This window comes from Methanosarcina sp. KYL-1, from assembly GCF_024372725.1.
GTDB lineage: Archaea > Halobacteriota > Methanosarcinia > Methanosarcinales > Methanosarcinaceae > Methanosarcina.
Map to the genome: position 1 here is coordinate 230,687 of NZ_VOUA01000002.1, position 57,671 is coordinate 288,357.

Below are 57,671 nucleotides of genomic sequence, written 5' to 3' on the forward strand. Positions count from 1 at the left end.
ATCTCAAAATATCTATCGGGATAAAATTTCCATCTAATTTTTGTTGTTTCTGTAGTTGGACCTTCCGCTGATCGGGGGAACATTCTCTGATGATGAGGTCCATTAAATCGGGTTTTATGATCCCAAGGGATGTTTTATCCTCTTTCCAACTAGCTCTTAACTCATCAAGAGTGGAAACATTGTTTTTGCATATTTCCCTGATAGTTTCATCATCCACCATTTCTTCTTTTTCAAGGGTTTCAGGTCTGATTTTAAAGCTTTCTTTTCTGTGATCGCCTTTTTCTTTTATTTCGTAACTGATCCACTGTTTTTTATGAAACCCAAAATTTACAAATTTCTCGAAAGGAACCGGATAAATCCGGCGAAGTTCTCCCTCTTCAGTAATACCTGCCATACAGACAGAGGCCTTGTATCTTTTACTTATCTCAGGGTATGCCATGCATAAAAGAAGGAGTTTCTCCCTCCCCGCCAAAAAAAACCACCCCGCATTTCTTTATAATCGCCCTATAATTTACATCAAAAGCTTTCATAAGTGAATCAGCTCTTTAAACTCTCCTGTTTCTTTTAACCTAGTTGCTAGAATACTCCGATGACAGTATATTTTCTGATCCCTCTTGGGAGTGGCATGTTTTTCATAACACATAAGAGCAGTTCTTCCCGATTCCTTGATTTCATCAACAATTTTTGAGAAATCAAGCTCTTTTAAGAGGTGCCACCGATAATACTTGTCAAAGCACTCAAAGGGGATGGCTCCATCCTTATACGGATTCTGCCACTCATAAGGGACACCAAGTTCCCTCTTGTGAACATAATGAATTTTTGCTCTCTCAAGTTCTCGGGAAAGAATTGGTTTGCTGAAGTCAGGTTTAAATTGGCTTTCTGTAGAAAAACGAACGTCAAAAAGATATTCAATACCATTGTTCTTTAGGACTTCAATGAAGGTTTTAAGTTCAGTACCTTCGTACCCAATAGTATAGATGGTATTATTAAGATAGCGTTTTTTGGCCTTACGGACTTCAGCCTCGTTGCGCTCAATTTTATTTTGTATAATATACTTTAAAAATCCCGCCTGATACTGGATATCAAGAGAAGCGATTATTTCTGCAACTCGCATAATGATTATGTCATCTTCAAGAGCTTTTGCAACTTCATCATGTAAATCGAGTGCAATTTTAATTCTTCTCCTTACCCACTCATCTCTTTTTCCAATTTTTCTTGCTAACTCTGGTCCACTTATTCCAAATTCCTGGGTGATCCGATGCAGAACCTTTCCCTGCTCCCTTTCGGACATGTCTTGCCTGATTATGTTTGTTTTCAAGGCAAGAAATAGAGCTTCTATATCATCTACGTCTTTGACAGTTGCTTCAATTTCTGTCCAACCAAGTTCTTTTGAAGCTTGAACTCTGCGGTGTCCTGAAATTAATTCATATCCATCGCCTTTCGGTCTGACTATGATTGGATCCCATTGCCCATCTACTTCCAAGCTTTTTTTTAATTCATCAAATTGTTCTGGCTCTAGTTTTTCACGTATCGTATACGCAGAATCATCAATATTACTGATACGTATTTTCATTCATTGTACACCTTCTTGGCTCCATTTTTTGACAAAACAACTATTGATGCGGAATAACTTGCATATTCTAGAATATGAGAAACTCTGCCTTGAGAATCAAGAACGTTTTCTTATGCATCCACTCATTCCCCTTCAGAAACATGGCGTTCCCCAAGGTTCAATCATTTGGCTCGTCTTGCGTGCCTCATATACCCTTGTTTTTTTCCTAAAGTTCAAAGGTCCATAAACTATATATTTTTTAAGATTTTTACCAAGTTATTATATAATAGAAATAAATATTAAAGATAGTATTATAATATGGACATGTAAGTGGTGCGCATGCTGGACTTGTTGGCACTGTTATTCAGAATGATGGTGATAATGAATGCTAAGGCAGACATATAAATCGATAATTGGCAAAACTAAGGCCTGTTACCCAGATGCCTTCTTTGTAGATGTTACAAGATCCAGAAAATCAATATTAAGTCCTTCTTGGAATCTGCTGAATGATTACAAAAACGGCTTAGTAGACTGGACCGGATACACAGAAAGATTTAAGGAGGAAATGGAAAAACCAAAAGCAGTAAGAGAAATGCTTGGAATAGCTAAGAAAGCTCAGAAAAAAGATGTTTTTCTCGTATGCTTCGAAGGTCCTCTAGCAGGAGATAAATGCCACCGTTTTATACTGTTGGATCTAATATCAAAAATAGCCATAGAACATGGAATCGAAGTTGTCGTTAGTAAAGAATATGCCTGCTTAGAAGACCAAAAGAAAAACAAGCAATCTAAACAAATGATACTTAGTTGTTTTTAATATGAGGATAGCTACTTTAGACATATAAGATTCAGTAACCTTTCCCAAAGACATCTTCTTTGCAATTCTGTGGCAGATTCCCTTCAACTTTATTAAACAAGCTCTTCTCGACAACTTCTGTTACATACCCATGTTTACTCCATTTATTGATTTAAGATCATCTTCAGTTTTTAATCCGAAATTTCCTACAAGGCAACCATGATTATGCGCGTCGTGCCAGTGCCTAAAACTAGGCCTCCTTCATCCACATATCAACGTTATCACATTGTCTACATACTCGACATCCAATCCCCGTTTTTGACCATCACGATCTTCAGAATATGTTATGGATCACTTCCGTTTGATGCCCTGACGTAAAGTACAGATTGCGGCAACTCAGATAAAAGCCATTTTAGAACAAAACTTCCCCTCCACACTTGGACCTGCCTACTAGCCCGGGACCTGTAAAGCAGTTTGATTGATAATGGAAATTAGAAAAGAAAAAAATAAATAGTAATCCAATAGAATTGAATAGCAATAGCAAATAAAAGGGAAATAGGCTTTCAACAATAAGGTCTGTGGGTTCACCAGCAAGAAATCACGCCTCGTTGGCTCAGCCCGGTAGAGCGAGTGACTTGTAATCACTAGGTCGCGTGGCCGCTAGGCCAAAGCAACGCCAGTTGCGCCTAGAATCACGCACGGGGCTTTTTCCTATTTTCTGTTCAAAGCCTTTTGGCTTCTTTAATTTTTTCTGTTTTTGGATTTAAACCCTTTTTAAATCATTTTTAAGTCCTGATTTTCTGCACCTTTATTTCCAGGAAGTTTTTCGCCCGGGCTTGATCTCCCCATCAATCAGGTCATACAGCTCCACCAGAGCCCTCCGAAGCCTCCGGGTTTCGGTTTCCCAGACCTTCTTTTCAACGTGCCGGCTGCCTCCGGCCTTCACAGCAGCCATCCAGGCATATTTACCGGCCACCCTTTTGTTGCCCCAGGGATGCCCAAATGCTTTACCGGCTTTCTGGGTACTGTATTTTTCATTGATAAGGAACTCGTAGATTTCAAGCACACGCATAAGCATGTCTTCTTCGCTGTCCTGCTCCGAAGAGCCAAAAACGACAAGGTTCCAGATACGGAACTGGACCTCCCGGCGCTTGAGGTCCAGGATTTCCGAGTTTGCGGCATCCAGCACCGTCCTGAACTCAAAGAAGATATCCGTTTCCCCGAAACCTGCAGGCAGGATTTTCCCGAGAGCTATCATGACGTGGATGCATTCATGAAAAAGGATTCTGGCAATCAGGAACTCAAGCCGTTCCTGCAGGTTCCAGAACTTGTTGACCAGTTCATCTTCCCAGAGCTCGTAAGGGTTCACCAGGATAAAGGACTTGTAGACGATCCTTTTTCGGTCTTCGGAAACCGAGCGGCTCGGATAAAGGGTCACGCCCTGCATTTTCCCGAAAAACTGGACCTTAACCGCAAGGTCCCAGCAGCATTCCAACTCCCCGGAACGCACGCATTTGACCCGGTAATAATTCCCGTCAAAATGCACCGTTGAGAGCAGACTGTACATGTCCTTACTGTGTTTCCTTATCAGAGCCTTTACCTCAGTCTCCCGGTAGATGCTCAAATCAAGGTAAGGAACGTTCGGGACGACTGAAGAAGATAAATCGAGCATAAAAGAGTCCTGGGACTGAACCCGGTTCCCGGAATTCTTCTCTTGCAAACCACCTTTTTGCCCGACTTCCCGGACACCCTTCCCCATACGAAAACTCCCCTCCGAATTTTCCTATTTTATAATTCCCTTATATCATCCATTATTCCTAACTTCCCTATTTCCCCATACCAGATTATTAACTGAAGATATATAAAAATTGATTAAAAAAAAGGAATAAAAATAGATAAAGAAGAAAAAATGATAAAAAAGAAAAGAATCCTGAAAATTGCGGAGTCCTGAAACCTGGAGGAACCTATCATTATTGCAAACCCACGTCTCCAGATTCGCCTTTTAGCCCTCCGCAGACCGGACAATTATTTAGTTTTGCAAGAGTAATTTCACTGAAAGAACCGGAAAGCCCGTTCCAGAATAAAAGCCTGCTTTCCAGAAGTTTCCCCTGCCCGGTCAGGAATTTGATTGCTTCATTTGCCTGAATCGCACCGATAACTCCCGGAGTTGCCCCCAGGACCGGGAAAATTTCTTTTCTGGAAATGCGAGGGAAAATGCAGTAAAAGCATGGGGTCTTTCCCGGGATTATCGTTGTTACCTGGCCGTCATACCCCGTAACTGCCCCGTGGATCAAGGGGATCTTTCTTTTTACGGCAAGCCTGTTGAGGATATGCCTTGTCTCGAGGTTATCCAGAGCGTCCACGATAAGATCACACTCCGGGACCAGAGACCCGGCATTCGATTCGGTGAGCATCTCCTTGATTACTTCAACATCAATTCCCGGGTTCATGGACAGGAGCTTTTCTTTTGCGGATTCGACCTTGCTTCTTCCTACATCCTTTTCATGGTGAAGGAACTGCCTGTTCAGGTTGCTGAGGTCTACGGAATCGAAATCCGCAAGAATTATTTTACCTATTCCTGCAATTGCAAGATATGTGGAAACCGGAGACCCCAGCCCTCCCGCCCCTGCAACGAATACCCTTGCATTTTTTAACTTTTCCTGCCCTTCTTCCCCGAAAAGAAGGATTTGACGGCTGTATTTTTCACGTTCCAGATCATCCATGTAAGGCCTTCCATAAAAATGATTTCTGCTTACCTTATCTTCGGGACCAATGTTCCCGGAGCCCAAGCCTTTTAGCTCAGACAATCATTTTCCTATTCAGGTATTGTCCTATTCAGGTATTGTCCTATTCAGGCATTGTCCTATTCAGGCATTATCCTATTCAGGTATTGTCCTATTTATGGATAGCTTCTTTGGCTGTTATTAGAAAGGCCCCCACGCCTTCTCCGAAAAACAGGGTTTCATTCAAGCAGCATGTGCCGGTCAAGTTCATTATACAGTTCCGTTAAGGTTTCCCGGAGTTTGAGGAGCTCCCTGTTCCGGGCTTTTGTGTCGGGAATGGGACAGGGACCTACTTTAAGGGAAGCCATATGAGAGTAGTCCCTTGCGATTTTGGCGTTGCTCCAGGGAAGGCCGAACCCAAGGTCGGTTTTTTCGATGCAGTATTTTTCATGGATGAGGAATTCATAGAGCTCAACTGCAGCCTTGAGCTTCGATCCCGGGCTTGCCGCAGGGGATGCAAACCCTGCAAGCCTGTAGAGGCAGGCAAGGACTACCTGGCGCCGGGAAGCCAGGACTTCCGAGTTTGCAAGCTGCAGGACCTCCCTGAACTCAAGGAAGATATCAGTATTTCCCAGGCCCTGAGGGAAGGTTTTTCCAAGGTGGACCAGGACGTGGATGCACTCGTGAAAGAGGATCTGGGCAATCAGGAATTCAAGCCGTTCCTGCAGGTTTGCAAACCTGCATACGAGTTCCTCGTTCCAGAGCTCGTAAGGGTTTACAAGTACCAGGGACCTGTACACGATCCTTTTTTTGATCCCGGAAACAAAATGCTTCGGCTCCACGGCCAGGCCCTGTACGGCCCCGAAAAACTGGAACCGGACCGCAAGGTCCCAGCAGTATTCCCAGCCGCCCAGATGGACACACTTTACCCTGTAGTAGTTTCCGTCAAGGTTTACATCTTCGATCAGCCTGTACACAGCTTCACTGCCCTGCCTGATAAGGGCCTTTATGTGCTGCTCCCTACAAAAACTCAGTCCAGGATTGGGAACACAGACCGAAAATGGAGCCGATACAAAAGGATAGGCATCAGAAACAACACCTGAAGCATCCTGACTGGCGTTTTTTCCAATGGAAATGTTTTTGGGCTTCACTTCCCTGGTTTTTTTCAAAAATACTCGCCTCTTGTTTCCGTTTTTCAGCAAATTCCGGAGAGACTGGAATAAACAACTTTCCGGACAGAAGTACACACAATTATACTATATCCTATACCGTATCCTGCCAAATTTGGAAGTATAAACCATTTTAAAGAATTTCCCGGGGAAAGAGAATCCGCAACGGCAGGTTTTCAAGCGATCTGACGAAGTTTGTTTATAGAAGAGATGAATATATTTAAGAAATATATAAAAATATTGCAGATAAAAGTGAGAAAATAAGAAATGTGAAAAATTCTGGCCCGGACATTACAAGTTATGAAAAATCCAGATATTTTTTTGGAAAAATTAATTAAGGTCAGGCTCATAAAAAAAGTAGACTCAGCCCTCAATATCGGTTTTAACCGATTTTCCTGAACCTGCCAGTGCCCGGAGGTTTTGCACGGTTTCAACCCTTTTCCTGCACTCAAAAATTAGAATTAAAAATAAAGATTATGAAGGTTTTCAATTTGAAAAACACCATCCTTGACATCAAAGAGGAATTTTCTACCTATTTCAAGGAACGAGATGCCGAAATAAACGGTTCACTCCTGGCCCTCCTTTCGGGAGAGCACGTCCTTTTACTGGGGCCCCCGGGCACCGCAAAGACCCTGCTTGCAAATAAAATCTGCGAGACCATCGAAGGGGGAAACTTTTTTCACTACCTGCTGACCCGTTTTTCCACACCGGAAGAGGTTTTTGGCCCTCTTTCCTTAAAGGCCCTCGAAAGGGACGAGTTCAGCCGGAGGATCGAAGGCTACCTGCCCACAGCCCACATCGCCCTTCTGGATGAGATCTTCAAGGCAAACAGTTCCATTTTAAACAGCCTCCTGACCATCCTGAACGAAAGAAAGTACCACAACGGCAAGGAAGTCATGGACGTACCCCTCTTTTCCGTCTTTGGGGCATCCAACGAGCTGCCCGAAGAAGACGAAAGCCTGGAAGCCCTTTACGACCGCTTTCTCTTCAGGTACAGTGTGGACTATATCCAGCATGAAGAAAACCTTGATGATCTGATTTTCGAAAACGTGGAAGATTTCACCCCCTCGACAAAACTGGGGGTAGGGAACATCAGGGAGATCAGGAAAAAAGCAAGGCAGCTCCCCGTAGACCCGGAAGTCCGGACAATCATAAAGGGGCTTAGAAGGGAACTGAAAAGCTCCAACATCTTCATCTCGGACAGGCGCTGGAAGAAAATAGTAAACGTGCTCAGGGTTGCCTCAGCCGTAAACGGGCACAGGAGCGTGAACAGGATGACAGTGGTCCTGCTCCAGCACATGCTCTGGGACCTGCCCGAACAGAAAGAAACTATCAGGAAGTTTATCCTGGACCGGGTGGTTTCGGGAGGCACGGACACCGGAAAACTGAAACAGGACGTAATCGACCTGAAGAACTCCATATACACCTGCCTGAGAATGGAACTTCCGGACACTGTAGCCTGCAACAAGTGTTACGAGGAGGACAAAAAGGCAAGCAACCCTAGAAACTCCCGTTTCTCCGGGATGAAAACCCAGAAGAACCTCACGTTTTCCAACACCCTGGACTTCCTTAAGCACCACCTGGAGTTCCCGGGGCACACCTACAGTGTGGGACTTGATTACAGCAACCTCAACAGTTCCCTGAACTTCGAGTCCGTGGCAGAATATTTCCACCGGAAATATGCTTTTGAATTCAAGCTCAGCCTGGACTACGGGGATAAGAGGCTGTACGAAAAAGAGTACGAAAACCTTGAGGAGAGGCGGAACTATTTCAGGAAACAGGTGCAGGAAGAAGAACGAGCCCTTGAAGATACCCTGCGGGAAAACATCTGGGTCTCAGGGCAGGACAGCAAGGAAATTATGATGAAATACCGCTCCAAGAACACGGACATCTACGAAATCGCAAGCCACCTTTCCGAAATCCGGGCTTTGCTCGAAAAACCGAAGGTCTTTGACATTGACCTGGAGAGGGTAGAAGAAGCGGCATGAACCCGGGATTAATCAAAAATACCCTGAATAAACCGGAAAAACCAGAGAACTGGCCGGAGAAATCAAGAGAAAAATCAAGAGAAAATCCGGAAAAAAATCCGGAAAAAATTCTGGCCGAAATTCCATAAAAAGTGAAGAACATGCAGGAACAAAGAAACCGGAAAGGAAGCTTCGCAAAACTGAACGGGCCGCTTTCTCCCCCCTCATCCACCTCATCCACCTCATCCACCTCATCCACCTCATCCACCTCATCTCTCCCATCTCTCTCATCCACCTCATCCACCTCATCTCTCTCATCCCCCTTATTTGACCGGGCCTTCAACCCTTCCGCCGTCCTGAATACCGAACTGCGAGACTTCCTGGCAGTCCCGAGGAGAATCCCGCGCCCGTTAAGAGAAGAGATTGCCGGGGTGCTCCTTTACGACATTTTCTCCGGGAAAGAATACGAAATAAAGGACGAAAAGCGCTTCATTGAAAAGTTCGGGGTATTTTATCCTATCTTCCTGAGTATGAGGAACACCGGGGTATGGGAAGACATAAAAGCCCTTGCAGGCACAAACCGGATGGCAGGGCTCCTTGTCCTGAAAACCCTGCTGGAGGAAGTTTTCACCCTTATAGGCGATTATGAGAAGATCGAGCAAGGGATTGAAAAAAAGCTTCAAAAAAGCCTTGAAAAAGCCCTGAAAAACCTGAAGGAACTGATAGAAGAAACCCTTGCCTCCTGGGACAGCAGGAGCCGGGAAAGGCACAAAAGCCCTGAAAACCGGGAAAGCCCGGAATCATCAGGAGAACTAAAAACTCCCGGGGCTGGCCAGGAGCAGGATAAAAACTTCTCTCAATACTTCCCTCCGAACTCCCCTGATACCCCACCCCTGAACTCCGGAAAAATGGCTTCAATGACCCGGAAGTTCATGGCTGATGAAAAAGCCGGGCAGGCCCTGGACTCAGTAATAGATGAAATGATTGCTGAAAAGCTTGAGGAGTTCATCTCTGCACTGGAAAGCCACCTCGATGCGCTTGAAATCCTTTCCATGCTCTTTCCGGGAAAGATGTGGGACTATTCTTTAGAGGCCCTGCACCGGGAATATTTCGGGAACATGGAAAAGTATGCAGGGCTCCTGAGAAAAAGCTCCTATCTCAGGGAAATCCTGGAGCAGGTGGGAAGGATAGAGCTCGAATACGGCTCAAAAAAACTGTCCCTCTCCCCCCACAGCAAAAGTGAGGTGCATGAGGTGACCTTATCAGGAGAAATCCAGAACATGCTCCCCATAGAAGCCGTGAAACTCAAAAACCCGATTATGAAGCGCAAGTTCTATGCGGACATGCTGGAAGGAAAACTCCTCACCTACCAGCTCAGGGGAAAGAACTGGAACTCCGACCTGGCCGGGAAAAAGAGAAGAGGACCTGTCGTTGCCCTTGTGGATACCTCTGCATCCATGCGGGGAAGCCCGGAAATCCTTGCCAAAGCCGTGATGCTCGCGGTAGCCAGGAGGATGCTCAAAGAAGGCAGGGACGTGAAAGTAATCCTCTTTTCCTCGAAATGGCAGACCCTTGAGATCGAGCTGACAGACAAAAAGCGAATGGGAAAGGAATTCCTGGACTTTCTCATGCACACCTTCGGGGGCGGAACGGACTTTAACACCGCGCTCCGGGCAGGGTTAAAAGCCATGAAAGAGGAAAAAGCCTTCCAGGGTGCAGACCTCCTCTTTCTCACCGACGGCATCTCCGAGCTTTCGGAAAGACCCCTTATCCGGGAATGGAATGAAATAAAAGCCGAACGAAAGGCCCGCATCTTTTCCCTGATCATCGGAAACCACGATGCAGGAGGGCTCGAACAGGTCTCGGACCATACGTACCTGATCCGACATGCTGAGAACTGGGGAATTGAAGAGAGCCCTGCAGGGTTTATAAAAGCTATTGGAAGGTCCGTATACAGATGAGGGCTGAAAGGGTTGGATACTGATAGAAGGGAAGGGCTTTACTTTCCGCGCCGTAATAAACTGCTGATCCCTCTTATCAGGTCCCTGACCTCTTCCTTGCTCAGGAGAGAATTACCCAGGTATCCTAGCAGGATTTTAAAAGCGGGGTTTTTACCCAGCACCGGCTTTCGGAGTATTACGATCTGCAGCAGGACCATAAGCATAAGCTTCCGTTCTTCCGGACTTGAAGACCTCAGCCTGCAGTAAATCTTTCCGGAAACCTGCTTTACCGACTCTTTATTTTCACTTACCACCCTGGAAGCTTTTGATGAGGCGTTTCTTGAAACCTTTTTTATCCGGACAGCTTCCCTGGAAGCGGCCCTGGAAAAACTTTCAAAAGCACTTCTCGAGAATTCCTTGACCTTTTCTTTTTTGCTGCCGCGTGTCTCCCCATATGCCTGCTTCAGATCCTCATTACCGGCATCATCCCCCTCAATTATGCGAAGTATTTCGTCGAATATTTCATTTAGTTCTTCTGCCGAGCATGCCTTCAGGTACTCACGCAAACCTTCCATCGATTTGAGGTAGTCTTTTCCAGCCCTTCCGGGACCTTCCTCTTCAAAATCACCGTCCACTTCAACAAAATCGGCATCAATAAAGGGACCTTTCCCGACAAGAGAGTCACGGAGTGAAGCCTTTCCGGATTCCGTTTTTTTTCGGGTCCTGTATCCGGCACGTGAAAGCCTCCCAAATACATCTTTTTTGTTTTTGAGCACGAAAACCACACTCATCCCTATTTTTACGCAAACCCTGCCAGCTTCGGAGGAATCGGTCGGAACCGGGAGTTATTTCGGAACTATACTTATGATTACAACTCGAAATATGAAATCTCTTTCTGTTTCTTCTCCATTTGAATTCAGGTATTTGCGGATGGAAAAAAAACAACAATAAGGAGTTAAAATCAACTAAAGAAATTAAAATTAATTTTTTTGGCAAAATAATTCACCATAAATCCTTAATATGGTAAATAAGCTTTTTTAACCCCTATTTTTAAAAAAATAACTGCAGATTGATTCGTAGTTTAAGCAATTATTTTATAAGTCTCATTCCTTAGTGAGTATCAAGCAAAGGTGAAAAGATATGAAAACACTGAACACAAAGACGTTGCGAAACATCGTATGCGGGATACTTGCCCTATCCCTGCTGTCGCTTGCCTGCACCGGAGCTATGGCAGGGAATGAGGCGGGGAGTGAAGAAGTAAATGAAGCCGTGCCCGTGAGAGCAGGAGCAGTACAATCTAAGACTGTGACCAGTATAGCTCCAATGCCTGAACTGTATGCCGGAGATTATTTCCCCGAATTTGAAAAACTCAGGATCGACCCTCCATACCAGTACCTTGAAATGGAACCGGGAAGTGAAGAAAGCTTTACCGTAACTGTCGAAAACAAAGACAATAAAACAATTACGCTGACCCCTGAACCCTTAATCGTCCCCTACACCGAGAACTTCATCGACAAAAACTGGATCAGCATCAGCCCCGCCGAAAAAGTCCTGGAGCCGGGACAGGAAGCGGAGTTTGAAGTGAAGGTAGAAGTGCCCGAAGATGCGGACCTCGGAAACTATGCCGTGCTTCTTGCCTTTACCGGCAGTGTACCGGAAGGAGACGTTGCAGGCTATTACCCGAACTACCCGGGCACAATGCAACTGAACCTCCAGGTCTGGGTCCCGCCGAAAGTCCAGGTCCTGACCCCCTGGATCAGCGACCTTGTGGAAGCCGAAGAGGCCTATGAATATGAAGTCCTGCTCAGGAATACGGGCAGCGAAGACATTTCAATCAAGCCGGAACTGGGTGAGGGAGGCGACATCATATACTACAAGGTCATGCCACCCTACGGAGGGCCCGAACAGGCCTTCGGAAACGATGCAATCAGCATTAATGCCCCTGAAAAGATAAAAGCCGGGCAAACGGCAACCGTAAAGCTGCTGCTTAAGGTGCCTGCAGGGGCAAAGGGCAGCTACAGCGGGACCCTCGATCTCAATATCGACGACCCCGGGATAAGGGAATACGAAGGAAGGGTCTCCCTGAACTTCCGTATCCTCCCCACCCCGGAAAAGCCCTACGAGACTTCCTTTGAAGCCAGGACCGACGGCCCGATCACCATAGAGCTTAGCACCTACCAGTACGGATACGGCCTGTATGCCGGCGGGAAAAGCCGGGACCTCACTCCCACTTTCGAAGTGAGCCTGAAAGACCCCTCCGGAAATGCGGTGGTCCCTGTCCTTGAAAGCACGAAATACACCGGCTCGGTAAGTGTGATGGATGAAACATATCCGCAACCATATCCGCTCCCGTACATGTCGTCAATGAGAATCGCAGACGGAATGGAAAATGCCGGCCAGGGAAGCTACCAGGGAGGGAACACAGGCATTGTTGAGACCTATACACTCCCCGGAGCCGCAGGAAAGTGGACCCTTTCAATCCTCCCGAAAAACACGGAAAACTTTGATTACTCAATTACCATCGGGCCCGTTGAAGAATAAAAAGGCTCAATACACTTCTTCTTCCTGCCCCTTCAAGGATTTCGGGATAAAAATTACCCGAAATCTGTTATTTATTCCCGAAAATAGAAGGTTTTCGGGTCTTTTTTGATGCATCTTTTGAAGCCTTTTTGATACTGCAGGAAGCGTCTCAATTCTTCGGCTCCGTAAGGAAAGAGTCCCTGCAAGAAGTCGTCCAGGGTGATACGCCGGCACGCGCCCCCCGTGATTCGAAACGGCTACGATGTCAGCCCACACTTCGACTGCAGAAAGGGCGTCTTCTGCACATGATCCCTTTTACGGTAAAGGGACTTTCGTAGCATGTTTAAGTGCCTTCAAAGAGTGGTACTGAAAAGTAGTACTGAAAAGTAGTACTGAAGAGATGCCTGCACTTCAGCCCTTGATATCAAAAAACCAATAGTTATTATATGCGCAGATATATAATTATTACATTATCATTACCGGGGGTTTTATGAGTGGAGGAAGCGAAGAAAGGACTTGAAAACATAATAGCCCTTGAGACCAGTATAAGTTCCATAGATGGGGTAAAGGGAGTTTTGAAGTACAGGGGAATCCTTGTCAACGATTTGCTTGACATGCCCTATGATGCCGTATCTTACCTGCTTATCCGGGGAAAACTGCCAGACAAAAATGAACTTGCTGCTTATTCCGCCCTGCTGAAAGAAAGAAGACCTGCAGGAGAAAATGTCCTGAACGTTCTCAGGACCTGCAACTTCAACATCGAAGCCATGGACGCGCTCAGAACAGCGATTTCCTATATGTCCCACTGCGACCCGGACCTTAGCGATAATTCCGAGGAGGCAAACCTGCGAAAAGCTGCAAACCTTGTGGCAAAGTTTCCCACAATCATTGCGGCCTTCAGCAGAATAGCAATAGGGAAGGAACCTGTTCCTCCTAACCCTGCCCTTTCCCATGGGGCCAATTTCCTCTACATGCTCAGAGGAAGCAAACCCACGGAACTTGAAGCCGAAATCATGGAAAAGGACTTCATCCTTAGCGCCGAACACGAACTCAACGCATCCAGTTTCGCATCGAGAATTACGGCTTCCACCCTTTCGGACCTTTATTCCGCCATCATCACCGGAATCTGTACCCTCAAGGGCCCCCTTCACGGTGGAGCCCGGATGGCCGTAATGGATATGATCGACGAGATTGCCGTACCAGAAGATAGCGAAGCTTATGTGCTGGAGAAGATGGCAAATAATGAAAAAATCATGGGCTTCGGGCACAGGGTGTACCTGACTCAGGACCCCCGGACAGGAATATTCAAAAAACTCGCAAAGGAGCTTGCGGAATCCAGAGGAAACATGAAGTGGTATGAGACAGGAGAAAACATAGAGAATGCGATATTCAAGGTTTTTACGGAAAAAACGCACAAACCTATCTACCCGAATGTAGACTTTTATTCGGGGATCGTGTACAAATACCTGGACATACCCCCGAGGCTTGCAACCGCCGTCTTTGCCATCGGCAGGATCTCGGGATGGATTGCCCACTGCATGGAACAGTACTCCGACAACCGCGTGATCCGTCCGCGGGCGAAGTATGTGAAAGCTGGACAGCCCCCGGAAAACGAGCCCTTATTATCCCCAAAGAAAAAAATAGTAGTATGAGATAAGGGAATTCATGCGTGAGACCAGAGATTTCATACGTGATGTGAGAGATTCATACGTAAGATTCCATACATGATGTGAGAATTCATACGTAAGATTCCATACGTGATGTGAGAATTCATACGTGAGATTCCATACGTGATGTGAGAGAATTCATGCATGAGATAAGAGATTTCATATTTTTACATTCATACTTACTGGAGGAAATACATGAGAGTAGGTCCTGACCCATTTGGAGTAAGAGACAGCATCGAAACAACTGCCGGAGAAGTAACGGTTTACCGATTGAAAAAACTTGAAGAACAGGGTTTTGAGGGAATTTCTTTGCTCCCCTATTCCATCAGGATCCTGTTGGAGTCCCTGCTCCGACATGCGGATACTGACAGGCACGTCATAACTGAGGAGGACGTGGAAGCCCTGGCCCGCTGGAGCCCTGAAAACATAAGTGAAAGAGACATACCGTTCATCCCGTCCAGGGTTATCCTGCAGGACTTTACAGGTGTCCCTGCGGTAGTGGACATTGCGGCTCTCCGCTCGGCCATGAAGCGCCTGGGGGGCGACCCCGGAAAAATCAATCCTGTAATCCCTGCCGACCTGGTCATTGACCATTCGGTCCAGGTAGACTATTACGGGACAGCTTACTCGTTGAAGGAAAACGAAAAAAAGGAGTTCGAACGCAACACTGAAAGGTATTCCGTCCTCCGATGGGCCCAGGAAGCCTTTGACAACTTCAGGGTCGTGCCCCCGGGAAGAGGCATCATCCACCAGGTGAACCTGGAATACCTGACCCCCCTCGTGCACCTGAAGGAAAAGGAAGGAGAACTGGTTGCGTTTCCGGACACCCTTGTAGGGACCGATTCCCATACAACCATGATCAACGGGATAGGAGTTCTCGGCTGGGGAGTAGGAGGAATCGAAGCCGAAGCCGTGATGCTCGGGCAGCCCTATTACATGCCTGTTCCGGAAGTAGTGGGCTTCAAGCTCTACGGGAAACTGGAGCCGGGAGTTACAGCCACTGACCTTGTCCTCACAATTACCCAGATGTTAAGGAAACACGGGGTCGTGGGCAAATTTGTGGAATATTACGGCCCGGGCCTGAGCAGCCTTAGCCTTCCGGACAGGGCAACAATCTCCAACATGGCCCCCGAATACGGGGCAACCCTCGGGATTTTCCCGCCTGATGCCGAAACCCTGGACTACCTGCGGAGAACCGGCAGGAGCGAGGAACAGGTCGCCCTTGTGAAAAAGTACCTGGAAGCCCAGGGCCTCCTCTACTCGATCCACGAACCTGAACCCATTTTCAGCAGCACCCTGGAACTTGATATGGGCACGGTAAAGCCCTGCCTTGCAGGCCCGAAACGCCCCCAGGACCGGATTCCCATAGGCGAGATGCCTGAAAGTTTCCACGAAACCATGCGGCAGACTTTTGCCCGGAAAAAAGAAACCGGAGTTGACCTCAACCGGGACCCTGCCTACCAGCGCTGGACAGGAGAAGGCGGAGGCCAGCTGGAAACCGGGAAGCCTTATGTCAGGCAGGTACAGGGATATGCAAAGTACACGGAAACCCTGGAAAAGGCATTCAAAATCACCCATGGTTCCGTCGTGATCGCATCCATCACTTCCTGTACCAACACCTCGAACCCCTCGGTCCTCATAGGCGCAGGGCTGCTCGCAAAAAAAGCCGTGGAAATGGGCCTGAGGGTGAAACCTTACGTGAAAACAAGCCTGTCTCCGGGTTCAAGGGTAGCTACGGAGTACCTCAAAGCTTCAGGCCTTCTGCCCTATCTGGAAGCCCTGGGTTTCCACCAGGTGGGCTATGGCTGCACTACCTGCATAGGAAACAGCGGGCCTCTGCCCGAATACATAGCAAAGGAAGTTGAAGAAAAAGACCTGACCGTCGCAGCCGTGCTCAGCGGGAACCGGAACTTCGAAGGCAGGATCAATCCCCTTGTCCGGGCCAACTACCTGGCCTCCCCTCCCCTGGTAGTCGCCTATTCGATTTCCGGGACAGTGGACATCAACATGGAAACCGAGCCCCTGGCGTATGACCCTAACGGGAACCCTGTCTATCTGAAAGACATCTGGCCGGCAGAAGAGGAGATAAAAGAAGTCATTAAAAGCGCAGTCAAACCGTCCATGTTCGAAAAAGAGTATTCGGGTGTCCTGGAAGGCACGGAACTCTGGAAAGAACTGGATGTCCCGACAGGTACCCTCTACGAGTGGAACCCGAAATCCACCTATATCCAGGAACCACCATATTTCGTGGACTTCCCGCTTACGGTCCCGGAACCGGGAGATGTCAGAAACGCCAGGGTACTGGCCCTCTTCGGGGACAGCATAACCACGGACCACATCTCCCCGGCAGGAGATATTGCTGAAGAAGGGGCTGCAGGCAAGTACCTGATTTCCTGGGGCGTGGACCCCGAAGACTTCAATTCCTTTGGCTCCCGCAGAGGCAACCACGAGGTAATGATGCGGGGGACTTTCGGGAACATCCGGCTCAGGAACAGGCTTGTCCCCAGGGAAGGCAGCTGGACCGTCTACCATCTCCATGAAGGGAGCATGCAGCCCGGACTGCCCGAAGAGATGACAATCTACGACGCTGCAATGCTGTATGCCGACAACAACGTCCCCCTGATCGTAATCGCAGGCAAGGAATACGGGACCGGCAGCTCAAGGGACTGGGCCGCCAAGGGCACCTTCCTCCTTGGGGTAAAAGCAGTGATCGCCGAGTCCTTCGAACGCATCCACAGGAGCAACCTGGTGGGCATGGGAGTCCTTCCCCTGCAGTTCAAAGAGTGGGAGAATTCAGAGACTCTTGGCCTCACAGGAAAGGAAACCTACGACATCCTGGGCATCGAAAGCATGGAACCGGGAGGAGAACTTACCGTGAGGGCGCGGGACGAAAAGGGAGGAGAAATCGATTTCAAGGTAACTTTGAGGCTGGATTCGGCTGTGGAAATCGAATACTACAAGAACGGCGGGATTCTGCACAGGTTCCTGCGGGATAAGTTAAAAGAAAAGTAAGGTCCCTGCAGAGGATGTAAGGAAGAGTGAACTACCACTCCCTGTCTCCTTCGGAGTCAAGGATGGGGGTTTCCAGCCTGCGGAGACAAAAAAGGAGATTTTGAGAGAAAAATCAATCATTGGTGCCCCTGAATTCCGGAATACGGATTTTTCAGGGGCCTTTAAATATTCAGAGAAGATTTTTTCTTTTTTATTCCCCTGTTATTTTACGGTCCATTATAGCCTTTTAATCCCCGCCCGAACCGGATGAGGAACTTTTCACATCATTTGGGAGTTTTGGAATGTTATGTGCAAGGAACTCATACAGTTAGCACGGAATATGGTTTTTCGGCTTAACTCCACGGCTTCCCGAAAATAAAAAAAATATAATAGAAAAGAAGTGAATTTACAATTTCAACAAATTTAATATACTTATTCGACGATAATAGAAGTGCATTATTGCCCTAATTTTCGGGCCCAAAAGAAGAGGCTGTTTAGCCTCGATTAAGGTCCCTTTTTATATAACTGTTTCACTTGTAATCAGAGGATTCCCCAAGTTTCAAAATTTTTTGAGATCCTCTAGGCAAACTGTGAGGTATAAAATGAGTAAAAATATATGTTTCATAGACGGGTTGGAGGGTATCCTGAAATACAGGGAAATCGACGTCAACGAATTAGTTGACCTTCCCTATGACGCAATTTCCTATTTGCTTATCCAGGGAGAACTCCCGGGGGAGCAGGAGCTTGCCGAGTATTCAGCCCGCCTGCGTGGGGAGAGAAAAATAGATGGGAGGGTAGTGGACGTTATACGCATGTGCAATTTCGATATTGATGCCATGGAAGCGCTGCGTACAATAGTATCGTTCATGTCACAATTCGACCCGGACCTGAACGACAACTCCCCTGAAGGGAACATGCGAAAAGCCGTACGGTTAATTGCCAGGATCCCTACCATCGTTGCGACATACTACAGGATGGCAAACGGAAAGGAACCGATTACTCCTGACCCTGCCCTTTCCCATGGGGCCAATTTCCTCTACATGATAAGGGGAAGCAAGCCGGATGCACTGGAAGCAGAAATTCTTGAAAAGGACTTCATTCTCAGTGCCGAGCATGAACTGAACGCTTCTACGTTTTCGTCAAGAATTACGGCATCGACCCTTTCCGACCTTTATTCGGCCATTGTTTCCGGGCTCTGTACCCTCAAAGGCCCGCTCCACGGAGGAGCCAGGACAGAGGTTATGACCATGCTTGAGGAAGTCGCCTGCCCTGAAAATGCCGAGGAGTTCGTCCTCGGGAAGATCGAAAGGAGAGAAAAAATTATGGGCTTCGGGCACAGGGTTTACAAGACCTACGACCCGAGAGGCAAGATCTTCAAACAGCTTGCAAAAGAACTTGCGGAAACAAAGGGAGACATGCACTGGTACGAGACAGCCGAAGCAATCGAAAATGTTGCTATCCGCGAACTTGTGGAAAAGAAGGGAAAACCGATCTACCCGAACGTTGACTTTTACTCGGGAGTCATTTACAAGTACATGGAAATCCCTCCCCAGCTTGCAACCTCGATCTTTGCCATAGGCAGGGTCTCAGGCTGGATCGCTCACTGCTTCGACCAGTACGAGAGGAAAAAGATCATCAGGCCGAGGGCTTTTATGCTTGACGAATGTTAAAATTTCGCCAGGAAATCCCTACCCTGAAAAAGAAGAGTAACATAAAACCAGGTAAAATAAAACCAGGTAAAATAAAAACTGAAAACCAGAACAGGGCAACCGAAAAACCATAACGGAATTTCGGGCAGGAAATCCCTGTTCCCATGTTTTTATCTCTCATAATTTTGAATTTTTTGAAAATATGATCCTGAACCCCATAGAAAAGGAGAACATCAGGACATTATTATCCCACAACCGGATAAATTTAGATCTCAAATCAGATAACCTTTTTATCATCTGACAGCTTTTTGGAATCCAGATACCCATGAGTTTTAGAAATTTCATCCGCCAGTTGAAAGAAAGCGGAAAACTGGTAGAAATTCAACACCCCGTTTCCCCCAGATTCGAAGCTTCGAGAATCGCAAAACAAACGAAAGCCCCTGTCCTTTTCCATGACGTTTCCGGCTCAAAGGTCATCATGAACCTGCTTGGGTCGAGGGATGAACTGGCTTCCATGCTTGGAGTCCCAAAAGAAGAAATTATCCGGAAGCTATCGGAAGTTTCCCCCGAAGGCGAAGTCAGACTCGTATCCGGGTCTCCTACCCTTGAGGTTGTGGAAGAGGAAGTGGACCTCACGAAACTTCCCATTCTCACCCATTTTGAAAAAGACGGCGCCCCCTACATCACGGCAGGCATTGTTGTGTCCGAATACGGGGGCACGATGAATGCCTCCATCCACCGCCTCATGCTTGTGGGAAAAGACAGGCTCGCAGCCCGCCTGGTCCCCCCGCGGCACACCTACATCCTGCACAAAAAAGCTGTGGAAAAGGGCGAGCCCCTGCCTGTTGCGATCGTGCTGGGCTGTGACCCGACCATCATCTACGCAACGTCTACTCGGGTTCCGGTCGGAAAAGAGTTTGAGTATGCAGCAGCCCTCCGGGGAGCCACTGTGGAACTTTTCGAATGCGAAAACGGGGTAAAGGTTCCCCATTCCGAGATCGTGCTCGAAGGCTACATCGATCCCGTAGAAAGGGTCAACGAAGGGCCCTTCGTGGACATCACCGGGACCTATGACCTGGTCAGGAAAGAGCCCGTGATCAGGATCACCCGCATAATCCACAGAAAAGACCCTGTCTACCACGGGATCCTGCCCGCAGGTCCCGAACACCTCCTGATGATGGGCGTGCCTTACGAGCCGAGGATCTTAAGGGCTGTCGGGGAAGTCACCACTGTCAAAAACGTGGTGCTGACCGAAGGAGGATGCTGCTACCTCCACGCAGTGGTCCAGATAGAAAAACAGACGGAGGGGGATGGGAAAAATGCCATCATGGCAGCCTTTGCCGCCCATACGAGCCTGAAACATGTGGTAGTGGTGGACGAGGACATCAACATCTTTGACCCAAATGACGTCGAGTTTGCGGTAGCCACACGGGTCAAAGGGGACATGGACATCCTTATCATCCCCAACGTCCGGGGCAGTTCCCTTGACCCCCGGGGAGCCCCTGACGGGACGACAACTAAAGTGGGGATTGACGCCACAAAGGTCCTTGTCGAAAAAGAGAACTTCGAAAGGGCAGGAATCCCGGAAGAATGAGCTTTTTGAAAAATGAACTCTTGAAAAATGAGCCTCTTGATGAATGAGCTTCTTGATGAATGAGCTTCTTGATGAATGAGCCTCTTGATAACAGAGTGAGTTTCCATGTACCTTACTAAAGAAGAAGAGCAGACCTTAAACGGGGAAGCCGGCGAGACCCTCAGGCAGGCTATTGAGATCCTGGTGGCTCTCGGGGATATCTACGGGGCGGACCGGCTGATCCCGATCAAAAGCGCCCAGATTGCAGGCGTCTCCTACAAGACCATAGGGGATGCCGGCCTGGAATGGATTTCGGACCTGGAGGGCAGGGTAAAGGTCCCGGCAATCCTGAACCCTGCAGGGATGGACCTGGAAGATTGGAAAAGGCTCAGGATTTCCCCTGAATTTGCAGAAAAACAAAAAGCAATTGTCAGGGCTTACGAAAAGCTCGGGATCCGCTGCGAATGCACCTGCACTCCCTATACCCTTGAAGGCTTTTCCGTGGGCTACGGCGACCACCTTGCCTGGAGCGAGTCCTCGGCTGTCTCGTATGCAAACTCCGTGATAGGAGCCCGGACAAACCGGGAGGGAGGGCCGTCAGCCCTTTCGGCAGCCCTCCTGGGAAAGACTGCAAACTACGGCTTTCACCTGGACGAAAACAGGGTTCCTGCAGTCTCAATAAAAGTGGAGTGCCCGCTTGAGGGGTCTGATTACGGAGCTCTCGGGTATGCGGCAGGCAAGGTCGTGGGGAGCAGAGTGCCTCTCTTCTACCTCCGGGACACGCCGGGAAAAGACGAGTTAAAAGCCCTCGGAGCGGCAATGGCCGCATCCGGAGCCGTTGCCCTCTACCATGTTGACGGAGTTACCCCCGAGGCAAAAAAAGTTACCTTTGAAGTCCCTGAAGAAACAATCGTAATTGAAAGAAGCCAGATAGACGAGGTTTATGAAAGCAGGGGAGGGGCAGGAAAAGAGCCCGAACTTATTACTATCGGCTGCCCCCACTGTTCCGCAGCCGAACTCAGGCGAGTGGCCGAACTCCTGGAGGGGAAAGCCGTTTCAAAGGAAACCTGGATTTTTACCTCACGGGAAATTGCAAAACGCTATCCCGAATATGTTGGGACCATTGAAAAAAGCGGAGCAAAGGTTGTCTGTGACACCTGTATGGTGGTCTCGCCCGCTACCAACAGCTACTCCTGCGTTATGGTAAACTCTGGGAAGGCCTTTGCCTACGTCCCCGGGATGTGCGGCGCAGAAGCCGTGTACGGAAGCATGGAGACCTGTATAGAAGAAGCAACCTGCACGGAAAAGGCAGCTGGAAAGAAGGAAAAAAAGGCAGGTGGTTCCCATTAAGCTGAAAGGCAGGACGATTGCCCGGGGCTGTGCCGAAGGAGAGGTGCTGCTCTCAAAAGACCCGATCTCTTTCCTGGGAAGTGTGGACCCGAAAACCGGAATCGTGGTCGAAGAAAAACACGCCCTGGCAGGAAAATCTATCAGGGGAAAGGTCCTCGTCTTCCCTCACGGGAAAGGTTCCACAGTGGGTTCCTATGTAATGTACCAGCTGAAGAAAAACGGGGCGGCTCCTGCTGCGATCATCAATCTGGAAACCGAGCCAATAGTGGCTGTCGGAGCCATAATCTCGGAAATCCCGCTTGTGGATATGCTGGAAAAGAGCCCTTACGAAGTGTTAAAGGACGGGGACCTTGTCCGGGTGGACGGAAGCGGGGGATATGTAGAAGTCCTTGGCAGGAGTGCAGGTAATACGGAAAACTGACCATGCTTTAACCCTGACCTTTTCGACTTCATATACAAAAAACATTTAAGAAGAAGAAGACGAAGAAGAAGAAAAGAAAAAGAAGAAGAAAAGAAAAAGAAGAAGTCGGCTCAAAACCCTAAAAATCTGGACCCGGACCCGAAATAAATAAGTCCCGGAAAAGAGTTGAGAACAAGCAATAGGAAAAGAGCTGAAAACGACCAACTAAAAATAAAAACCTCAAACTCAGAGATATGAACCCTGAAATTAACCAGGAAACAGAAGACCGGACGAAGAACCCTGAAAAGTTCAATGCGCAAGAAACGGTTTCCCTTGCCTATCCTTTTATTAGAATGGTCTTTGACGTATACGAGATCCAGAACTCGGGAAAAGCCCTCTATTTCTACGGGACACCGAAAGCCGATGCTGAACGGGTCATGGGGGAGCTCTGGACGCCCTTCCAGAAGCTGGGGCTTGAGTTTACCCTGAAATACGAGCTTGGGGAACATGTCCTGATGGTGGCCCCTGCAAAAGAAGTGCGGGAGAAAATATGGGTTAACCTTGCCCTTCTCGTGGCAACCATCTTTACAACCATGATTTCCGGAGCCGTGATGTTCGGAGTTGACCTGGTAAACGAGCCCATGCAGTTCTTCCGGGGCTTTCCCTTCACCCTTGCGATCATGGCCGTGCTCGGGTCCCACGAAATGGCCCACTATGCAGCTGCAAGGTACCATGGGATGAGGACCTCCTTTCCCTATTTCATCCCCTTTCCCACATTCATCGGGACCATGGGAGCGGTAATCAAGTACAGAGGACCGATTCCCAGCCGGAAAGCCCTCTTTGACGTGGGGATTGCAGGGCCCCTGGTGGGGCTGGTTGTCTCAGTCGCAGTCACCGTAATAGGGCTCACTCTGGAGGCACCACAGATCACCCCGCTGCCTAACGTCCTGATGCTTGACCTCGGCCTTCCTCCCCTTTTCATGATCATCCAGAAGCTTGTCGGGGCCACTGGGGAGAGCCTGCACCCGGTAGCTTTTGCAGGCTGGGTCGGAATGTTTGTGACCCTTCTTAACCTGCTCCCTGCAGGCCAGCTTGACGGGGGGCATGTGCTAAGGGCAATGCTCGGGAAAAAGGCAGCCACGATATCTTCCCTGATGCCGCGGGTCCTGCTCGTGCTGGGAATTTACGTAAGCTACGGGATGAAGGAGGACGGAGCTATCTGGATTTTCTGGGCACTCTTCCTCTGGGTTTTTGCGGCAGCCGGGCACCCATCTCCCCTCCAGGACAAAATAGAACTGGACAGGAAACGCGTCCTGGTCGGGGTCATTACCTTTGTACTCGGGCTGCTCTGCTTTACCCTGGTCCCGTTCAAAGCCATTGGCTGAAGTTCTCTACGCATGGAGCGAAAAAGCCAGAGAACAAAGAAAGTATATGGTTACAAAAACACATTGCTTCACAGCATATATTAAGAAATATGCAAAGTATCACAGGTTTGTTCAGGATATAAACTCTCAACCGATTTGCTTGACAGCTTCGAATTTACTTGTTATTCTAAAACCTCCTATGATGCCCACCCTTTCCTTTGAACGCCCTGTAAAAAAGGTGAAAAAAATGGACGTGAATTTCCGCTACAGCAAAAAGAACTCATACAGCTTTGCGGTTCTCTCACCCCTGCTCCCGGAAGCCGGGTTTACTGACAGCCCCAGGAACGGGGTAATGATCTACAGCTTTACCACGCTGCAGGCGGCAAAAGTATTCAGAGAAGTGGAAAATGCCGGCACGGATTCCGTCTTCATTGCAGGGGGCCCTCACCCTTCGGGGGTTCCCGAGGAGACTCTTGAGTATTTTGATTATGTTGTGCTTGGAGAAGGCGAAGAAACCCTGCCGGAACTCGTAAGGGTGCTCCTGCAGGGCGGAGACCCCGGGAACGTGAAGGGAATCGCATACAAAAAGCCCGGAGGCGAGGTTGTCAGGACCCCTGAAAGACCCCATGTGAACCTTGACGCCTATCCCTGTTTTGACCCGCAAAAGCTCCGCGCCCCTATTGAAATCAGCCGGGGATGCCCGTGGGGGTGCAGGTACTGCCAGACCCCGCGGCTTTTCGGGCGGGAAGTCCGGCACCGGAGTGTCGATTCCATCCTGAGAAATGCGCAGCACTACAATGACCTCCGCTTCATCGCTTCCAATGCCTTTGCCTACGGAAGCGACGGCATCAGGCCCAGGTTTGACAAAGTGGAAAAACTGCTTTCGGCCCTGCATACCCTGCCCGATAAAAAGATCTTTTTCGGGACCTTCCCTTCCGAGGTCCGCCCCGAATTCGTGACCGATGAGTCGGCGGAACTTGTGAGGAAATACTGCACAAACAACAGCCTGAGCCTCGGAGCCCAGTCCGGAAGCGAACGCATCCTCAAAGAAATCCGGAGAGGACATACTGTGGAAGATAGCATCGCAGCTGTTGAGTGCTGTCTTGAGCATGAGCTTGTGCCTGCAGTGGACTTTATCTTCGGGTTTCCCACAGAAACCGAAGAAGACCAGGAAAAAAGCCTTGACCTGGTCCGCTGGATCTCCAAAAAAGGAGGCACAGTCAGGGCCCACTACCTGACCCCTCTTCCCGGAACCCCTTATGAATCCGCCGTTCCCACGGATGTCAGCGACAAAGTAAGGAGGGAACTTGGAAAACTGGCCCTTGAGGGTAAGCTTACAGGCTACTGGGAAAACACAGGAAATCGAAAACGTAGAAAGTCTGGCTGAAAAATAGAAGTATGCATGAAAAAGAGAAAAACTGGCAAGAAATAGAAAGAAGATTGTACCTTTCAGAAAAAGAAATCTTTGGCAAAAGGTAGGCGGCAAAGAAAATCTCTGAAGAAGTAAACCTTCGGCAAAGGAAAATCTGGAGGAAATTAAATGAAAGGATTAGAATTAGTGCCGGCAATTGCAGGTCTGTGGAAGGAATGCCAGCATTCCTGATTCCAATCCCTTTCCGTTTTTGACTTAACACCCATTTTTGATCTGGGAGGCATTATTCAGGTCTCTTTCGTTCCAGGCTTATTTTAGACCTGTTCATCATTTTTACCCTTAGTCATTTATTTAGCCGGATTCCTGCTGATTTCGGTTTTTGATCCCGTTTTTACGAGTTATGTTCATTGATCCTGTATTCTGTTGTTACGAAGTCTGTTCATTGACCGTGTATTGTCTGTTTATTGATCTTGTATTGCAGGAGTTGATCCTGTATTCTGTTTTTACAAAGTATGTTCATTGATCTTGTATTGTTGGGTCTGCTCTTTTGAGCATGTACATTTTGAGCTTTCTGCTGCTTGTTTAGTTTAGGAGGCGCTCATAATGGCATACTGATTTGCATGATATGTTTTGCGTTTCAGTCCCCAATAGTAATAAAGTGTCCAAAGTATTTATAATTTGTTGTTATTTATTTTAAATTATTACATACAGAACAATACAAAATGTATGAATACTTGCAGACAACTCCCTTCAAGTTCAAATGATAAAACCTAAAATGGAAGACCGGAAAACTACAGGTAGCAGCAAAAAAAGGAAAAGAAAAGGTGAATCCGGTCTGGGAGCAACAGAGCTAATACGAAAGATAAAAAATATTCCAGATAAAAAATCAATTAATTTGAAAAACTATTTAAGATTTTGAGCTTAATTTCAGAACATGTCAAAAATGAAATTTGATCCAAGAATCATACTGGGAGCCTTAATGATCCTGACAATGGGGCTCTGGTTTGCAGGAATCACTCTAGAAAAATATTTCTGGATTTCTGCGGGGTTGTTTCTACTGTATAACATATATTCATTGGCCAAAAAATTGAAACCTTTATACTCAAAAAAATAAAGAAGAAAAGCCTTCTAAGCTTCAGGTCTTTTGAGTAAACTCTTCCTTCAGCCGAGGCTTCACGTGAACTAACCCCCCTGCCAGTCTTCGGCTGTCGGTGACGGGGACTTCTTGCCTGCGAAGTTAAAGGAGTATCAGGCCTCTTCGGCCCGGAGGACCATTTCAAGCCCCCGGTTCATGAGTTCTTCTGCCCTTTCCTGGGTTTTTGCTTCTGCGAAGATACGGAAAATAGGCTCCGTGCCCGAAGGGCGGATCAGGACCCAGCCTCCTTCATACCAGAGTTTTACCCCGTCGATGGTGTCCATTTTCAACCCCAGGCCTGCGGCCTCGGTTTTGACCATTTCCATAGTGACCGCCGGTTCCTTTGAAGGGGTTTTTGTCTTTGCATTGAAGTATTCGGGCACACTTTTTGCCAGCTCGGAAAGCTTTTTTCCTCCGGCAAGGATCTCCAGGATTTTGGCGCAGGCCATGGCCCCGTCCCGGCAGTACTGGTGCTCGGGGAAGATAAGGCCACCGTTGCCCTCTCCCCCGAAAACTGCATCGATTTCCATCATTTTGCGGGCGACGTTAATGGAGCCTACAGCGGTCCAGTGCAACTGTACCCCTGCTTCCTCTGCAACATCAGCCATGCGCTGGGAAGAGCTTACAGGGGTGACGATCGGGCCTTTTTTCTTTTCGAGTACGTACTTTGCCATCATGGCAAGCAGGACTTCTTCGTTTATGAACTCCCCGTTCTCATCCATGAAGACTATGCGGTCTGCGTCCCCGTCGTGCGCTGCCCCCAGGTCTGCCCCGGTCATTTTCACAAGTTCGGAAAGCTCGGGGAGGGATTCCGGGGTGGGCTCGGGGTTCCTCCAGGGGAAGGTCCCGTCGGGCTGGGCACCCAGGGTCAGCACCTCGCAGCCCAGGGCTTTGAGCAGGAAGGGAAGAGTAAGAGAGCCTGCTCCGCAGCCAGTGTCAGCCACGACCCTGAACCTCCGGCTGCGGATAGTTTCGGCATCCACGGAGCAAATGATGTTCCGGAGATAGTAATCATTGACCCCGGAATCGGTTTTGAAGTCCCCGGTCCTTTCCCAGGAGACAGTGGCATACTCTCCTGAAAAGTAAATTTTCTCGATTTCCCTTTCCCCGTCCCGGGGAAACTCCGAGCCGTCCCCTGCAATCAGTTTAATCCCGTTGTATTCCCGGGGGTTGTGGGACGCCGTAATAACGATCCCCGCATCGGCATAGTCCCGCACATAGTACTGGACAGAAGGAGTGGGAGCCTCTCCCACATCAATCACGCTCAAGCCTGTAGAAAGAGCTCCTGCAATTGCGGCAGACTTCAGCATCTGGCCCGAAATCCGGGTATCACAGCCAATGGCAACCGTGCCTTTCGAGCCCATATAGGTCCCAAGGCTCCTTGCCACATTGACTGCCATTTCAGGGGTGATGTATTCGTTGGCGATACCGCGTACACCGTTTGTTCCGAATAATGCCATGTAAGGTCTCCGTCTCCAATGATCTGCCTGTAAATTTAGCTCCATTTCAGGCAAATTACGTTATCGATAAATTCCAGATAGAAAAATTCCATATCTGTAAAATTGCATTAAGGTAGAAATCCACTAGAAGTAATTATGGAAACATTTCCGGGGCACTTTTATTTAAAGAGTCCGGTCAAACCTGAAAGGGAACCATTATCTAACCCCTCATGATTCCCTCCCCAAGTTTAGCTAATTCTGATTACTGTCAGGTATCTGATAATACGGCTGGCAAATACATATATCTTATTAGTTAAAATCCGTTATTAATGGACATTGAGAAGATCAGGAAGATAAAAGAGGCAATTAAAGCTAAAGAAAGTGCAATTATTGCTTTTTCAGGGGGAGTGGACAGCACAACTCTTGCAAGCCTGGCCCTTGAAGTGCTGGGGGACAGAGCCCTTGCCATAACCATTGACTCCCCGCTTTTTCCCGGGCGCCAGCTTGAAACCGCTGCCCAGACAGCCTGTGAAATCGGGATTCAGCACAAAGTCATACCTTTCTCCCAGTTGAGCGTCCCTTACTTCTCCGCAAATACGATTAATAGGTGCTATTTCTGCAAAAAAGCCCTGCTGGAGACCCTGATAGAATTTGCAGAAAAAACAGGGTATAAGGTCGTGATGGAAGGCACGAACGCCTCGGAAATAAAAGGAGAAAACCGTCCGGGCTACCGGGCCGTGCTTGAAGCCGGTGAGAAAGTCTCTTCTCCCTTTGTGGAATTCGATGTCACAAAAGAAGAAATCCGGGAAATTGCTTCATCTCTCTCCCTTTCGGCTGCTCGAAGGCCTTCCGCAGCCTGCCTTGCCACGCGCTTCCCCTACGGGCATCCAATCACGACTGAAGAGCTCCAGAAAGTGGAAAAAGCCGAAGAATATCTCTTTTCCCTGGGTTTTACCCAGTTCAGGGTCCGGGTGCATGCAAAACTGGCCCGGATAGAGGTTATTCCCGAAGAATTCGAGGAAGCCCTGCACAGGAGAGAAAAGATTTCCAAACACCTGAAAGCCCTCGGCTTTGACTACATAACCCTGGACCTTGAAGGCTTCAGGAGCGGGAGCATGGACGAACCCTATCTAAAAAGGGTGACCGGAAAAGAAGAAAAAGAAAAAGAAGAAAAAGAAGAAAAGCCTGAGAGGAGAAATTGAAAGGACAAGAGCCTGAGAGGAGAAATTGAAAGGACAAGAGCCGGGGGAAAAACCTGAAGATCTTGATAAACCTGAAGAACCAGAATCGAAAACGGGATTATTTAATGGACATGACAGAAACTCTCATAAGAAAAGCTGAAAAAAAAGATTTACTGACCATCCAGAAGCTCCTTTCCACCTATTTTCTGGATATGGAAGAGCTTGAAGCAGAAGACTTCATCCTGGCGGAAAAAGACGGGAAAGTTATCGGGTGTGCCGCCCTGATAAAGAGGAGAGGAAATGAGACGGATTTTCAGGAGATCCATTCCATTGCGGTCCATCCAAACTTCCGGGGAAAAGGGATAGGAAGAGAGCTTGTAGAACACCTTATTAAAAATGACCCCGAACCTGCCCTTGAATTATATGTCAGGACGACTGCTCCTGGCTTCTTTGAAAAACTCGGTTTTGAAAAACTGCCTGACCCTGAAAAGCTGCGGCTCTGGGAAGACTGCAAAAAATGTGAGCATTTTGGAAAATGTGCCCAGCAAGCGCTGAAATTTTCCTGCAGGTGTAAAGGAGAGGTAAAACAACCATAAAACAGACAAACATAAAACAGGCCGGCGCAGGTTAACGAAACATTATTTTACAAAAAAGCCCAATGAAGCCCCTTATGCTCACCCTGGGAATCGTAAACACTTATGATAAGATCAAAATTCTCGACGCTCACTACCGTGCAATCGCAAGAGCTGCACCCATCTGCCATGCCTTTGGCTTCCACCTGGCCCTCTATGACTTTCCTTTCAAGATGACTGCAGAAGAACTGGTGACCTTTGTGATGGATAAGACCACAATAGGAGAGTCGGGAAGCTATCTCAAAACCCTTTTTGAAACCAACCGCCTCTCAGTATCCGACCTCCCAAAGAAAGGTTTTCCGTCCCAGTTCGGAGAAATCGTAATCACCACCTCAAAGCCCGACCCTAAGAGACAGGTCACGCCCGTAAAAATTGCTGAAGAAGCTCTCAGAAACCGTTCTTTTCTCTTCCTGGTAGGGCTCGGGCGAAAAGGGCTTCCGAAAGAGTTGTTTGAAAGAGGAAAATACCACCTGGACATTACCAGCAAGGGGCTCTCCCTTGAGACCTGCACGGCAATCGGAGCGATTCCGGCTCATCTTTCAGGGCTAATGGCTAACCTGGAAGCAAAAAAGTAAGTTAGAGAGGAAAAAAGAAAGTAAGGCAGGAAAAAAGAAAGTTAGAGAAGAAAACCTGAAAACGCCCTGAAGTCATTCATTAGAAAATTTTCCGGAATAATTATATATTACAATTACCAATTAATATTGTACTGTGGGAAAGACCGACGTTTGTTGTGTTCTTGCGGGGTTTTTTGCTTCCTTAGAACTGGAATTGTAACCCTGCGGGCCAGACGTACTCTTTGAAGAGACAGGATGAACTTTGTGAGTGAATTGAAATGAGTGAGTTAAATATAGAATACAGAAAACGGAACGAGTGTGGAAACAAGGGTCGTGCAAGCGGCTACCATACCGTTGTAAAGGGCTGTACTGACAGCCTGGACACAGATGAATTAGACCTTTACCGCTTTATGATAGGCGGGATGCAGGGAAAATAAAATAACCTGCACAACCTTTTTTTATTTCTCATGCTTAGAAAAAAGCATGTATGACGTATATGCGGTCCGTGAAGATTTTCCGGTTTTAAAAGAAGTCGTGTACCTTGACAGCACCGCGACAACCCAGACCCCGGTGCCGGCTGTCGAAGCCATGGTAGAATATTTTTATAAGTACGCTGGCAATCACGGGAGAGGAGCTCACCGCCTTGCCCGGGAGACTACAAACCGCTACGAAGACGCCAGGGAAACTGTTGCCCGTTTTCTCAATTCCGAACCTTCAAAGACCATTTTTACGAAAAATACCACAGAAGGGATCAACCTCATTGCAAACAGCTACCCCTGGGAAGCAGGAGATCACATAGTAACAACCCAGATAGAACACCATTCAAACCTCCTTCCCTGGCTGCGCCTGCAAAAGGTAGGGGTAAACGTAACCATAGTGGGCCCGGACAGCAAAGGCAGAATCGACCCTTCAGTGATAGAAAGTGCGATCACAGACAGGACGAAGCTTGTTGCCGTAACCCATGTCTCGAATGCCCTGGGCTCCGTCCAGGACGTGGACAGGATTATAAAACTTGCCCACAGGAACGGGGCACAAATCCTTATTGACGGCGCGCAGTCCGCAGGCCATATGCCTGTTGACCTGAAATCTCCTGGCTGTGACTTTTTTGCTACGGCAGGGCATAAAGGGCTCCTCGGCCCCCAGGGCACGGGCGTCCTCTATGTAAAAGAACCGGAAATGCTCGAAAGCGCCTCAGTAGGAGGCGGTACGGTCTCGGATGTCCGTGGACTTTCCTATCTACTTGAGCCGTCCCCTGCCTGCTTCGAAGCCGGGACCCCTAACATCCCTGGTATTATAGGGCTTGGAAGGGCAGTAGAATATGTGGAAAAGATCGGGGTAGAAGCCATCGAAAAACATGAGAAGAAACTTGCACAGGATACTGCAAAAAGGCTTTCAGAACTTGAGCATGTGGAAGTCTACGGGCCGAAAGACCGGGCAGGAGTGGTGCCCTTCAACGTCCGGGGGCTGCATTCCCATGACGTTGCCCTGATCCTTGACCAGAGCCGGAAAATCTGCGTCCGGAGCGGGCACCACTGTGCAATCCCGAGCATCCGCTTCCTGGGAGTGGACAGCACGGTCAGGGCTTCCTTTGCCCTCTACAACACGGAAGAAGAAGTGGATATCCTGGTGCGTGCAGTAGACGAGCTCAGGGCTCTTGTAAGCTGAATAGGCTTTTTCCAGGCTACTTTTAGGAGCGTGGAAATCCCTCAAAAGGGGTTGCAATCCGTGCCATATCCGGGCGTATAATCTCTTAATCTCTTTTTTTTAAAGGATTCCAGGGACATTTTCAGGGAAGCCTGTACTATACATTCACAGATTATATTTAATATGAGAATTTTATATAGAATTCCATACACATCAAAATTTATTGAATTTCTCCTTTAAAACTTTCCTTGAAAAATAAAATCACCGGAGCATTACAATGGAGCGAATAACCAGCGGAATAGAGGAACTTGACCCCCTCCTCGAAGGCGGCTATCCGAAAGGAAAAGGAATCCTGATCACAGGATCTACAGGTTCGGGAAAAACGATAATGGGAATCCATTTCCTGTACAGCAACTGTTCCTCAGGAAAGAAGGGGCTTCTGGTTCTCACACGAGAACTTCTGGAGGACGTGCTCCTTCAGGCAAAGACCCTGGGGATGGATCTCGAGCCTTTTATTGATTCCGGGATGCTTGTGGTGGAGAATATTTTTCAGAGCAGGATTCAGGAAGCTATGCTTTCATCCCGCCTGGGAAAGGGGCTCGAACTTGCAGAAAAAGACAGGGTGGGCCGAATTAAAATCCTTTCCGAGAATGCCGATGCCGTGGTTCTGGACAGCCTTGCTGCCCTTTCCAGTCTGCAAAAATGCCCGGGAAACGAACCCCTTAGCAAATTCGGCCTTATTTACAGCGTTCTGGCAGAACATAAATGCACATCCCTTTTCCTCATGGATGAAAGCATGCACAACAGGGTCCACGGTTTTGCAGACAACCTTGTTTTTGGAAAAATCGAGCTTAAACTTAAGGAAGACAGCGCAAGCGGAAAACTCTCACGCTCTCTTTCAGTCACAAAGATGCGCGCAACAAAATCACCTCCGGGAAACGTCCTTTTTGAACTAACATCTTCCGGAATCAGAATAAAATGAAGCAAGAAGAGTCCCTGAATATTGAAGATTTTTAAATAATTTAGCTTTTCACACCTCAAAAAGAGATAGTTTAAATACGAATACAGAGATAAAAATTTTAATATAATACTGTAGAATTGAAAATAGAACTTTAATCTGAAATAAGGCTCAAAAACGGGGACAAAAGAGAATCATCGATAGAAATTGAAGGATAAAGACGCGCAGGGTTATAAAGAAATTTAATTGGATAAGCGGGCAGATCGAAAGATTTTATAAGATGTTCTTCTCTATATAACTGATGGAGACATCCGGAGGTAGAGAGTATGGATGATGGGAGTATAGTTGGGAGTATAGATGAAAGAATAGAGAAAAGTAAAGATGGAATAATATACGGGAGTATAGTTGAGGGTATAGACGAAAACACAGACGGGAGTATAGTTGAGGGTATAGACGAAAACACAGACGGGAGTATAGGTGGGAGTGTAGACGAAAGCATAGGCGGGAGTATAGTCAAGAGTGCAGGCGACATTAAAGAAACACCTCAGAAGAACAGCTTTTTTTCGGGTTTATTTGGGAAATCAGGCAACATTAACTCGATATCAGAATTATTTGAAAAGGTTAAGAGCCATTTTGAAAAACCCCTGAACACTCTTCCGGAATACGACCCTGAAAAGGATGGCCCACTTACGGTTTTTGAAGTGCCTGAAGGCATGAAGGAAATAGAGAGGTACTGGCTCCATGAACCATATGCCTTTGTTTCGGTTCTCGAAGACCAGAGAACAAAATATTACAGGCTAATAGAACCTGCCCTGACAAAGTTTGAAAAAGAACTGCTTGACCGGATCTATGAGGACTTCCAGGACATCATGATCCTGAACCCTACTACTTCCAGGTTCGAAAAAGAAGCACTTCTGATTGATAAAGCTCTCTACCTTCTCGAACGCTATAAGGCTGAGCTTTCGGTATCAGCCATTCACAGGATCATATATTACCTGCGAAGGAACCTGCTCGGCTATGAAAAAATCAACCCTCTTCTCTATGACCCTTATATTGAAGACATTTCATGCGACGGGGTGCAAATCCCTATTTACCTTTACCATACAAGATATTTCAACATTGAAAGCAACATTGCTTTTGAAGAAGAAGAACTCGATTCCCTTGTCATCAAGATGTGCCAGCTGAACAACAAGCACATCTCCGTAAGCCAGCCCATCGTGGATGCGACAATCCAGGACGGGTCAAGGCTCCAGGCAGTCCTCGGAAGGGAGATTACACCCCGGGGCAGCACGTTTACGATCCGTAAGTTCAGGAAAGACCCGATAACTCCTATCGACCTTCTGAATTTCAAGACCTGCGACCTTGAGATGCTTGTTTATTTCTGGCTTGTCATCGAAAACGGGTATAACCTTCTTTTTGCAGGGGGAACGGCGTCCGGAAAAACTTCAATGCTCAACGCAACATCCCTTTTCATGCCTTCTACGGCCAAGATCGTTTCCATTGAAGACACCAGGGAACTTTTGCTCTATCACGACAACTGGGTTTCCGGGATCGCAAGAGAGAGTTTTACTGCTGATGCTGCAGGAGAAGTCTCCATGTACGACCTCCTGAGGGCTGCCCTCAGGCAGCGCCCGGATTATATTATTGTGGGTGAAGTAAGGGGCAGCGAAGCCCTTACCTTATTCCAGGCAATGTCTACAGGGCACGCAACAAGTTCAACCATGCACGCAGGAGATGTCCAGACCGTTATAAACAGGCTTACCCACGAGCCAATCAACGTGCCCCACCTGATGCTACAGTCCCTGGACGTGCTCAGCATTCAGGAACAGGTGTATATCGATGAAAAAAGGGTGAGGAGAAGCCGGAGCCTTGTGGAAGTCCTTAACGTCGACCCCGAAACCGGAGACCTGAGCATAAACGAACTATTCAACTGGGAACCTTCGGGAGACTGTTTTATCAAAGTAGGGGACTCTTACCTCCTGCAGGACATCATGCATGTTCGGGGCTGGGACACCGGGAAGCTGCGGAAGGAAATAGAGAACAGGATGAAAATCCTGACCTACCTGTACGAGAAGAACATCAGGAATTACATACAGGTTTCACTTGTGGTCCAGGCATATCAGAGTTATCCGAAAATGGTTATGGAATCGATTGAAAATGATACTCTGCAGGGTATGATCGAAAGTATGATGAAGTGAGGGGGGGGGTGAAATATGCCGTTTACTGCTGTGGATGATCTGGCGTACCGGGCTTTCGGGGATTTTTTTTATAAAAATAAGAAGAGCTTTGAAGATCTCAAAGTGAAGATACGCCACTCACACATTCCCATGACCGTGGACCAGTACCTGGCTTCTATCGTAATGTATTCCATATTTGCAGGCCTTATTGGAGGAATTTTTGGAGCATGGTTTGGCCTGAAAATCTTTGAAGAGCCGGGTTCCCGCCTCAGCCTCTTCGTGGACTCCCTGAGTGCAGGTTTCACAGCTGAACACCTGTATTTCCTTGGGTTTTTAAGTGCAATTCTGTTCTTTTTTTTGGGCTTCCTGCTGCTCTTCGGCCTGGCTTATATCTACCCGTATTTGCAGGCAGATATTCGAAATGCCTGCATCGAAAAATCAATGCTTTCGTCAGTAACTTACATGTACGCCCTTACCAAGGGAGGTATGTCTCTCTTTGACGTATTCAGGTCCCTGAGCGCGTACACTCATATTTTCGGGGCAAGTGCCGAGGAAGTTTCCTACATTGTGAGGGATATGGACTGCCTGGGTAAAGACTTTATAAGTGCTCTTAAAGCTGCCAAGGAACGGACTCCCTCCGACCTCTTCAAGGATTTTATCGATGGCTTGATCCTTGTTTCGAGCAGTGGAAACGTGATGGAATACATCAAAAACAAGTCAGAACAGTACCAGGACATGGCCGAGATGGCAAACAAAAACCTGTTGAAGAGGCTTGATGTCCTGGCCGAAGTTTACGTGACAGTACTTGTGGCAGGCCCCCTTTTCATAATGACAACCCTTGTCGTGCTCCAATTCTTCCGGCCTGCTTCAGCCCAGATCCTCTATATGCTCATTTACGTGATCATACCTCTTGCAAGCCTGCTATTCATGGTGTTCCTCGACACCATAGGAGAAATTGCCCTGAACCCGAAAAAGGTCAAACTCCCCAGATACTCTATGAACCTTTCCGATATTTCGGAGATTCCTTCAGGGCTCAGTGCAGAAGAAGAAGAAGAAAGGAAGAAAAAATTCCGTTTGTACGGACAGCTTCACAATATAAGGAACTACGTGTTCAACCCTTACAAGACTATAAGGGACGAACCCAGATACACTTTCTTCTTCGGGGTACCCCTGGGGTTATATTACCTGACCCAGGTCCCAAAGACCCTCCAGAATAACCTGAGCTTTGCCTTCAAGCTGAACCCCAACTTTTCCCACATCAGCAGCAACAGCGTTGAACTGATCAGCGGGCTTGATGATTATCTCGTCATATTTACTGCCGTCGCCCTGATTCCCTTCATTATTTTCTACGAAATAAGGGCCTGGAGGATGAGGAAAATTGACGAGAGGATGCCCGAATTGTTGAGGAACCTTTCCAGCATGAATGACTCGGGAATACTGCTTTCCAACTCACTAAAAATAATGGCAGACTCTAAAATGGGTATCCTGAGCAAAGAACTCAAAAAGCTAAAAGAAGACCTTGCGTGGGGGACTTCGGCCACAAGAGCCCTCCAGAAGCTTGAAGACAATATAAGGACCGCTACGTCGAGCAGGATTCTCCATACCCTTATAAAGGCAAACGAGTCCACAAGCGACCTGAAAAACGTGTTATATATCACTTCGGAACAGGTCAAGAACGATGAAAGGCTGAAAAAAGAACGTTCTTCTGAGATGGTGGTCTACATTGTCACCATTTATGTGGCTTTCTTCGTCTTCCTTTTCATTGTTTATATCCTGAGCGTATACTTCTTCCCGGAAAGTGCCGCATTTAAAACTTCTTCTGAGGGGATCGGATACGGAGGGATAGGAAACGGGCTCTTCAATATAGAAGAGTATACCATGCTCATGTTCCATTCAGCCCTTGTCCAGGGTTTCACTTCCGGGCTGATTGCCGGGAAGATGGGACAGGGATCTGTATACATGGGCCTGAAATACAGTGTCAGCATGATGCTAATTACATACCTGGTATTCACGTTCCTGGTTTGATCCCCGGATAAAAAAGAGGTGGCAGGGTGCCAAAAATGAAAAACGTCATTGTGAAAAACGAGGCTGTATCGGAAACATTGGGAGTGGTGCTCCTTATAGGTATTGCGGTCATCTTAATCAGCGCAGAGGGGGCATTCATATTTGCCAGGGAAGGACCCGATGACCTTCCCCATACCAGCCTCCGGGAGTGGATGGACACCTCGGAAGACGTTATTTACCTCAAGCACTGCGGGGGGGAAGCTATCAAAACCGACGAGCTTGAGATAATTGCGAATATCAACGGGGAAAAGTACGTCTACACCTCCCCCGAAATTCACGAAGAGCTTGGGAACAAAAGCTTTTGGGACCTGGGGGAAGTGCTGGCAATTGATGCAAGAAGTGAGTGGGGGCTCGATCTCAAGGACTACCATAATATCAACCTTTATCTCATCGATACCCCCACAGAGGAGCTGGTCCAGAAAGTTACCCTTACAACAGACTTCCGGAAAGCGCCGTATCTAACAAGGTGGATTACCCCTAAAGGGGAAGTAGTCGACACCTCAGGAGGAGAAGCGGAACTCTCCCATGTCCAGGTTGAGGACTGGAAAAGGTTAGAAGAGTTGAACATAAAAGATGAGGACGGCGCTTATACAGTATACCATCCACCTAAGAAAATCGGGACCGAAACCGACCCGACCATATACCAGGAATTTGATTTCGGGATCAACCCCTGCCTTTATGGCTTCAGGCCTGGAGACAGCCTCACAAATGCGACTCTGAAAATAGTCTACAGGACAAATGACAACTCCCTCCTGAAAATAGAATTGAGGTTCTATGACACAGACAGCCCCCTGGGGTGGACTGCCAGAGAGATAATGCTTCCTGAGAAAAATGCCTTCAATGTCACATATATACCCCTTATAAACTTCATCAATACTACGGAAGACCTGGCTGAGTTTACGGTAAGGCTTGAAGCCGTAACGAATGCAGACTCCGAAAAAGAAGTGAATATCGATTATCTGGCATTATGGATAGAATGATTTGACCCTATTTTTGAAAAAAGTTGATAGGTAAATATAAAGGAAGAGCTTTGAAGAAAAAACGTTGAAAAGAGGAATCGGTTTGCCGGACTCAAAAAAATTCACAAAAAACAGCGGAGCTATTTCGGATGTCCTGGGAGAAGTCCTCCTGACTACAATAGCAGTTATTCTTGTCAGTTCAATTGCTGTGTTTATTGTCTCTTATGACGGAGCTGCTGACGTACCCCGTACCCAGGTGAAAGAATGGATGGATTTGCAGGCTGATACGCTCTATCTGAAACATAGCGGAGGAGAGTTTATTGATACCGAAACTCTTGAAGTTGCGGTAAATATCAACGGGGACAAGCATGTGTATCCTCAAGCTGCCATTTATGCAAATCTCGGGAACGTGAGCACATGGAAACTGGGGGATACTATTGAGATTGACACGAGAGACGAATGGGGAATCGATATCACGGATGAAGATGAAATAAACGTGTACCTGATAGATACCCCCTCAAAAGAAATAATCCAGAGGTTCAAATTTTCCTCTGAAGAGGTCACAAATTCAGGATGGATCACCCCCCAGGGTTCGGCTGTGGACACTTCGGGAGGGGATGCAACGCTCCTCGATGTCCAGAAAGCCGGAGATGGGCTTTACACCAGCTACTATCCTCCCACGAGTCCCGACCCCAGCATATACGAAGAGTTTAATTTCGGGATTAACCCCGCTCTCTGGGGGTTCTGGCCGGGGGACAATATTACGAGCGTGATTCTTAAGATCGTCTATCAGGTAAATGACAACTCCTGCGAACAGGTAAAGCTGAAGGTCCAGGAAGAAGATACCTCCAAAACCCTGTATGAAGAGAACCTCCCGGAGTATAATTCATTTACCGTTTACACTGTGGACCTATCCCCCTACATAAACAAAACGAACCTGGCAAATTTCAAGGTTAGGCTGGCAGCCACGGGAAATGCGAACGCAAGTGCTGAAAAAAGGCTGAACATAGACTACATAGCGGTACATGCCACTTAAAAAGTAAAACGAAGCCGAAAGGTGAAAAACATGAAAAACAAGGGCTTTGAAGCAATATCTGACTTTTGCAGATCCGAGACAGGGGTGTCCGCAGCCGTTGCAGCTACCCTGCTCTTAGGTATCCTGGTTATTTTTATGACGACCGTCCAGGTCAATTACGTACCTGTCTGGAAAGAAGACGCGGAATACGCCCACATGTCCGATGTCTGGCAGGACATGTCCAGGCTCAAGTCAAACATCGACATCCTGTCCGCAGGGCTAGAAATAAACCCGAATGCAAGGATAGTAATGAACAGCCCTATCCAGGTAGGAGGAGCCGAAGTCCCCTTCATAGGAGGAATGACGACCGGAGGCACCCTTTCCGTCAACAACGATATCTCAGGCCTTTCGATAATCGTGAGGACAGATAACCTGACCACAGAATACAACAGCGGAACAGCCCTTTTTTACACAGGAACTGTATCGTACCGCCCGAACAACATCCACTACGTGGACGAGACCTACTGTTACGAAAACGGAGCCCTGATTGTCGCCCGGGACGGAAGGTCCCTGATGAAACTCACTCCCGAGATCGTGCTCGGAAAAGACACGGAGTCCGTAAACCTCTCCGTGAGGGCAGTGACCCTGGACGGAAACCGCGGAGTAATGGCCAGCAACACCGTAGAAGACATCAGGCTGACCTCCGAGTCTTTCACCCCTCTATTCGACCTCACCGGACTTGAAGAATACTTCAACGTCACCTCGGTAGACCTTACAGTCTATACGGAAAACACGGAAGCCTGGGAAGAGTATTTCGAAGACTCAGCCGAAGACCTCAACCTCCAAGAGGGCACGGACTATAACCTCAGCACCGGCACCTACACAGTCACCTTTTCCCTTTCCCCGGAAGATGAAGACCTCTATGTAGACGTCTACGAAGCCGTGATAAAAATCGAAACCGGGATTCAATAAGAGGGGGGAATATTAGCAAAAATATTTAAGTGTTGATATGAAATTATTCATACAAAAATCTATTTTTTGCCTGTTTTTCCTTCGAGTAGAGTAATAGAAATTTCAATAGATAGCCGACAATATTTTTAGTTCAGGAAATATAAGAGTAAAAAAATAGTTTTGACATTTACTTTTCAATAATTTTAATGCAAGAAATGATTTAATTGAAACTATAATTCATGATTCAGAAAGTATTCAGGACAAAAAAAACTAAAGATCATCAAATAATACAAATCAACAGGAAACAGAAATGAATAAAAAAGAAAGTCAAAGCACCTAAAAAAGGTGCCTCGTACTGTGTTTAGAACCTTACATCCTTGTCGCAGATAAGCTGCTTTGTCTGGACATCAATGATCTTGATGTTGACGGTGTCACCGGAAGAAAGATCGTCAAATGGATAATCCGAAGTAGTATTAGTATACTTCCTCATGTCGATTGTAAGCATATCGCCAACATCCAAAGTTCCGAGGCCGGTGACGTCAAGTTCCTCAGAAGTGCCGCCAAGAGCAGCCATAACCTTTGTTGTAGAGTTAGATTCAAAATAAATTGGGTCTCCACCAAGGTGTTCGAATTTGATGTATCCTTTTCCTATGTCATCGTCTGCATTGGCACTAACGTTGACAGCGGTAATATCGAGGTTCGCCTGCGGTGCTGATCTTGCAGGGCCCTGTCCGAAGACGGATGATCCGATTGCTGCGGCGAGGATGACGGTGATTGCGACCATCAAAACCACACCTATAACCGGGGACACTGCGCTATTGTTCTTGAAAATGTTCTTGAGATCCATACTTTTATCCCTCCTGCATAGAGGACTTCAGGCCATAGCCTGACGTACTATAACTGTCTTAAATATATTTACGTACAATCCTTAAATTTTATAACTGCAGTTAAAGGTTATTCGTCGTTCGTATATATACTTTGCTAAAGACACAAAAAATATATTAATAAATATATGAGGAGATACATTTAAAAGAGAGGATTTATATTTTTATTGGATCTCTGAATAATATCCCACAGTCAAGTTAATATTAGAGAAATAACAATACACGAAGTGGAAGAACAATTTTCTGGAAGGTGAATATACGTGGAGGGGAACAAAAAAAAGCGTGCACTTAGCCGTGACTGTCTGGCCGTGTCGGAAGTGATAGGGCAGGTACTCATGGTTGCAATAGTGGTACTTGCCTTCTCTTCAATCTCGCTTGCCGTATTTTCGGATGGTGGGGCTATGAATCCGCCTCATACGCCGCATACGGATCTGCAGGAGAAAATAGATACTAAGGAAAATACCGTGCAGATATTCCACAGCGGAGGAGAGGCTATTGACCTTGAGTACGTAAAGATTATACTCAATGTCGACGGGCAGCAGGCAGAATTCAATATGTCTGAACCTGCTGTCGAAGTCTTTGATCCTAAAGGCAACCAGCTTTCCTCTGACGACGTCTTTATGCTCGGAGATTACATCGTAATCAACGCCAGCAGTAAAATTAATATTACAGGTGGAAACGCCACTGATCTCTACTTCGTGCACACGGAGTCTCGCCAGGTGATTAAGAAGGCAATGCTCTGAAGAAAATCGGGATATAATTTTGCAGAGGGTGTGTTCAGTGGAGGGAAACAAAAAGCACAAGAAACTTACCCGGGACTGTCTGGCGGTTTCAGAGATAATAGGGCTGGTTCTCATGATAGCGATAGTGGTACTTGCCTTTTCTGCTGTATCGCTTGCCGTATTCTCAGACGGGGGAACAATGAACCCCCCGCATACGCCGCATATCAACCTGCAGGAAAACATCAACACGTCAGATGACACCGTGCAGGTCTTCCATAGAGGGGGAGAGACTATCGACCTTGAAGACATCACGATAATACTCAACGTTGGGGAGGAGCAGGCAGAATTCGATATGTCTGAATTCCAGGTCCTTGACCCCGAAGGCAACCGGTCCGATGACAGCGTCTTTACGCTCGGGGATTGCATCGTCATCAACCCCGTCAACAGTAGTGTGGATATCACAGATGGAGACGCTATTAATATCTACGTCGTGCACACAGAGTCCAGCCAGGTGATTCAGAAGACAGTACTCTGGATAGATTCCGGGGATTTGCCTGAATGGATAACGCCTTATCCTTATGGAAGTGTATATGATAGTCTCGGAGGGTGGCAGGATGAAGAATTAGTCGATAAAATCGGTGACGGGCTGTTAACAGAGAATGAATTTCCACAAGATGAATATGTATACGAAAACTTTACCTTTGGCACAGGTGCAGAGGAGCTAGACATTCCAGAAGGCACATCGTTTATCGAAGTTCGCCTGAAAGTCGTTTATATAAAACACGACAACAGTCCGGAGATTATGTCACTGAAAATCTATAATGGATCCCAATGTATCACAATAATGGAAGAGCTCCCCACAAATCTGAATACTGTAGAAATGCCCATTACTGAACACGTAAAAACCACTGCAGAACTTGAAAATCTCTTAGTCCAGATATCAACTATAGGGAATGCGGCAGATTCAGCTGATAAAGTGGGCTGGATTGATTTTGTAGGCATCCACCTGGAGTATTGAAACATGAAGAAGGGAATCCGAATCCGGAGGTTTGAAGACATATGAAAGAAAAGAATCCGAAAAGTTCACAGGTAAACAAGCCCCTTTTTCTCCGTTCGGAATCTGCATCGTCAACCGTTGTGGGGGCAGTTTTGCTACTGGCGATCATTGTTATGGTATTATCGGTAATCAGACTTAGCTATATCCCGGAATGGAAAAACGATGCGGAATATTCCCACATGAATGATGTGTGGGGGGACATGGCAGACCTCAAATCAAAAATCGACTTAATGACCATAATCCTGGCATCAGACCCAGCTACCTCGAATACTGAAATTACAATGAGTATACCTTTTCACATGGGAGGAGGGGATGTTCCGCTTATAGGACCAATAAAGTCCAGCGGGACTCTTTCGGTAAACAAGGACAACTGCAATATGACCGTGATCCCTAACGAGGGGAACAAAACGAAAATCCGTTGCGGCACTATAAGCTACAGCTCACAAAACAGGTATTACGTGGACCAGAACTTTGTATATGAGGGAGGAGCTCTGATCCTTTCCCAGGGAGAACAGTCTTCCATGATGCTTTACCCTTCGATTCGCTTCTCCAGAGTATCAGCAAAGAAATACAATGTTTCGATACATGCCGTGGAGATCTATAAACAAGGATATATCCCCTCGGACATCGTTTCATCGAATACCGGATGTTCTCTCCGCCTTACTGGCAGGGAGTTTAAACCCCTCTATGACAGTATGGAAAGCTCCAACGACACAGACTCCTTCACTTTAACGATTAATACTAACTATCCCGATGCTTGGGACCTGTACCTCAAAGAAACAATGGCAGATGCAAGGGTAACAGATTATGATATTGATAAAAGAGGAAACAGCGTGAGTTTAACTTTCCCCTCTGGATCAAGTGGAGAGAGCCTGGAAAGGCTCCAGGTGAGTAAGACAGTGATCAAGGCAGAACCGGGAATAGGGATCTAAGCTGAAATTCCTGAGATGTCCGTTTATCCGTAAGGTCCGTTATCCGTAAGTGAAAATATAAGAAATCAAAGAGCAAACCGGAGAGAGTCCTGACTCGGACAATTATGTAGCAGGATCTAAACATGCTCACTTGCATCATTATGAACCAGGAAACAAAAAGAAAAGAAATGGCTCGGAAAAGCCTTTTAAAATCAGAATCTGCCGCCGCAGTTGTAGTTGCAGCTGTGCTGCTTTTGGGGCTTGCATTTACTTTAATCTCCGTGGTCAAACTAAACTATGTCCCGGAATGGAAAATTGATGCGGAAAAAGACTATAGTTATGATGCATGGAGCAATATGGAGGACGTGAAAACCAGAGCCGATCTATTCACCCGGTTCATGGATTCGGATAGCAATTATCCATATGGGCTTTCAGCAACTGTTCCTTTCAGCATGGGAGGGGGAGAAATCCCGGTATTCGATCCCTCTAAATCTAACGGTAAGCTTGCAGTAAACACCCAAGGGTGTACAATGAGTATAACTCTTGCCAATCATTCAAATGATCCTCGCCCAGTTGACTGCGGAGGCATCACCTATTATTCAGAAAACAGGCAATACCCCGACCAGGTTTTCAGGTACGAGAACGGAGCCCTTATCCTTGCTCAGGGAAACAATTCTCAGATGAAGCGCGACCCCTTATTTAATATAAGTAAATATATGGGTAATTATACAGTTACCATTAATGCCATCAACCTTACTGGAGAAACTGCATCCATATCCTCTAGCACCTTCACCGCCCTGCGTCTTACCGGAGAGTCAATAAAACCTGTTTTCAACAGTAATGACTATGGCTACCTGAACGAAAGCATAAACTCTTTTAACCTGACCATTTCCACCCACTATACGGATGCCTGGAGTACTTACCTTAACAATACGGCAAAAGAAGCAAAACTTGAATATGGCATTGATTACAAGATCACCTACCCGGATTCCGACTACGTGTGCCTCTCTTTCCTCCCCACAGACAATAATACTTACAACATCTACATCAATCAAACCGTAATCTGTACGGAACTTGGAGGAGGATTCCTGACGGGAGATACCGTTATGAAGCTGGGTAAGTGGTATAACTTCAACACAGTATCCGATAATGGAGCTGATAGTGGAGTGGATTTATTATCCTTTAAGGATTATGGCACCGTAGTCAGCTTTCCAGCAAATGATCCTTATGATGGCGTTCTGAACCCCTACTCCAAAGATAATAATGTATTTTATTATGATGATAAGAACACACTGGAACTAACATTTGGTTTTAACGGTTACACGAAACTCGAATCCAAACCCACATCAGCAACGATTCGAATGATTTATCACTATACATTTACTAATACTGACCCTGGAAGCGTGCAGGTGGCTGGAGAAAACCTTAGCCCACTGACAGGACCGAATAATGAGTGGTGTTTATACAACAAAACGACTCCAATAGACATAACCGACCCTTCAGATCTTACACTCGATCTTCAACTCAATTATCAAAACCCAAAATACATAGAAATCGATTACCTTGCAGTTCGCTTAGACTGACGGAAGAGAAAAAGGCATATGGACACCTATCTTCGGTAACGAAAAGGCGGAAATAGATCCACATGCCTGAGCGATACACCACTCCTTACCCTGCAAAAAGAATTCATTCAGACGGCAGCCCTGAAAATACGGGGTTTTATCGGATTTCCGGCAAAGAAATGCCCTATAAAATATTTTTGAAGCAGAAAAATTTACTCTTTTTAAGTCTTCAGAATTAGTTTAAAAAATGAAGGTTGTAAAAGCTTTGTCCCCCAATATCCCCTTTTTTAATATTACTGCGCACAATAACTGGAAGTGAGCAGAATTACAGAATAAAAAAGTTAACAATTCGACGAATGAACTAATATATAACTTTATTAAATAAAACTCCTTGAATTTTGAGTGGAGTTTTAGGCGGCACTGGTATGAATAAAAACGGTAACTTACAGTATTTTTCCCGGGATTCGAGAGCCGTTTCCGAAGTGATGGGAGAAATTCTTCTTGTGGCAATTGTGGTGATACTCCTTTCATCAGTTGCTGCTGTCGTGTATGGCGAGCTGGGAGTGACAGACGTCCCGCATGTGGAAATTCACGAAAGAGTGAATACCACATATAACAGGATAAAGATCGAACATGCCGGAGGAGAGCCCCTGAAGCTTGACTCCATAAAAATAACCCTGTACCGCAACGGGGAAAAGTATGATTTTCTGCCCTCTGACCCGGATGTAACATGCAGTTCCGATAACGGGGCCTGGAAATTCGGAGACACCATTGTCATCGATACGGACCAGGTACGGAGCATAAAGATGGAAGAAAACGATACTGTAGACCTTTTTTTTATCCATACCCCTTCCAGGCAGGTGCTCCACAAAGTAAGGCTTTCTGATGCCTGGAAAAGGTGAGCAGGCATAAAAAAGAATAAAAATTTTAAAAAGACCTTCAGATTCCGGAAAAACGGAAACAGGACCGGATAAAAGCAGAAGCAGTTGAACAGAAAAACGGGATAACTGCGCTGCAGCCATTCTTGATAAGACTGAAAAACGGAAGCAGGAAAACAGCCATTGAAAAATAAAATTTGGATTTATCGGTTCCAAAAAAAGGCAGGAAAAACTATGAAGGCCAGGGCTTCAATCAGGAGGATCGGAGAGTTGGGATCCTCTTTTAAAAAGTCAGAAAATGCCGCTGCAATTGCACTTGCAGGCATCATATTGTTTGCAATTGCATTTACAGTTTACACCGCAGTTCAGGTACAATACGTGCCTGAATGGAAAACCGACGCTGAGTACGCTCATATGAACGAGGTGTGGGGAGACATGGGGATGGTAAAATCAAGCGTTGACACCCTGGCCGTGCTTATGGACTCGGACAGCTCCGCGGCTGAGGCAGGGACCTCGATAAGTATCCCTATCAGCATGGGAGGCGGGGCCCTCCCGGTTGTCGGAACCCTTAAATCAGGGGGAACGCTCGCGGTAAATGAAGACCATTGTTCCGTTGAAATCGATTTTTTTGATGAAAACATACAGGATGAAGAGTGCGACTGCGGAACTGTCGCTTTCCTTTCGGACAACCATTACTATATTGACCAGGCTTTCTGCTACGAAAACGGAGCCCTGATCTTTGAGCAGGACGGCCTATGCTCCATGAAACTCACACCTTCATTCATCAATTTCCAGATAAAAAATAATGAATCGGAGATTTACCTTAACCCGGTCGAAATACGCGGGGATGCAAACTCCCTGTCAGGAAACACCAGGGGAGGAATCAAACTCTCCACGAAAAGCTTTACTAAAACCCAGAGCACCACCTCAGAAGGGTTCAGGCTCACAATCACGACTGAATATCCCACCGCCTGGGAAAACTACCTGGACAGCACAGCCAGGGGAGCCGGCCTCACTTACGGGGACGAGTACGAAATAAGCCGGACAAGCAACTCCGTGATCTTCGCTTACCTGAACCTTGATAATTCGAACGTAACAGTCCACTGCCGCAACGCCGTAGTTGAGGCTGAAGTCGTAGTAGGCGACGAAGGGAACTCAGCCTGGGAATACGATGAAGAAGACCTGATACTCCCGATTGCCGACTTTACGGCCAACCGGACATCCGGGACCTCTCCCCTCACAGTCAGGTTTACGGACCAGTCCGAAAATACAGCCTCCCGGGACTGGGACTTCGGAGACGGCAACACGTCCTTCAGCAGGAACCCGGTCCACACCTTTACGAGCCCTGGTGATTACACCGTCGAGCTGACAGCCCGCAACGAAAACGGCACGGACACCAAATCCTTGAGAATCGAAGTTTCGGGTATCCCAAAAATTTACCCTGTAGCCAACTTTACCGCCAAACCCACTAACGGCCCGATACCACTTATAGTGCAGTTCAACGACACTTCCACAGGAAACCCGACCTCCTGGCTCTGGGAATTCGGAGACGGCAGCACGTCCAACACCAAGAACCCCATGCACGCCTATTCCGTTGGAAATTTCCCAGTAAGGTTGACAGTAACCAATGCTAATGGAACTGATACGGAAATCAAGGAGAATTATATTAATGCGGGTATTCTGCTGACCGAAAAATGGTACACCTACAACAACGTTTCCATAAGTGGAGACTCGACGATTGATGTGGAAGCTCTTAAGGACTACAATTCAAGCATTGAAAGTTACTTTGTGCCCGGAGGAGCAGAAATAAATGAACTTATAGAAGGGTATGTGCCTGTAAACAACACTAATTCTGCTTACATAGATAAAGAGGGAGATCTTGAATTGAACTTTGATTTCGTAAACTTCTACGAAACGGGTTCAAACATCTCAAGTGCAACGATTGTGATAGTTTATGCATACGATAGAGCAGATGACACGGGCAAAAACAATCCGATGCCAGAAATTGTAATAAAACTTCAGAATGAAGTGCTGACTACAATAAGACAGAATACATTAGTAGACAGCAAGTGGTATGTATTTAGAGATACGCTTTCTTTTGATACTCCACCTACCGCTTCAGAAATAACATCCCAACTGAAAATCGACATAAATGGAGAAGCTAAAGAAGGGGTATTCCTAATTGATTACATAGGAGTGTATCTGAGCTGAGAGGGAGGAAATATGCCTGAAAAATACACCACCCTATACCCTGCAAAAAGAATCCATTCCGACGGCAGGACCGAAGCCACGGAGGTATTGCTTGCAAAGGAATACCCCGTTAAACTTTTTCTGGACGGGAAAGTATATACCACTCTTTTTGTCTCACCCATGGAGCTGAAAGAACTTGCTGTGGGGCACCTTATCACGGAGGGGGTTATCAGCTATGGAGAGATTGCAGGAATTGAAGTGCAGGGCAATGAAGTTCATGTCCTGACCCGGAAAGATGCAAAAACTCCCCATTCCCGGACAACAAAGACCGAGACAGAGATTTTCATAAACTCAGATGCTGTTTTTGATGCCAAGGCCATCTTTGCAGGCATCGAACACCTTGAATCCGATGCCTACAAGCTCACCAGAGGGACCCACCTTGCAGCCCTTGTGGATGGGCAAGGAAAACTCGTAATCCAGATAGTCGATGTCGGAAGACACAACGCCGTGGACAAGGTTGTGGGTGCTGCATTTCTCAGAGGGCTTGACCTCTCAAAGCTTTACCTGCTCTCAACCGGCAGGCAGCCCGCGTACATGGTCACAAAAGCTGCAAGAGCCGGAATCCCACTTGTCGCCACAAAAGCCGTGCCCTTTGATTCGGGAGTTGAAGCCGCAAAAAAAGCAAACATGGGCCTTGTGGGCCAGCTAAGGAAAGAGTCAATGCTGGTATTTGCCAGCGAGTGGCGGGTAAGGGTTCACAAAAATTGAAGAAAAAATGATCAGTCCTCTTGAGGGAGCGAAGCGACCGAAAAGGACCCCGTGCTGTTGCACTTGCAGTGCAACTCCCAGTAAATCTTCGATTTACTGTGCTGCCGAAGCGGAATTCGGCTGCTTCAACTCTGCGTTTAGAGCACGCCCTTTGTGCTCTTCACTTCTTTTCCTTCGATCTTCACTGCCCTTTTGAGAGCATAGGCAAAGGCTTTGAAGAGAGCTTCGATCTTATGGTGATCGTTTTCCCCGTAGACATTTGCATGCATGGTGATTTTTGCGTTTGAAGCAAGGGTCTCGAAGAAATGCCGCACAAGCTGGGTGCCGAACTGCCCCACCTGCGGAGACGTAAACTCGGCTTTGAGGACAAGGTAGCTCCGCCCTCCAACATCCAGGGCAACCTCTGCCAGGGCTTCGTCCATGGGGATCCTGGCTTCCCCGAAACGGGCAATCCCGGCCATGTCCCCGAGAGCATCGAAAAGAGCCGTACCAAGAACGATCCCCGTATCTTCCACAAGGTGGTGCTCGTCAACGTGGAGGTCACCTTCGGCATGCACTTTAAGGTCAATGTCTGCATGCCTTGCAAAGGAAGTCAGCATATGGTCGAAAAACCCGATACCTGTGCTGATCTCCGCAGTGCCTGTCCCATCGAGGTTAAGCTCAAGCTGGATGTCGGTTTCCTTTGTTTTGCGGGAGATTCTGGCTGTTCTCATAAGTATCCCATTCTTTTTAAATTTATTAAATACTTTGTCCCGTATACCTTGTCCCGTATACTTTATCCAGTTTACTCCACCCCGGACTTCAACGAGTGGTTCTGACGGCTTCAATAGCCCCTTCAAGGGTAAACCTGCCCGTATAAAGAGCGCTTCCCACTACAACCCCTGCAGCCCCGGTCTGTTTCAGGACATGAAGGTCATCTAAGGAACTTACCCCACCTGAAGCAATGACAGGGATGCTGACCGACTCTACAAGTTCTTTAGTGGGGAGGGGGTTTACGCCCTGCATCAGGCCTTCGGTATCGATGTTCGTGAAAAGCAGGCTGCCTGCACCCAGGGCCTCAAACTTTTGGCCCATCTCCACGGGAGTATGGGCACACTCCTCGGTCCAGCCCTTGATCGAGATTTTCCCGTTCTTTGCGTCCAGGGCCACGGTTACACATTCATTCCCGAAAGAGTCGGCAAGCTGCTTTACAAGCCCGGGGTCCTGGAGGGCAGCAGTCCCGAGGATTACCCTGGAAACCCCGAGTTCAAGGAGGGAGGCTGCATCTTCAAAGCTCCGGATGCCGCCCCCTACCTGGATGCTCACCCCTATTTTGCTGCATGCCTCTACAATTTTTTCTATAATGGGGGCGTTTTTGCGCTCCCCTTCGATTGCCCCATCCAGGTCTACAAGGTGCAGGGTTTTTGCTCCCTGCCCGACCCACTCGAGAGCGACCGCGAGAGGGTCGTCAAGGGACACGATTTCACTTCCCGGAACGCCCTGCACGAGCTGGACGCATTTGCCTCCCCTCATGTCCACCGCAGGAATTACTTCAAATGCCACAGCATACCACTTCTCCGGGATAATGTGCAGTACAGCACTTACACGAAAAACTCATCCTTAAAGCACATCCTTAAAGCACAACCTTAAAGCACAGCCTGCTCAAGGCATGATCCTTTCAATGGGCACTACAAGGATATCCCTTGCCCCAACCTTTTTTAATTTGTTCACGATGGTAAAGATCAGGTCTGCGTCTACAACTGCATGCACCGCAAGAATCGAGTCTTCGGAGGATTTGCTGGACTCAACCTTCATGACTGTGGGCCCTGACATTCCCGGAAGCACTTCTTTTACTGCCTGGAGGGAAGATTCGGGGACGTTCATCATGAGATAGCGGCGTCTTTTTGCATTGAGCACACTTTCGAGCGCTGTCTTGATGTCCAGGATCTTTTCCTTTGTTTTCAAACTTTCCTTGTTGGCGATCAGGTAAACAGTGGAAGAAAAAGCCCTGTCAATGGCCTTCAGGCGGTTGATCATGAGGGTGGTCCCGGAACTGGAGATGTCCACTATGGCATCGGCAATCCCCACATGGGGAGTCATCTCACAGGCGCCGGTGACTTTTATGACCTCAACGTTAACTCCCAGCTTTTCGAAATACTGGCCTGTGATCACGGGAAACTCGGTGGCAACCTTCTTGCCTTCCAGGTCTTGAGGCCCCTGGAACTCCGAATCCTCGGGGACGGCCAGGACAAGGTTTGCTTTCCCGAACCCGAGGTCCAGAAGCGTCTCGACGTCTGCCCCTCGTTCGGTAATAAGGTCAAGGCCGGTGACGCCGACATCTGCAGCCCCGTCCTGTACGTACTCGGGGATGTCGGCAGCCCTGGCAAAGAGAATGCTGATTTCGGGATCTGTTGTTTTTGCAAAGAGTTTTCGGCTCTCGGCCCCACCGCTGATGTGAAGCCCTGCATCGTTGAAAATAGAGATGGTGGGTTCGTGAAGGCGCCCTTTGTTGGGTATTGCAATGCGAATCATCTGCTCTGTCCTCTGAAAAGTACTCTGCTGGAAATCTTCGCCCAGCTTATGCTCATCCATATAAAACGTATATCCAGAATAATCTTGTATAATATAGAGTTCACGGTAAAAGGTTTCCTGTTGTATTGGTGTTAACTTGCTTTTGTTGCATTTTATCTGCTTTTTGCTGCCCCTTACACATCCGGGAACAGGGGATGCATTTTACAGGAGGGAAAGGGATGCCGGAAAACCTGCAAGCAAAATTTGCCGATAGTGGTTATTACCTGCAGTAATTATGGGATGGGAACAATTATATAGCGGGAGTAATTTAATAGAAAAAGAAGTCCGAGTCATAAGCACAATAATATTAAAGTGATAGAATAATATTTGAAATTTATCCCGGATCTGAACCAACAGACTGATAATATCAAGAAACGGATAATACCGACAATTAATCCCGACAATTAAGCAATAACATTGACAAAACCCTATAACTGATAGATATCATCAATTGTTTTGAAAAAAGAGGATTCAAATGGCCCGAAATATCAAAGTGGAAGAGCTTCTGCAAACCCCGATTGAAAAGCAGCGGATAGAGCTTGTAGAGCGTAAAGGGATAGGGCACCCAGACAGCATATCTGACGGGCTGGCAGAAGCCGTAAGCCGCGCTTTATGCAGGGAATACATCAACAAGTGCGGGGCCGTGCTCCATCACAACACCGACGAAACCCAGATCGTAGCCGGAAGGTCCAGCCCAAAATTCGGAGGCGGGGAAGTCCTGCAACCGATTTACATACTCCTTGTAGGCAGAGCCACAAAAGAGTTCGAAGGAATTGAACTTGCCACTGAGTCCGTAGCCCTCCAGGCTGCCCGGAAATACCTGAAGAACACACTTGTGAACATCGACCTTGAAAGGGATGTGATCATGGACTGCAAACTCGGGACCGGGTCTTCGGATCTCAGGGATGTCTTCAAGCGGGACAGGGTTCCGGTTGCGAATGACACATCCTTCGGGGTGGGGCATGCTCCGTTTTCCGAACTTGAAAATCTTGTCTACCACACTGAAAGGCAGCTTCTTACAGACCTGAAATCACGCCTCCCGGCAATCGGGGAAGACACCAAGGTCATGGGGTTCAGGGACGGAGACGATATTACCCTTACCATCTGCAGCGGCATGATCGGGAGGTACATCGACGACCTGAACAGTTATGTAAACATGACTGAAGAGATGAAGGTCTACGTTGAAGAACTTGCAACCCGCTACACCGAAAGGAACGTAAACGTTTGCATCAACACCGCCGACGACCTGAAAACTGGCAGTGTCTTCCTCACCGTCACCGGGACCTCAGCTGAAATGGGAGACGACGGGTCCGTAGGGCGTGGAAACCGCTGCAACGGGCTGATCACCCCGAACAGGCCCATGAGCATGGAAGCTACCAGCGGAAAGAACCCGATTAACCATATCGGAAAGATCTACAACCTCCTCTCCACCCAGATGGCCAGAGACATCGTGCAGGCTGTCCCCGAGGTGCAGGACATTCACATCAGGTTGCTCTCCCAGATAGGAAAACCAATTGACCAGCCGCTTGTGGCAAGTGCCCAGATCATACCCCATGAAGGCAACTCCTTTGAGAAGGTCAAAGCCGAGGCTGAAACTGTAATAGATGACTGGCTTTCCAACGTGACTAAGATCACTGAAATGGTGATAAAAGGAGAGCTGGACACTTTCTAAAGGGAATAAAGAAATAAAAAAACGAAAAGAAGAAAAACTCTGAGTTTTTCTCTTTTTCCAACCTTTTTTTGCCGGATCTGCCCACCTTGCCGGACCTGCCACTCTAAACCCGACTGATGCCGTCAAACAATTTCAGGCCACGTCCAAATTTACAAATATCATTGTAATTGTCGGGCGTTTTTAGCGGGCGTTTTAAGATTTTTAATTTGTTTATATTCAAGCCCGATATTTTCAAGCCACTTATTTCACTTCAGATCTATTTAAGCCTTCAAAAACAGAATATGGAATGTCAAGAGAGTTTCAGGCTTTGGCAGAATATTCATACTGCTTTCAGACGACTTTAACCGTCAGCTTGAACTTTTCTTCTCCTCCGAAACGGTAAATGGTATATTTGCCTTCAATTTCCCAGGTACCGGGCTTTATTGCTTCATACTCCCATTCATGGACACCGGGCACGGTTGTCGTATCCGGAATGTCGGGAATGAAGCGTTCCTTGAGCAGTTTGAGGCCCCCACCTGCCTTCATTTCCCAGACAGTTTTCGCAGAGTGCTCCTTTTCCTTACTGTATATATGCTCTGCCGGCTCATCCCTGAGTTTGACAAGAAAAGTTTCTCCCTGTTCGACAGTGACCGTATCAAAGTTATTGGCGTTTGTAAAGATTTGAGCCACCATGATTTCCTATCCCCTGAGATATGTGCATTATGCACAGTTTCTTACTTCAATAATGTATTATGTTCCCGTAATATAGAAAAGTATTTTCGAGAAATATTGAAAATGTTATAAATGTGACCTCCATTATACCCCGATCTAGCGAAAACAATAAATACCATCACCATATATGGAGATGGTGCATTAAAGCAGTGCAGCACCATGCAGCACTTGACACGCATACATCGTCCCGCCTTAACTCAGTGGTAGAGTGCGCGGCTGTAGTTCGGCTCGTGCGGGAAACATCCCGTACATCTCTGCGCAGGCACCGCGATGCCCCCGGTTCGAGTCTGGGAGGCGGGACCTAAAACATCCACTAAAAAAGAGAAGCGTCAACGGGAATCTTTATATACCCGAAAGGCGTTTAAGGATTGCTCACAACGCGAGCAAGAAAAACAGCTAAAGAGACCGAAGTGTCCGGATAGTGTAGAGGCCTATCATGGAGCCCTGTCGAGGCTCCGACTCGGGTTCGAATCCCGGTCCGGGCGCTTCCTTTTTTTTCAATCGTTTAACTTTGGAGATTTTGCACAACTGTTCCTCAAGGACTGTTTGCATCCAACTGTTTCTACCCAACTATTCATATGATTTACGATTTTATCCGAAGGATATCTGTTTCTTTTTTATGATTTGGGTATAATGATCTTTTTATTACAACCAGGTTAAACCTTTAGACCACTTACAAGCCCCGTACGCGATTTAAGGCCCTGATTATATAAGTCAGACAAAGCTTACGATCTGATCCTATACGATTCCCTATTAGGGCCCCTTTGATGCCAGCAATTTTTAATTTACCCAGAAACTTCCGGAGTCATCTCGTTTTTCACTCAAAAGAAACTCTATGTAACTTGAAAAAACATATACGAAGTATACAAATAATGATGGGAAAAGACAGACAAACTGGAGGTACAGAAAAGATGGATGCAGCCCCGGGCATTCAGGATGACGCAGAAGAAAGGGCCAACCGGCTGGACCTGCAGGTAAAGCAAACTAAAGGAAAAATGGAGTTGGAAACCCGTTCCTTTATCGAAGCAGCTAAAACTTTCACCTGCGAGTGGGTCATGAGAGAAGCAAAAAGGGCGGAATTTTTCCCTGAGAATGTGACTTCTCCTGAGTACGCAAAACCCGCCCCGGAAAAACTTAATGGCTTAAAACCCGGCCTGAACGAGATAATCACGCGCATTCCGGCCATTGTAGAAGACCAGCTCAACCTTGATGAGCTCTGGATACATAGAAACAAACTGCCGCACCCGGGCATTTCCAGAGACTACCTGGAATATAAAAAAGAAAAAACCCGCCGGGAATTGACTGCGCGCATCCGCATGATCCTGGGCTGCGCAGGAGAACTCCTTAGTGAGCAGGAAAATGTTGCTCTGGGAGATAAGGAGTGGGTGAGAGAACGGGGCAGGAGAAAGTATGCGTGCTTACTCAGGTTCTCGGAGGAAATGACATCTTCTCTGAGCCGCTATTTTGCTTTGCTTGAAGAACTCCTGTTTTTAGAATACGAGCTGAAAGAAGAGAGATAAGGGAACTACAAAACCGGAGAACAACATAAGTAATTATTTATATCAGATGAAATTTAAAGAAATGAAATTAAAAGAGTTGTGCCTGAACCCGGGGGTATCAATACGGAAAAAAATAAAGCCGTTTTCTTTTTGTTCCTTTTCCTTATGGCCGCACTGGCAGGATGTGGGTGCCTGGACCAGGAATACGAAGACTACAGTTCAAATATTGAGAGTGGTTACTTCAGCATAAAAGATGAAAGCATATGTGAGTTTACCGGGGCAGAACCGGATTTAAAAATACAATATGAACTTGATACATACTATGATTTGATTGGGAATGAAATAACCGCTACAGGCAAAATAACAAACAATGAAAGCAATCTTACACTGGTCAATCCCACAGTAAATGTGGAATTTTTTGGGGAACAGGGCGAACAAATTAACTACAATATACATTCACAAAGAATCGCAACTTTACTGAACCCTAATGAAACCGCAGAGTTCCAGGTAAAATATAAAGCGGGCCTGCTAACATTAAATTTTCGGGACATGATAAATTACTACAGGATCAAAGACTGTAAGATGAAAATTAGCTGGGCGGAAATTAATTCAAATAATGAGAAATAACAAAAACTTATGCAAGAACCTGTCTGCGAATACCCTTAGCTACTTTTACTTACTCACCTTTCATCCCCTATTCATCCCCTATTCATCCCCTATTCATCCCCTATTCATCCCCTATTCATCCCCTATTCATCCCCTATTCATCCCCTATTCATCCCCTATTCATCCCCTATTCATTCCCTATTCATTCCCTATTCATTCCCCGTTCATTCTCATTTACTCCCTGTGAACACCGGGCTCCCACCGGCAGGCCCCTATCAACAATAACAACTTTATCCACGAACACCAGAATAACCTTCCATGACAGAGCCAGACTTCAGCATAAAAAAGGCGCTTGAGGAAGCAGGGGCAGACACCTACCTGATGACAGGCGACATTCATTCCGCGGACATCTACTATGCAACCCGCTTCCTGGCTTCCGATGACTTCGTGTACCTGCAGACCGAAGCAGGAAAAGAGGTCCTTTTTATTTCGGAAATGGAGCATGGGAGAGCCGAACTTGAGTCAAGGATTTCTGAGATCCGGACAACCCAGGACTTTGGGTACCGGGAGAAGATCAAGGAGAAAAAAGACGTTTCTCTTGCCTACGCTGCATGCATATCCGAACTGCTTTCGGAAGAAGGGGCAAAGAAAATTGCAGTGCCCTACGATTTTCCGGTTTTTTACTCGAACTTTCTCACTGAGGCCGGCTTTTCCATAATGCCGGTAAAAAGCCCGTTCAGGAAGATGAGGAGCCTGAAAAGGGCAGAAGAGGTCGAGGCTGTAAAGTATGCCCAGAGAGCCGGAGAAAGGGCCATGGAGGCGGCGATAGAGCTGATCAGGGGAGCTGAGGAAAAGGGCGGCTTCCTCTACCATGAGGGAAAGGAGCTTACGGGGGAGAAAGTGCTCTCTGTTATCGACCATGCCCTGCTCGACTTCGGCTGCGAAGCAGAAGAGACCATTGTCTCCTGCGGAGAAGATACAGCGAATCCTCACGGGACCACCAGCGGCCCGCTCAGGGCAGGTGCACCCATCATCCTGGACATTTTCCCAAGGAGCAAGAAGAAACGCTATTTTGCGGACATGACGCGAACCGTCCTCAGGGGAGAGGCTTCGGAGGAACTGAAAGCGATGTACGAAGCGGTGCTTGCAGCCCAGGAAAAGGGACTTGAACTTGTAAAGGCAGGAGTGCTTGCTTCCGATGTACATAACGCGGTCTGCGATGTGCTTGAGGCAAAAGGTTATGACACTTACAGGAGCGGGGCAAAAGCCGGCTTTATCCATTCCACGGGGCACGGGGTCGGACTCGATATTCACGAACTGCCCGGAGTAGGGGAAAACGGCACCGTACTCGAAGCAGGCAACGTAATTACCATCGAACCGGGGCTTTACTATCCTGGAATCGGGGGAATCCGGCTCGAGGATATGGTGCTGGTTACGGAAAACGGGTGTGAGAACCTGACAGGATTGGAAAAGAAATTTGTATTATAACCCTGTTATATTTTTATGCTGGACTTCATTATAGCCCTTATATATTAACCAGGAAATATTCAACGACTACTCAATACGGAAGTTATTCAACAGAAATTCAATCTGAAAGTTATTCAATCCTGAATATTCAAGCTGGAGTAAGCATGACCGATAACGTGCACAACAGGGAAGATATCCTTGAAAAATACAGGGAAGCGGGCAGGATCCTGAAAATTGTCAGGGCCGAGGCCGCAGACATGATCCGGGTAGGAGGCAGCCTGCTTGAAGTTGCGGAATTTGTGGAGAACAAAACCATCGAACTCGGAGGAAGACCGGCTTTCCCCTGCAACATCTCAAGAAACCAGGAGGCTGCGCATGCAACCCCAAAAGCAGGGGATACGGACGTCTTCGAAAAGGACATGGTAAAGCTGGACCTGGGGGTCCACGTTGACGGG

Annotated in this window: 49 protein-coding genes and 2 tRNA genes (2 of these 51 running past the window's edge); 39 read left to right on the plus strand and 12 right to left on the minus strand. The window is 47.2% G+C overall.

Features of this window, described 5'->3' with window-relative positions; genetic code table 11:
* Both FTO70_RS03065 and FTO70_RS03070 read right to left on the minus strand, forming a co-directional pair.
* On the minus strand, positions 1–472 hold the 5' portion of the coding sequence (locus FTO70_RS03065) for a hypothetical protein (RefSeq protein WP_255334220.1). 296 nt of this gene lie to the left of the window's left edge; the window shows 472 of its 768 coding nt (coding positions 1–472); the start codon lies at positions 470–472; the stop codon falls past the left edge of the window.
* A 54-nt stretch (positions 473–526) separates the two neighbouring features.
* A complete protein-coding gene (locus FTO70_RS03070) occupies positions 527–1,573 on the minus strand; it encodes a ParB/RepB/Spo0J family partition protein (protein ID WP_255334221.1) in 1,047 nt (348 codons plus the stop codon).
* Between the two features lie 364 nt (positions 1,574–1,937).
* On the opposite strand from FTO70_RS03070, the gene FTO70_RS03075 reads away from it, so the two are divergent.
* Positions 1,938–2,366 (plus strand): hypothetical protein, encoded by a 429-nt coding sequence (locus FTO70_RS03075; RefSeq protein WP_255334222.1) that lies wholly within the window; start codon positions 1,938–1,940, stop codon positions 2,364–2,366.
* Positions 2,367–3,153: 787 nt separating this feature from the next.
* Here the strand turns inward: FTO70_RS03075 and FTO70_RS03080 are convergent.
* The 3 genes from FTO70_RS03080 to FTO70_RS03090 all read right to left on the minus strand — a co-directional run bounded on the left by FTO70_RS03080 (position 3,154) and on the right by FTO70_RS03090 (position 6,237).
* Positions 3,154–4,104, minus strand: a complete 951-nt coding sequence (locus FTO70_RS03080) for a hypothetical protein (protein ID WP_255334223.1) — start codon at positions 4,102–4,104, stop codon at positions 3,154–3,156.
* Between the two features lie 211 nt (positions 4,105–4,315).
* Positions 4,316–5,068: a HesA/MoeB/ThiF family protein gene (locus FTO70_RS03085; protein WP_255334224.1), complete on the minus strand. Its 753-nt coding sequence runs from the start codon at positions 5,066–5,068 to the stop codon at positions 4,316–4,318.
* A gap of 239 nt (positions 5,069–5,307) precedes the next feature.
* On the minus strand, positions 5,308–6,237 hold the full coding sequence (locus FTO70_RS03090) for a hypothetical protein (protein ID WP_255334225.1): 930 nt from the start codon (positions 6,235–6,237) through the stop codon (positions 5,308–5,310).
* A gap of 476 nt (positions 6,238–6,713) precedes the next feature.
* On the opposite strand from FTO70_RS03090, the gene FTO70_RS03095 reads away from it, so the two are divergent.
* Both FTO70_RS03095 and FTO70_RS03100 read left to right on the plus strand, forming a co-directional pair.
* Positions 6,714–8,225 carry an AAA family ATPase gene (locus tag FTO70_RS03095; RefSeq protein ID WP_255334226.1) on the plus strand — a complete coding sequence of 504 codons (1,512 nt, stop codon included), beginning with the start codon at positions 6,714–6,716 and terminating at the stop codon, positions 8,223–8,225.
* A 140-nt stretch (positions 8,226–8,365) separates the two neighbouring features.
* Positions 8,366–10,165, plus strand: coding sequence for a VWA domain-containing protein (locus tag FTO70_RS03100; RefSeq protein ID WP_255334328.1), 1,800 nt, complete (start codon positions 8,366–8,368; stop codon positions 10,163–10,165).
* A 38-nt stretch (positions 10,166–10,203) separates the two neighbouring features.
* On the opposite strand, the gene FTO70_RS03105 is transcribed toward FTO70_RS03100, so the two are convergent.
* Positions 10,204–10,935 carry a hypothetical protein gene (locus FTO70_RS03105; protein WP_255334227.1) on the minus strand — a complete coding sequence of 244 codons (732 nt, stop codon included), beginning with the start codon at positions 10,933–10,935 and terminating at the stop codon, positions 10,204–10,206.
* Positions 10,936–11,284: 349 nt separating this feature from the next.
* On the opposite strand from FTO70_RS03105, the gene FTO70_RS03110 reads away from it, so the two are divergent.
* The 11 genes from FTO70_RS03110 to FTO70_RS03160 all read left to right on the plus strand — a co-directional run bounded on the left by FTO70_RS03110 (position 11,285) and on the right by FTO70_RS03160 (position 26,144).
* On the plus strand, positions 11,285–12,685 hold the full coding sequence (locus tag FTO70_RS03110) for a DUF916 domain-containing protein (protein ID WP_255334228.1): 1,401 nt from the start codon (positions 11,285–11,287) through the stop codon (positions 12,683–12,685).
* A gap of 473 nt (positions 12,686–13,158) precedes the next feature.
* The gene (locus tag FTO70_RS03115; RefSeq protein ID WP_255334229.1) at positions 13,159–14,316 is read left to right on the plus strand and encodes a citrate/2-methylcitrate synthase; all 1,158 of its coding nucleotides are present in this window, start codon (positions 13,159–13,161) and stop codon (positions 14,314–14,316) included.
* A 210-nt stretch (positions 14,317–14,526) separates the two neighbouring features.
* Positions 14,527–17,343 carry an aconitate hydratase AcnA gene (gene acnA, locus FTO70_RS03120; RefSeq protein ID WP_255334230.1) on the plus strand — a complete coding sequence of 939 codons (2,817 nt, stop codon included), beginning with the start codon at positions 14,527–14,529 and terminating at the stop codon, positions 17,341–17,343.
* Positions 17,344–17,924: 581 nt separating this feature from the next.
* The gene (locus FTO70_RS03125; protein ID WP_255334231.1) at positions 17,925–18,992 is read left to right on the plus strand and encodes a citrate/2-methylcitrate synthase; all 1,068 of its coding nucleotides are present in this window, start codon (positions 17,925–17,927) and stop codon (positions 18,990–18,992) included.
* Positions 18,993–19,296: 304 nt separating this feature from the next.
* Positions 19,297–20,565 (plus strand): UbiD family decarboxylase, encoded by a 1,269-nt coding sequence (locus FTO70_RS03130; RefSeq protein WP_255334232.1) that lies wholly within the window; start codon positions 19,297–19,299, stop codon positions 20,563–20,565.
* Positions 20,566–20,670: 105 nt separating this feature from the next.
* Positions 20,671–21,894 (plus strand): aconitase X catalytic domain-containing protein, encoded by a 1,224-nt coding sequence (locus FTO70_RS03135; RefSeq protein ID WP_255334233.1) that lies wholly within the window; start codon positions 20,671–20,673, stop codon positions 21,892–21,894.
* Positions 21,881–22,315 (plus strand): DUF126 domain-containing protein, encoded by a 435-nt coding sequence (locus tag FTO70_RS03140; protein WP_255334234.1) that lies wholly within the window; start codon positions 21,881–21,883, stop codon positions 22,313–22,315. The genes FTO70_RS03135 and FTO70_RS03140 overlap by 14 nt, the downstream gene beginning before the upstream one ends.
* Positions 22,316–22,548: 233 nt before the next feature.
* Positions 22,549–23,679 (plus strand): site-2 protease family protein, encoded by a 1,131-nt coding sequence (locus FTO70_RS03145; protein ID WP_255334235.1) that lies wholly within the window; start codon positions 22,549–22,551, stop codon positions 23,677–23,679.
* 226 nt (positions 23,680–23,905) lie between these two features.
* A complete protein-coding gene (locus FTO70_RS03150) occupies positions 23,906–25,045 on the plus strand; it encodes a TIGR04013 family B12-binding domain/radical SAM domain-containing protein (RefSeq protein ID WP_255334236.1) in 1,140 nt (379 codons plus the stop codon).
* A gap of 745 nt (positions 25,046–25,790) precedes the next feature.
* Positions 25,791–25,949 carry a hypothetical protein gene (locus FTO70_RS03155; protein ID WP_255334237.1) on the plus strand — a complete coding sequence of 53 codons (159 nt, stop codon included), beginning with the start codon at positions 25,791–25,793 and terminating at the stop codon, positions 25,947–25,949.
* Positions 25,950–25,964: 15 nt separating this feature from the next.
* Complete coding sequence (locus tag FTO70_RS03160) at positions 25,965–26,144, plus strand: hypothetical protein (RefSeq protein WP_255334238.1); 180 nt, start codon at positions 25,965–25,967, stop codon at positions 26,142–26,144.
* A gap of 134 nt (positions 26,145–26,278) precedes the next feature.
* Here the strand turns inward: FTO70_RS03160 and glmM are convergent, their stop codons facing one another.
* Positions 26,279–27,625 carry a phosphoglucosamine mutase gene (gene glmM, locus FTO70_RS03165; protein ID WP_255334239.1) on the minus strand — a complete coding sequence of 449 codons (1,347 nt, stop codon included), beginning with the start codon at positions 27,623–27,625 and terminating at the stop codon, positions 26,279–26,281.
* A 308-nt stretch (positions 27,626–27,933) separates the two neighbouring features.
* On the opposite strand from glmM, the gene larE reads away from it, so the two are divergent.
* The 11 genes from larE (at position 27,934) to FTO70_RS03220 (ending at position 39,760) form a co-directional block, all read left to right on the plus strand.
* Positions 27,934–28,806 (plus strand): ATP-dependent sacrificial sulfur transferase LarE, encoded by an 873-nt coding sequence (larE, locus tag FTO70_RS03170; RefSeq protein WP_255334240.1) that lies wholly within the window; start codon positions 27,934–27,936, stop codon positions 28,804–28,806.
* Between the two features lie 104 nt (positions 28,807–28,910).
* Positions 28,911–29,381: a GNAT family N-acetyltransferase gene (locus tag FTO70_RS03175; protein WP_255334241.1), complete on the plus strand. Its 471-nt coding sequence runs from the start codon at positions 28,911–28,913 to the stop codon at positions 29,379–29,381.
* A gap of 62 nt (positions 29,382–29,443) precedes the next feature.
* Complete coding sequence (locus tag FTO70_RS03180) at positions 29,444–29,992, plus strand: DUF531 domain-containing protein (protein ID WP_255334242.1); 549 nt, start codon at positions 29,444–29,446, stop codon at positions 29,990–29,992.
* 257 nt (positions 29,993–30,249) lie between these two features.
* Positions 30,250–30,408: a hypothetical protein gene (locus tag FTO70_RS03185; protein WP_255334243.1), complete on the plus strand. Its 159-nt coding sequence runs from the start codon at positions 30,250–30,252 to the stop codon at positions 30,406–30,408.
* A 46-nt stretch (positions 30,409–30,454) separates the two neighbouring features.
* Positions 30,455–31,636, plus strand: a complete 1,182-nt coding sequence (locus FTO70_RS03190; RefSeq protein ID WP_255334244.1) for a cysteine desulfurase — start codon at positions 30,455–30,457, stop codon at positions 31,634–31,636.
* A 256-nt stretch (positions 31,637–31,892) separates the two neighbouring features.
* Positions 31,893–32,597 (plus strand): ATPase domain-containing protein, encoded by a 705-nt coding sequence (locus FTO70_RS03195; RefSeq protein WP_255334245.1) that lies wholly within the window; start codon positions 31,893–31,895, stop codon positions 32,595–32,597.
* Between the two features lie 302 nt (positions 32,598–32,899).
* Positions 32,900–34,771, plus strand: coding sequence for a type II/IV secretion system ATPase subunit (locus FTO70_RS03200; RefSeq protein ID WP_255334246.1), 1,872 nt, complete (start codon positions 32,900–32,902; stop codon positions 34,769–34,771).
* Between the two features lie 15 nt (positions 34,772–34,786).
* Positions 34,787–36,775: a type II secretion system F family protein gene (locus tag FTO70_RS03205; protein WP_255334247.1), complete on the plus strand. Its 1,989-nt coding sequence runs from the start codon at positions 34,787–34,789 to the stop codon at positions 36,773–36,775.
* 35 nt (positions 36,776–36,810) lie between these two features.
* The gene (locus FTO70_RS03210) at positions 36,811–37,794 is read left to right on the plus strand and encodes a type IV pilin N-terminal domain-containing protein (protein WP_255334329.1); all 984 of its coding nucleotides are present in this window, start codon (positions 36,811–36,813) and stop codon (positions 37,792–37,794) included.
* Between the two features lie 82 nt (positions 37,795–37,876).
* Complete coding sequence (locus FTO70_RS03215; RefSeq protein WP_255334248.1) at positions 37,877–38,809, plus strand: type IV pilin N-terminal domain-containing protein; 933 nt, start codon at positions 37,877–37,879, stop codon at positions 38,807–38,809.
* 30 nt (positions 38,810–38,839) lie between these two features.
* On the plus strand, positions 38,840–39,760 hold the full coding sequence (locus FTO70_RS03220; RefSeq protein ID WP_255334249.1) for a hypothetical protein: 921 nt from the start codon (positions 38,840–38,842) through the stop codon (positions 39,758–39,760).
* Positions 39,761–40,100: 340 nt separating this feature from the next.
* Here the strand turns inward: FTO70_RS03220 and FTO70_RS03225 are convergent, their stop codons facing one another.
* Positions 40,101–40,586 (minus strand): type IV pilin, encoded by a 486-nt coding sequence (locus FTO70_RS03225; RefSeq protein ID WP_255334250.1) that lies wholly within the window; start codon positions 40,584–40,586, stop codon positions 40,101–40,103.
* A 345-nt stretch (positions 40,587–40,931) separates the two neighbouring features.
* Between FTO70_RS03225 and FTO70_RS03230 the strand changes: the two genes are divergently transcribed.
* The 7 genes from FTO70_RS03230 to fdhD all read left to right on the plus strand — a co-directional run bounded on the left by FTO70_RS03230 (position 40,932) and on the right by fdhD (position 48,711).
* A complete protein-coding gene (locus tag FTO70_RS03230; RefSeq protein WP_255334251.1) occupies positions 40,932–41,366 on the plus strand; it encodes a type IV pilin N-terminal domain-containing protein in 435 nt (144 codons plus the stop codon).
* A 37-nt stretch (positions 41,367–41,403) separates the two neighbouring features.
* Positions 41,404–42,363, plus strand: a complete 960-nt coding sequence (locus FTO70_RS03235) for a type IV pilin N-terminal domain-containing protein (RefSeq protein ID WP_255334252.1) — start codon at positions 41,404–41,406, stop codon at positions 42,361–42,363.
* A gap of 41 nt (positions 42,364–42,404) precedes the next feature.
* Positions 42,405–43,334 carry a hypothetical protein gene (locus tag FTO70_RS03240; protein ID WP_255334253.1) on the plus strand — a complete coding sequence of 310 codons (930 nt, stop codon included), beginning with the start codon at positions 42,405–42,407 and terminating at the stop codon, positions 43,332–43,334.
* A gap of 140 nt (positions 43,335–43,474) precedes the next feature.
* The gene (locus FTO70_RS03245; RefSeq protein WP_255334254.1) at positions 43,475–44,896 is read left to right on the plus strand and encodes a hypothetical protein; all 1,422 of its coding nucleotides are present in this window, start codon (positions 43,475–43,477) and stop codon (positions 44,894–44,896) included.
* Positions 44,897–45,300: 404 nt separating this feature from the next.
* On the plus strand, positions 45,301–45,777 hold the full coding sequence (locus FTO70_RS03250; RefSeq protein ID WP_255334255.1) for a type IV pilin N-terminal domain-containing protein: 477 nt from the start codon (positions 45,301–45,303) through the stop codon (positions 45,775–45,777).
* Between the two features lie 246 nt (positions 45,778–46,023).
* The gene (locus FTO70_RS03255; RefSeq protein WP_255334256.1) at positions 46,024–47,964 is read left to right on the plus strand and encodes a PKD domain-containing protein; all 1,941 of its coding nucleotides are present in this window, start codon (positions 46,024–46,026) and stop codon (positions 47,962–47,964) included.
* Between the two features lie 12 nt (positions 47,965–47,976).
* The gene (fdhD, locus tag FTO70_RS03260; protein ID WP_255334257.1) at positions 47,977–48,711 is read left to right on the plus strand and encodes a formate dehydrogenase accessory sulfurtransferase FdhD; all 735 of its coding nucleotides are present in this window, start codon (positions 47,977–47,979) and stop codon (positions 48,709–48,711) included.
* Between the two features lie 137 nt (positions 48,712–48,848).
* Here the strand turns inward: fdhD and hisB are convergent, their stop codons facing one another.
* The 3 genes from hisB to hisG form a co-directional block, all read right to left on the minus strand.
* Positions 48,849–49,424, minus strand: a complete 576-nt coding sequence (gene hisB, locus FTO70_RS03265; RefSeq protein ID WP_255334258.1) for an imidazoleglycerol-phosphate dehydratase HisB — start codon at positions 49,422–49,424, stop codon at positions 48,849–48,851.
* 88 nt (positions 49,425–49,512) lie between these two features.
* A complete protein-coding gene (gene hisA, locus FTO70_RS03270; RefSeq protein ID WP_255334259.1) occupies positions 49,513–50,253 on the minus strand; it encodes a 1-(5-phosphoribosyl)-5-[(5-phosphoribosylamino)methylideneamino]imidazole-4-carboxamide isomerase in 741 nt (246 codons plus the stop codon).
* 99 nt (positions 50,254–50,352) lie between these two features.
* Positions 50,353–51,222, minus strand: coding sequence for an ATP phosphoribosyltransferase (hisG, locus tag FTO70_RS03275; RefSeq protein ID WP_255334260.1), 870 nt, complete (start codon positions 51,220–51,222; stop codon positions 50,353–50,355).
* A 514-nt stretch (positions 51,223–51,736) separates the two neighbouring features.
* Between hisG and FTO70_RS03280 the strand changes: the two genes are divergently transcribed.
* The gene (locus tag FTO70_RS03280) at positions 51,737–52,933 is read left to right on the plus strand and encodes a methionine adenosyltransferase (protein WP_255334261.1); all 1,197 of its coding nucleotides are present in this window, start codon (positions 51,737–51,739) and stop codon (positions 52,931–52,933) included.
* A 330-nt stretch (positions 52,934–53,263) separates the two neighbouring features.
* Here the strand turns inward: FTO70_RS03280 and FTO70_RS03285 are convergent, their stop codons facing one another.
* Positions 53,264–53,605 (minus strand): protease inhibitor I42 family protein, encoded by a 342-nt coding sequence (locus FTO70_RS03285; RefSeq protein ID WP_255334262.1) that lies wholly within the window; start codon positions 53,603–53,605, stop codon positions 53,264–53,266.
* Between the two features lie 225 nt (positions 53,606–53,830).
* Here FTO70_RS03285 and FTO70_RS03290 point away from each other — a divergent pair.
* The 6 genes from FTO70_RS03290 to map form a co-directional block, all read left to right on the plus strand.
* Positions 53,831–53,944 (plus strand) — tRNA-Tyr (locus tag FTO70_RS03290).
* A 112-nt stretch (positions 53,945–54,056) separates the two neighbouring features.
* Positions 54,057–54,129, plus strand: a tRNA-Asp gene (locus FTO70_RS03295).
* 426 nt (positions 54,130–54,555) lie between these two features.
* Positions 54,556–55,164 (plus strand): hypothetical protein, encoded by a 609-nt coding sequence (locus tag FTO70_RS03300; protein ID WP_255334263.1) that lies wholly within the window; start codon positions 54,556–54,558, stop codon positions 55,162–55,164.
* Positions 55,165–55,308: 144 nt separating this feature from the next.
* On the plus strand, positions 55,309–55,770 hold the full coding sequence (locus FTO70_RS03305) for a hypothetical protein (protein WP_255334264.1): 462 nt from the start codon (positions 55,309–55,311) through the stop codon (positions 55,768–55,770).
* 297 nt (positions 55,771–56,067) lie between these two features.
* Positions 56,068–57,237: a Xaa-Pro peptidase family protein gene (locus tag FTO70_RS03310; protein ID WP_255334265.1), complete on the plus strand. Its 1,170-nt coding sequence runs from the start codon at positions 56,068–56,070 to the stop codon at positions 57,235–57,237.
* A gap of 143 nt (positions 57,238–57,380) precedes the next feature.
* Positions 57,381–57,671, plus strand: partial view of a type II methionyl aminopeptidase gene (gene map / locus FTO70_RS03315; protein ID WP_255334266.1) — the beginning only. Its footprint extends 600 nt past the window's final position; only the first 291 of its 891 coding nucleotides appear in the window; its start codon is at positions 57,381–57,383; its stop codon lies off the right edge, out of view.

Bases quoted from the DNA above. Each gene is read 5' to 3' on its own strand.
- FTO70_RS03085 (WP_255334224.1), bottom strand. From the start codon at position 5,068: ATGGATGATCTGGAACGTGAAAAATACAGCCGTCAAATCCTTCTTTTC.
- hisG (WP_255334260.1), bottom strand. From the start codon at position 51,222: ATGATTCGCATTGCAATACCCAACAAAGGGCGCCTTCACGAACCCACC.
- FTO70_RS03280 (WP_255334261.1), top strand. From the start codon at position 51,737: ATGGCCCGAAATATCAAAGTGGAAGAGCTTCTGCAAACCCCGATTGAA.
- FTO70_RS03195 (WP_255334245.1), top strand. From the start codon at position 31,893: ATGGAGCGAATAACCAGCGGAATAGAGGAACTTGACCCCCTCCTCGAA.
- hisB (WP_255334258.1), bottom strand. From the start codon at position 49,424: ATGAGAACAGCCAGAATCTCCCGCAAAACAAAGGAAACCGACATCCAG.
- FTO70_RS03100 (WP_255334328.1), top strand. From the start codon at position 8,366: ATGCAGGAACAAAGAAACCGGAAAGGAAGCTTCGCAAAACTGAACGGG.
- FTO70_RS03205 (WP_255334247.1), top strand. From the start codon at position 34,787: ATGCCGTTTACTGCTGTGGATGATCTGGCGTACCGGGCTTTCGGGGAT.
- acnA (WP_255334230.1), top strand. From the start codon at position 14,527: ATGAGAGTAGGTCCTGACCCATTTGGAGTAAGAGACAGCATCGAAACA.
- FTO70_RS03110 (WP_255334228.1), top strand. From the start codon at position 11,285: ATGAAAACACTGAACACAAAGACGTTGCGAAACATCGTATGCGGGATA.
- FTO70_RS03080 (WP_255334223.1), bottom strand. From the start codon at position 4,104: ATGGGGAAGGGTGTCCGGGAAGTCGGGCAAAAAGGTGGTTTGCAAGAG.
- FTO70_RS03130 (WP_255334232.1), top strand. From the start codon at position 19,297: ATGAGTTTTAGAAATTTCATCCGCCAGTTGAAAGAAAGCGGAAAACTG.
- FTO70_RS03105 (WP_255334227.1), bottom strand. From the start codon at position 10,935: ATGAGTGTGGTTTTCGTGCTCAAAAACAAAAAAGATGTATTTGGGAGG.
- larE (WP_255334240.1), top strand. From the start codon at position 27,934: ATGGACATTGAGAAGATCAGGAAGATAAAAGAGGCAATTAAAGCTAAA.
- FTO70_RS03190 (WP_255334244.1), top strand. From the start codon at position 30,455: ATGTATGACGTATATGCGGTCCGTGAAGATTTTCCGGTTTTAAAAGAA.
- FTO70_RS03250 (WP_255334255.1), top strand. From the start codon at position 45,301: ATGAATAAAAACGGTAACTTACAGTATTTTTCCCGGGATTCGAGAGCC.
- FTO70_RS03305 (WP_255334264.1), top strand. From the start codon at position 55,309: ATGGCCGCACTGGCAGGATGTGGGTGCCTGGACCAGGAATACGAAGAC.
- FTO70_RS03160 (WP_255334238.1), top strand. From the start codon at position 25,965: ATGTCAAAAATGAAATTTGATCCAAGAATCATACTGGGAGCCTTAATG.
- FTO70_RS03180 (WP_255334242.1), top strand. From the start codon at position 29,444: ATGAAGCCCCTTATGCTCACCCTGGGAATCGTAAACACTTATGATAAG.
- FTO70_RS03155 (WP_255334237.1), top strand. From the start codon at position 25,791: ATGATAAAACCTAAAATGGAAGACCGGAAAACTACAGGTAGCAGCAAA.
- FTO70_RS03200 (WP_255334246.1), top strand. From the start codon at position 32,900: ATGGATGATGGGAGTATAGTTGGGAGTATAGATGAAAGAATAGAGAAA.
- FTO70_RS03175 (WP_255334241.1), top strand. From the start codon at position 28,911: ATGGACATGACAGAAACTCTCATAAGAAAAGCTGAAAAAAAAGATTTA.
- fdhD (WP_255334257.1), top strand. From the start codon at position 47,977: ATGCCTGAAAAATACACCACCCTATACCCTGCAAAAAGAATCCATTCC.
- FTO70_RS03150 (WP_255334236.1), top strand. From the start codon at position 23,906: ATGGACGTGAATTTCCGCTACAGCAAAAAGAACTCATACAGCTTTGCG.
- FTO70_RS03095 (WP_255334226.1), top strand. From the start codon at position 6,714: ATGAAGGTTTTCAATTTGAAAAACACCATCCTTGACATCAAAGAGGAA.
- glmM (WP_255334239.1), bottom strand. From the start codon at position 27,625: ATGGCATTATTCGGAACAAACGGTGTACGCGGTATCGCCAACGAATAC.
- FTO70_RS03225 (WP_255334250.1), bottom strand. From the start codon at position 40,586: ATGGATCTCAAGAACATTTTCAAGAACAATAGCGCAGTGTCCCCGGTT.
- FTO70_RS03185 (WP_255334243.1), top strand. From the start codon at position 30,250: ATGAGTGAGTTAAATATAGAATACAGAAAACGGAACGAGTGTGGAAAC.
- FTO70_RS03300 (WP_255334263.1), top strand. From the start codon at position 54,556: ATGGATGCAGCCCCGGGCATTCAGGATGACGCAGAAGAAAGGGCCAAC.
- FTO70_RS03075 (WP_255334222.1), top strand. From the start codon at position 1,938: ATGCTAAGGCAGACATATAAATCGATAATTGGCAAAACTAAGGCCTGT.
- FTO70_RS03285 (WP_255334262.1), bottom strand. From the start codon at position 53,605: ATGGTGGCTCAAATCTTTACAAACGCCAATAACTTTGATACGGTCACT.
- FTO70_RS03210 (WP_255334329.1), top strand. From the start codon at position 36,811: ATGAAAAACGTCATTGTGAAAAACGAGGCTGTATCGGAAACATTGGGA.
- FTO70_RS03220 (WP_255334249.1), top strand. From the start codon at position 38,840: ATGAAAAACAAGGGCTTTGAAGCAATATCTGACTTTTGCAGATCCGAG.
- FTO70_RS03125 (WP_255334231.1), top strand. From the start codon at position 17,925: ATGAGTAAAAATATATGTTTCATAGACGGGTTGGAGGGTATCCTGAAA.
- FTO70_RS03245 (WP_255334254.1), top strand. From the start codon at position 43,475: ATGAACCAGGAAACAAAAAGAAAAGAAATGGCTCGGAAAAGCCTTTTA.
- FTO70_RS03310 (WP_255334265.1), top strand. From the start codon at position 56,068: ATGACAGAGCCAGACTTCAGCATAAAAAAGGCGCTTGAGGAAGCAGGG.
- FTO70_RS03240 (WP_255334253.1), top strand. From the start codon at position 42,405: ATGAAAGAAAAGAATCCGAAAAGTTCACAGGTAAACAAGCCCCTTTTT.
- FTO70_RS03145 (WP_255334235.1), top strand. From the start codon at position 22,549: ATGAACCCTGAAATTAACCAGGAAACAGAAGACCGGACGAAGAACCCT.
- FTO70_RS03070 (WP_255334221.1), bottom strand. From the start codon at position 1,573: ATGAAAATACGTATCAGTAATATTGATGATTCTGCGTATACGATACGT.
- FTO70_RS03135 (WP_255334233.1), top strand. From the start codon at position 20,671: ATGTACCTTACTAAAGAAGAAGAGCAGACCTTAAACGGGGAAGCCGGC.